Origin of the sequence: Campylobacter sp. VBCF_04 NA7 (assembly GCF_027737405.1) — a bacterium.
Classification (GTDB): Bacteria; Campylobacterota; Campylobacteria; order Campylobacterales; family Campylobacteraceae; genus Campylobacter_B.
In genome coordinates this window covers 57,672-115,342 of record NZ_JAOVTT010000005.1, presented here as the reverse complement: position 1 = coordinate 115,342, position 57,671 = coordinate 57,672, and the positions used below count along the sequence as shown (strand labels likewise).

Annotated in this window: 58 protein-coding genes (2 of these 58 cut by a window edge); 39 read left to right on the top strand and 19 right to left on the bottom strand. The window is 42.1% G+C overall.

Annotation, left to right across the window (positions count from 1 at the left end):
- From lpxB to serC, 19 genes are all read left to right on the top strand, one after another.
- Nucleotides 1–849, top strand: partial view of a lipid-A-disaccharide synthase gene (gene lpxB, locus OFO00_RS05730; protein ID WP_270865244.1) — the 3' portion only. Its footprint begins 282 nt before the window's first position; only the last 849 of its 1,131 coding nucleotides appear in the window; its start codon lies beyond the left edge, outside the window; the stop codon is at nucleotides 847–849.
- A gap of 32 nt (nucleotides 850–881) precedes the next feature.
- On the top strand, nucleotides 882–1,364 hold the full coding sequence (gene greA / locus OFO00_RS05725; protein WP_270859711.1) for a transcription elongation factor GreA: 483 nt from the start codon (nucleotides 882–884) through the stop codon (nucleotides 1,362–1,364).
- A 9-nt stretch (nucleotides 1,365–1,373) separates the two neighbouring features.
- A complete protein-coding gene (gene argC / locus OFO00_RS05720; protein ID WP_270865243.1) occupies nucleotides 1,374–2,381 on the top strand; it encodes an N-acetyl-gamma-glutamyl-phosphate reductase in 1,008 nt (335 codons plus the stop codon).
- A gap of 3 nt (nucleotides 2,382–2,384) precedes the next feature.
- Complete coding sequence (locus tag OFO00_RS05715; protein WP_270865242.1) at nucleotides 2,385–3,101, top strand: UDP-2,3-diacylglucosamine diphosphatase; 717 nt, start codon at nucleotides 2,385–2,387, stop codon at nucleotides 3,099–3,101.
- Between the two features lie 39 nt (nucleotides 3,102–3,140).
- Nucleotides 3,141–3,764: a phosphoserine phosphatase SerB gene (gene serB / locus OFO00_RS05710; protein ID WP_270859700.1), complete on the top strand. Its 624-nt coding sequence runs from the start codon at nucleotides 3,141–3,143 to the stop codon at nucleotides 3,762–3,764.
- Nucleotides 3,757–4,767, top strand: coding sequence for a transaldolase (locus OFO00_RS05705; RefSeq protein WP_270865241.1), 1,011 nt, complete (start codon nucleotides 3,757–3,759; stop codon nucleotides 4,765–4,767). Before serB ends, OFO00_RS05705 begins: the two co-directional genes overlap by 8 nt.
- Entirely contained in the window at nucleotides 4,767–5,987 is a 1,221-nt protein-coding gene (locus OFO00_RS05700; RefSeq protein ID WP_270859698.1) for a type IV pilus twitching motility protein PilT, read from the top strand. Before OFO00_RS05705 ends, OFO00_RS05700 begins: the two co-directional genes overlap by 1 nt.
- 100 nt (nucleotides 5,988–6,087) lie before the next feature.
- The gene (locus OFO00_RS05695) at nucleotides 6,088–6,624 is read left to right on the top strand and encodes a 50S ribosomal protein L25/general stress protein Ctc (RefSeq protein WP_270865240.1); all 537 of its coding nucleotides are present in this window, start codon (nucleotides 6,088–6,090) and stop codon (nucleotides 6,622–6,624) included.
- Between the two features lie 7 nt (nucleotides 6,625–6,631).
- Nucleotides 6,632–7,189, top strand: coding sequence for an aminoacyl-tRNA hydrolase (gene pth / locus OFO00_RS05690; protein ID WP_270865239.1), 558 nt, complete (start codon nucleotides 6,632–6,634; stop codon nucleotides 7,187–7,189).
- Nucleotides 7,186–8,232, top strand: coding sequence for an LptF/LptG family permease (locus OFO00_RS05685; RefSeq protein WP_270865238.1), 1,047 nt, complete (start codon nucleotides 7,186–7,188; stop codon nucleotides 8,230–8,232). The genes pth and OFO00_RS05685 overlap by 4 nt, the downstream gene beginning before the upstream one ends.
- A gap of 47 nt (nucleotides 8,233–8,279) precedes the next feature.
- Nucleotides 8,280–9,485, top strand: a complete 1,206-nt coding sequence (lysA, locus tag OFO00_RS05680) for a diaminopimelate decarboxylase (RefSeq protein ID WP_270859694.1) — start codon at nucleotides 8,280–8,282, stop codon at nucleotides 9,483–9,485.
- On the top strand, nucleotides 9,485–10,561 hold the full coding sequence (gene pheA, locus OFO00_RS05675) for a prephenate dehydratase (RefSeq protein ID WP_270859693.1): 1,077 nt from the start codon (nucleotides 9,485–9,487) through the stop codon (nucleotides 10,559–10,561). The genes lysA and pheA overlap by 1 nt, the downstream gene beginning before the upstream one ends.
- Nucleotides 10,561–11,661, top strand: a complete 1,101-nt coding sequence (gene hisC, locus OFO00_RS05670; RefSeq protein ID WP_270865237.1) for a histidinol-phosphate transaminase — start codon at nucleotides 10,561–10,563, stop codon at nucleotides 11,659–11,661. The genes pheA and hisC overlap by 1 nt, the downstream gene beginning before the upstream one ends.
- The gene (gene dxs, locus OFO00_RS05665; RefSeq protein WP_270865236.1) at nucleotides 11,661–13,511 is read left to right on the top strand and encodes a 1-deoxy-D-xylulose-5-phosphate synthase; all 1,851 of its coding nucleotides are present in this window, start codon (nucleotides 11,661–11,663) and stop codon (nucleotides 13,509–13,511) included. Before hisC ends, dxs begins: the two co-directional genes overlap by 1 nt.
- Nucleotides 13,512–13,566: 55 nt before the next feature.
- The gene (locus tag OFO00_RS05660; protein ID WP_270859690.1) at nucleotides 13,567–13,977 is read left to right on the top strand and encodes a Fur family transcriptional regulator; all 411 of its coding nucleotides are present in this window, start codon (nucleotides 13,567–13,569) and stop codon (nucleotides 13,975–13,977) included.
- Between the two features lie 48 nt (nucleotides 13,978–14,025).
- Nucleotides 14,026–15,444: a CYTH and CHAD domain-containing protein gene (locus tag OFO00_RS05655; RefSeq protein ID WP_270865235.1), complete on the top strand. Its 1,419-nt coding sequence runs from the start codon at nucleotides 14,026–14,028 to the stop codon at nucleotides 15,442–15,444.
- An 8-nt stretch (nucleotides 15,445–15,452) separates the two neighbouring features.
- Nucleotides 15,453–16,169: a bifunctional demethylmenaquinone methyltransferase/2-methoxy-6-polyprenyl-1,4-benzoquinol methylase UbiE gene (ubiE, locus tag OFO00_RS05650; RefSeq protein WP_270859688.1), complete on the top strand. Its 717-nt coding sequence runs from the start codon at nucleotides 15,453–15,455 to the stop codon at nucleotides 16,167–16,169.
- Nucleotides 16,162–17,331: an exodeoxyribonuclease VII large subunit gene (gene xseA / locus OFO00_RS05645; protein ID WP_270865234.1), complete on the top strand. Its 1,170-nt coding sequence runs from the start codon at nucleotides 16,162–16,164 to the stop codon at nucleotides 17,329–17,331. Before ubiE ends, xseA begins: the two co-directional genes overlap by 8 nt.
- A gap of 16 nt (nucleotides 17,332–17,347) precedes the next feature.
- Nucleotides 17,348–18,433, top strand: coding sequence for a phosphoserine transaminase (gene serC, locus OFO00_RS05640; RefSeq protein WP_270865233.1), 1,086 nt, complete (start codon nucleotides 17,348–17,350; stop codon nucleotides 18,431–18,433).
- Between the two features lie 548 nt (nucleotides 18,434–18,981).
- On the opposite strand, the gene OFO00_RS05635 is transcribed toward serC, so the two are convergent.
- Nucleotides 18,982–19,560: a PAS domain-containing protein gene (locus OFO00_RS05635; RefSeq protein WP_270865232.1), complete on the bottom strand. Its 579-nt coding sequence runs from the start codon at nucleotides 19,558–19,560 to the stop codon at nucleotides 18,982–18,984.
- Nucleotides 19,561–19,708: 148 nt separating this feature from the next.
- Here OFO00_RS05635 and OFO00_RS05630 point away from each other — a divergent pair, with 148 nt between their 5' ends.
- Nucleotides 19,709–21,610, top strand: a complete 1,902-nt coding sequence (locus tag OFO00_RS05630) for a hypothetical protein (RefSeq protein WP_270865231.1) — start codon at nucleotides 19,709–19,711, stop codon at nucleotides 21,608–21,610.
- A 2-nt stretch (nucleotides 21,611–21,612) separates the two neighbouring features.
- On the opposite strand, the gene OFO00_RS05625 is transcribed toward OFO00_RS05630, so the two are convergent.
- The 13 genes from OFO00_RS05625 to nadD form a co-directional block, all read right to left on the bottom strand.
- Nucleotides 21,613–22,857 carry a hypothetical protein gene (locus OFO00_RS05625; RefSeq protein ID WP_270865230.1) on the bottom strand — a complete coding sequence of 415 codons (1,245 nt, stop codon included), beginning with the start codon at nucleotides 22,855–22,857 and terminating at the stop codon, nucleotides 21,613–21,615.
- Nucleotide 22,858: 1 nt separating this feature from the next.
- Entirely contained in the window at nucleotides 22,859–24,814 is a 1,956-nt protein-coding gene (locus OFO00_RS05620; protein ID WP_270865229.1) for a DnaJ domain-containing protein, read from the bottom strand.
- A complete protein-coding gene (locus OFO00_RS05615) occupies nucleotides 24,814–25,488 on the bottom strand; it encodes a hypothetical protein (RefSeq protein WP_270865228.1) in 675 nt (224 codons plus the stop codon). The genes OFO00_RS05620 and OFO00_RS05615 overlap by 1 nt, the downstream gene beginning before the upstream one ends.
- Before the next feature lie 166 nt (nucleotides 25,489–25,654).
- Nucleotides 25,655–26,752: a hypothetical protein gene (locus OFO00_RS05610; RefSeq protein WP_270865227.1), complete on the bottom strand. Its 1,098-nt coding sequence runs from the start codon at nucleotides 26,750–26,752 to the stop codon at nucleotides 25,655–25,657.
- Between the two features lie 12 nt (nucleotides 26,753–26,764).
- Nucleotides 26,765–27,511: a tryptophan synthase subunit alpha gene (gene trpA / locus OFO00_RS05605; protein WP_270865226.1), complete on the bottom strand. Its 747-nt coding sequence runs from the start codon at nucleotides 27,509–27,511 to the stop codon at nucleotides 26,765–26,767.
- Entirely contained in the window at nucleotides 27,504–28,685 is a 1,182-nt protein-coding gene (gene trpB, locus OFO00_RS05600; protein ID WP_270865225.1) for a tryptophan synthase subunit beta, read from the bottom strand. Before trpB ends, trpA begins: the two co-directional genes overlap by 8 nt.
- A 141-nt stretch (nucleotides 28,686–28,826) precedes the next feature.
- Entirely contained in the window at nucleotides 28,827–30,506 is a 1,680-nt protein-coding gene (locus tag OFO00_RS05595) for an ammonia-forming cytochrome c nitrite reductase subunit c552 (RefSeq protein ID WP_270865224.1), read from the bottom strand.
- Between the two features lie 21 nt (nucleotides 30,507–30,527).
- Nucleotides 30,528–31,028 (bottom strand): cytochrome c nitrite reductase small subunit, encoded by a 501-nt coding sequence (nrfH, locus tag OFO00_RS05590; RefSeq protein WP_270859678.1) that lies wholly within the window; start codon nucleotides 31,026–31,028, stop codon nucleotides 30,528–30,530.
- Nucleotides 31,029–31,216: 188 nt separating this feature from the next.
- The gene (locus OFO00_RS05585) at nucleotides 31,217–32,488 is read right to left on the bottom strand and encodes a uracil-xanthine permease family protein (RefSeq protein ID WP_270865223.1); all 1,272 of its coding nucleotides are present in this window, start codon (nucleotides 32,486–32,488) and stop codon (nucleotides 31,217–31,219) included.
- A gap of 14 nt (nucleotides 32,489–32,502) precedes the next feature.
- Nucleotides 32,503–33,084 carry a LysE family translocator gene (locus OFO00_RS05580; RefSeq protein WP_270865222.1) on the bottom strand — a complete coding sequence of 194 codons (582 nt, stop codon included), beginning with the start codon at nucleotides 33,082–33,084 and terminating at the stop codon, nucleotides 32,503–32,505.
- Nucleotides 33,085–33,090: 6 nt separating this feature from the next.
- Nucleotides 33,091–34,458 (bottom strand): sodium-dependent transporter, encoded by a 1,368-nt coding sequence (locus OFO00_RS05575; RefSeq protein ID WP_270865221.1) that lies wholly within the window; start codon nucleotides 34,456–34,458, stop codon nucleotides 33,091–33,093.
- On the bottom strand, nucleotides 34,458–34,793 hold the full coding sequence (gene rsfS, locus OFO00_RS05570; protein WP_270859674.1) for a ribosome silencing factor: 336 nt from the start codon (nucleotides 34,791–34,793) through the stop codon (nucleotides 34,458–34,460). Before rsfS ends, OFO00_RS05575 begins: the two co-directional genes overlap by 1 nt.
- Complete coding sequence (nadD, locus tag OFO00_RS05565; RefSeq protein ID WP_270865220.1) at nucleotides 34,781–35,335, bottom strand: nicotinate (nicotinamide) nucleotide adenylyltransferase; 555 nt, start codon at nucleotides 35,333–35,335, stop codon at nucleotides 34,781–34,783. Before nadD ends, rsfS begins: the two co-directional genes overlap by 13 nt.
- A 194-nt stretch (nucleotides 35,336–35,529) precedes the next feature.
- Between nadD and OFO00_RS05560 the strand changes: the two genes are divergently transcribed.
- From OFO00_RS05560 to OFO00_RS05550, 3 genes are all read left to right on the top strand, one after another.
- Nucleotides 35,530–36,858, top strand: a complete 1,329-nt coding sequence (locus OFO00_RS05560; protein ID WP_270865219.1) for a sugar transferase — start codon at nucleotides 35,530–35,532, stop codon at nucleotides 36,856–36,858.
- 79 nt (nucleotides 36,859–36,937) lie between these two features.
- Nucleotides 36,938–37,204, top strand: coding sequence for an ACT domain-containing protein (locus OFO00_RS05555; RefSeq protein WP_270858301.1), 267 nt, complete (start codon nucleotides 36,938–36,940; stop codon nucleotides 37,202–37,204).
- Between the two features lie 9 nt (nucleotides 37,205–37,213).
- On the top strand, nucleotides 37,214–38,551 hold the full coding sequence (locus OFO00_RS05550) for a PFL family protein (protein WP_270865218.1): 1,338 nt from the start codon (nucleotides 37,214–37,216) through the stop codon (nucleotides 38,549–38,551).
- A 247-nt stretch (nucleotides 38,552–38,798) separates the two neighbouring features.
- On the opposite strand, the gene uvrB is transcribed toward OFO00_RS05550, so the two are convergent.
- Nucleotides 38,799–40,775, bottom strand: coding sequence for an excinuclease ABC subunit UvrB (gene uvrB, locus OFO00_RS05545; protein ID WP_270865217.1), 1,977 nt, complete (start codon nucleotides 40,773–40,775; stop codon nucleotides 38,799–38,801).
- Nucleotides 40,776–40,846: 71 nt separating this feature from the next.
- Here uvrB and OFO00_RS05540 point away from each other — a divergent pair, with 71 nt between their 5' ends.
- Genes OFO00_RS05540 through OFO00_RS05530 form a run of 3 tightly spaced genes read left to right on the top strand, consistent with a single transcriptional unit; the run spans nucleotide 40,847 to nucleotide 41,804 of the window.
- The gene (locus OFO00_RS05540) at nucleotides 40,847–41,104 is read left to right on the top strand and encodes a hypothetical protein (RefSeq protein WP_270858296.1); all 258 of its coding nucleotides are present in this window, start codon (nucleotides 40,847–40,849) and stop codon (nucleotides 41,102–41,104) included.
- Between the two features lie 38 nt (nucleotides 41,105–41,142).
- Nucleotides 41,143–41,346 carry a hypothetical protein gene (locus OFO00_RS05535; RefSeq protein WP_270858295.1) on the top strand — a complete coding sequence of 68 codons (204 nt, stop codon included), beginning with the start codon at nucleotides 41,143–41,145 and terminating at the stop codon, nucleotides 41,344–41,346.
- Nucleotides 41,343–41,804 (top strand): hypothetical protein, encoded by a 462-nt coding sequence (locus OFO00_RS05530; RefSeq protein WP_270865216.1) that lies wholly within the window; start codon nucleotides 41,343–41,345, stop codon nucleotides 41,802–41,804. Before OFO00_RS05535 ends, OFO00_RS05530 begins: the two co-directional genes overlap by 4 nt.
- On the opposite strand, the gene OFO00_RS05525 is transcribed toward OFO00_RS05530, so the two are convergent.
- Genes OFO00_RS05525 through OFO00_RS05510 form a run of 4 tightly spaced genes read right to left on the bottom strand, consistent with a single transcriptional unit; the run spans nucleotide 41,805 to nucleotide 45,414 of the window.
- The gene (locus tag OFO00_RS05525; RefSeq protein ID WP_270865215.1) at nucleotides 41,805–42,341 is read right to left on the bottom strand and encodes a phosphatidylglycerophosphatase A family protein; all 537 of its coding nucleotides are present in this window, start codon (nucleotides 42,339–42,341) and stop codon (nucleotides 41,805–41,807) included.
- Nucleotides 42,342–42,366: 25 nt separating this feature from the next.
- Complete coding sequence (locus tag OFO00_RS05520; RefSeq protein ID WP_270865214.1) at nucleotides 42,367–43,440, bottom strand: sulfate adenylyltransferase; 1,074 nt, start codon at nucleotides 43,438–43,440, stop codon at nucleotides 42,367–42,369.
- On the bottom strand, nucleotides 43,418–44,284 hold the full coding sequence (locus OFO00_RS05515) for a hypothetical protein (protein ID WP_270865213.1): 867 nt from the start codon (nucleotides 44,282–44,284) through the stop codon (nucleotides 43,418–43,420). The genes OFO00_RS05520 and OFO00_RS05515 overlap by 23 nt, the downstream gene beginning before the upstream one ends.
- A 2-nt stretch (nucleotides 44,285–44,286) precedes the next feature.
- Nucleotides 44,287–45,414, bottom strand: a complete 1,128-nt coding sequence (locus tag OFO00_RS05510) for a bifunctional 2-C-methyl-D-erythritol 4-phosphate cytidylyltransferase/2-C-methyl-D-erythritol 2,4-cyclodiphosphate synthase (protein ID WP_270865212.1) — start codon at nucleotides 45,412–45,414, stop codon at nucleotides 44,287–44,289.
- Nucleotides 45,415–45,606: 192 nt separating this feature from the next.
- Between OFO00_RS05510 and thiC the strand changes: the two genes are divergently transcribed.
- From thiC to thiF, 13 genes are all read left to right on the top strand, one after another.
- Complete coding sequence (thiC, locus tag OFO00_RS05505; RefSeq protein WP_270865211.1) at nucleotides 45,607–46,950, top strand: phosphomethylpyrimidine synthase ThiC; 1,344 nt, start codon at nucleotides 45,607–45,609, stop codon at nucleotides 46,948–46,950.
- Nucleotides 46,947–47,714 carry an SDR family NAD(P)-dependent oxidoreductase gene (locus tag OFO00_RS05500; RefSeq protein ID WP_270865210.1) on the top strand — a complete coding sequence of 256 codons (768 nt, stop codon included), beginning with the start codon at nucleotides 46,947–46,949 and terminating at the stop codon, nucleotides 47,712–47,714. The genes thiC and OFO00_RS05500 overlap by 4 nt, the downstream gene beginning before the upstream one ends.
- 68 nt (nucleotides 47,715–47,782) lie before the next feature.
- Nucleotides 47,783–48,850 carry an Mrp/NBP35 family ATP-binding protein gene (locus OFO00_RS05495; protein ID WP_270862060.1) on the top strand — a complete coding sequence of 356 codons (1,068 nt, stop codon included), beginning with the start codon at nucleotides 47,783–47,785 and terminating at the stop codon, nucleotides 48,848–48,850.
- A 140-nt stretch (nucleotides 48,851–48,990) separates the two neighbouring features.
- Nucleotides 48,991–49,596, top strand: coding sequence for a YbfB/YjiJ family MFS transporter (locus tag OFO00_RS05490; RefSeq protein WP_270865209.1), 606 nt, complete (start codon nucleotides 48,991–48,993; stop codon nucleotides 49,594–49,596).
- Nucleotides 49,581–50,165, top strand: a complete 585-nt coding sequence (locus OFO00_RS05485; RefSeq protein ID WP_270865208.1) for a YbfB/YjiJ family MFS transporter — start codon at nucleotides 49,581–49,583, stop codon at nucleotides 50,163–50,165. Before OFO00_RS05490 ends, OFO00_RS05485 begins: the two co-directional genes overlap by 16 nt.
- Entirely contained in the window at nucleotides 50,141–50,344 is a 204-nt protein-coding gene (locus OFO00_RS05480; protein ID WP_270865207.1) for a tautomerase family protein, read from the top strand. Before OFO00_RS05485 ends, OFO00_RS05480 begins: the two co-directional genes overlap by 25 nt.
- A gap of 42 nt (nucleotides 50,345–50,386) precedes the next feature.
- Nucleotides 50,387–51,208: a LysR family transcriptional regulator gene (locus OFO00_RS05475; RefSeq protein ID WP_270865206.1), complete on the top strand. Its 822-nt coding sequence runs from the start codon at nucleotides 50,387–50,389 to the stop codon at nucleotides 51,206–51,208.
- Between the two features lie 123 nt (nucleotides 51,209–51,331).
- Nucleotides 51,332–53,704: a molybdopterin-dependent oxidoreductase gene (locus tag OFO00_RS05470; protein WP_442867910.1), complete on the top strand. Its 2,373-nt coding sequence runs from the start codon at nucleotides 51,332–51,334 to the stop codon at nucleotides 53,702–53,704.
- 1 nt (nucleotide 53,705) lies between these two features.
- Nucleotides 53,706–54,236, top strand: coding sequence for a hypothetical protein (locus tag OFO00_RS05465; protein ID WP_270865204.1), 531 nt, complete (start codon nucleotides 53,706–53,708; stop codon nucleotides 54,234–54,236).
- A 128-nt stretch (nucleotides 54,237–54,364) separates the two neighbouring features.
- Nucleotides 54,365–55,492, top strand: a complete 1,128-nt coding sequence (locus tag OFO00_RS05460) for a cation diffusion facilitator family transporter (RefSeq protein ID WP_270865203.1) — start codon at nucleotides 54,365–54,367, stop codon at nucleotides 55,490–55,492.
- 62 nt (nucleotides 55,493–55,554) lie between these two features.
- A complete protein-coding gene (locus OFO00_RS05455; protein ID WP_270865202.1) occupies nucleotides 55,555–57,147 on the top strand; it encodes an ABC-F family ATP-binding cassette domain-containing protein in 1,593 nt (530 codons plus the stop codon).
- Complete coding sequence (thiS, locus tag OFO00_RS05450; RefSeq protein WP_270865201.1) at nucleotides 57,147–57,350, top strand: sulfur carrier protein ThiS; 204 nt, start codon at nucleotides 57,147–57,149, stop codon at nucleotides 57,348–57,350. Before OFO00_RS05455 ends, thiS begins: the two co-directional genes overlap by 1 nt.
- A gap of 1 nt (nucleotide 57,351) precedes the next feature.
- Nucleotides 57,352–57,671, top strand: partial view of a sulfur carrier protein ThiS adenylyltransferase ThiF gene (gene thiF, locus OFO00_RS05445; RefSeq protein ID WP_270865200.1) — the 5' portion only. 313 nt of this gene lie beyond the right edge of the window; the window shows 320 of its 633 coding nt (coding positions 1–320); the start codon lies at nucleotides 57,352–57,354; the stop codon falls past the right edge of the window.

The following is a 57,671-nucleotide window of genomic DNA, read 5'->3' as shown; positions in this document are numbered from 1 at the left end:
CTGCCCCTTGCAAAGGCTCTGAAAAAATCGGGCGTGAGTGCGAGGATAGTGTATTATATCCTGCCCCAAATTTGGGCGTGGAAGCGCGGTAGAGTCAAAGCTCTGCAAGAAAATTGCGATTTTTTGTGTGGAATTTGGCAGTTTGAGAGGCAGTTTTATTCTAAAATTTTGGATCTAAATTTTGAAAATTTGCCAAATTTAAGCGATAAAAGCGGTTTTTGCTTCGTAGGACACCCGCTTTTAGACGAAATCAAAGAGCGCAAAAGCTCGTATGAAAAAAACGGCCTAATCGCCTTTATGCCGGGCTCTCGCAGGGCTGAGATTTCGCGACTTATGCCAGTTTATAGGGAATTAGCCGAAAAGCTAAAAAGCGAAAATGCAAATTTAAAATTTAGCCTAGTTGTGCCACCATTTTTGGCGGATAAGGTGGAGCAAATTTACGGCGATACGCGCGGTTTTAGCATAGAAACTGATGCTATAAAAACCCTAGCAAAAAGCGAATTCGCCTTTATCTGCTCTGGGACTGCGACCCTGCAAGCTGCCCTTATTGGCACCCCTTTTGTGCTTTGCTACAAAGCCAAGGCCCTAGATGTCGCGATCGCGCGCAGGTTTGTGAAGCTAAAACATGTCGGCCTTGCAAACATAATCTTTGATTTTTGCGAAAAAGACGAGCTTCACAAAGAATTAATCCAAGAAGAAGTGAGTGTCTCAAATCTCTACGACGCATACGCCCTGCGCGATGATGAGCGCTTTGCGCGCGCTTGCGTGGAGCTTAGAGAGTATTTGGCTATGCCAAGTGCGAAAAATGTGGCGCGAATTTTAACGACAAACGCTAAATTTAAAGTATAATTAGAAAAATTTGAAAAAGGATTGCTATGAGTATCACAGAACCCATGACCTCTTATGGATACGAAAAAATCACTGCTGAGCTTAAAGAGCTCCAAAATGTAAAACTCCCGCACATTATCAAACAAATCGATATCGCGCGAGATCACGGCGATTTGAAGGAAAATGCCGAGTATCACGCGGCGCGCGAGGAACAGGCGTTTTTGCTCTCTCGCATTGCCGAGTTAAACGACATACTCTCGCGCTCTCGCATAATAGATCCCGCAAGCTACGAGCACGATAAGGTCAAATTTGGCTCTACTGTGACTTTCATGGATGTGGAAACCGAAATCGAGGAAACCTATGTCATCGTGGGGCTTATGGAGGCTGATATTTCCAAAAGACTGCTTAATATCAACACCCCGCTAGCGCGCCAGCTTTTGGGCAAGGCCGAGGGCGATGAAGTGGTGCTAAACCTGCCAAGTGGCACCAGAGATGTCGAGATTATCAGCGTTAGCTACAAACCGATTAAATTTTAAGGCGAAAATATGAAAAGAGCTGGAATCATCGGCGTAGGGGGATATACTGGGCTTGAACTAGTTAAAATTTTACTAGCACACAAAGGCTTTGAAATTTCGTATCTTGCCGCTACGAGTGAGGGCGAAATTTCTGAGATTTTCCCGCAGTTGGCTGGGATTTTGGATATGAGGGTGCAAGTTGCCGACCCAAAAACTGCCGCGCAAAGTTGCGATGTGGTGTTTTTGGCACTTCCGCACGAAAAGGCAATGGAGTTTGCGAGCGAAATTTTGAAATTTCCTAGCGTCAAGGTCGTGGATTTAAGCGCGGATTATCGCCTATCGCTTGAACTTTACGAGAAAAACTACACCAAACATTTAGACCCGCTAAATTTAGCCCACGCTGTGTATGGTTTGGCTGAGTTAAATGCCGAAAAAATCGCCTCTGCAAGGCTTGTGGCAAATCCCGGCTGCTATCCGACATGCTCGGTTCTAGCCGCCGCGCCATTTGTGAAATACATGGATAGCAAAATCGGCGTTTTTATCGACGCCAAAAGTGGTGTCAGTGGCGCAGGCAAGGGGCTAAAAGCCACTAGCCATTTCGTGAGCGTCAATGAAAACATAAATGCATACTCACCACTCACTCACCGCCACGCAGACGAGATTTGGGAGCAACTTAGCCTGATAAATGGCGCGGAATTTAGCGTATCTTTTGTGCCAAATTTGGCCCCATTTACGCGCGGAATGCTTGCAAGCGTTTTTGGCGTGCTAAAAGAGAGTATCGACGCAGAGAAAATTTTGCGCGAATTTTATGCAAATTCGCCTTTCGTGCGTGTGCGTAGTGAGCCAGTGTCTGTAAAAAATGTCGCAGGAACGCATTTTTGCGATATTTTCGTCAAAACGCAGGGGGATAAAATTTGGATAAACTCGGCAATCGACAACCTGCTAAAAGGCGCGTCAAGTCAGGCTGTGGCAAATGCGAATTTGATGTTTGGCTACGATGTGGGCGAGGGTTTGCCACGCCTAGGAAATAGCATTTAAATCGTGGAAAATTTGCAAATAAAGCCCGGAGCTATTTTTATCAGCGACGCGCACGATAACGCAAACAAGCGAAATTTCCTGAAATTTTTGCGAAATTTAAGGGGCGCGAAAACACTGCCGCCGCAAATTTTCATGCTTGGCGATATGTTTGATTTCCTCGCAAATACGACATTTGTGCGCGAATTTTACGCCGAATATATTGCCATAATCAACGAAATTTCGCAAAAATGTGAAATTTATTATTTCGAGGGAAATCACGATTTTAATTTAGAGGCTATTTTCCCGCACGCAAGGATCTTCGCAAACTGCGCCCAGCCAGCAAATTTCAGCTTTAAAGGCAGGCAAATCCAAATCTCTCACGGCGATATTTTTTTGCCAGCTTTGACAAAATTTGCGCTTTTATCACTGCGAAATAGGGCGTTTTTGAAATTTATGGATAAAATCGATTGTGCGCTAAATTTTAAAATTTCAAAAATGATTTTAAAAAGCCAAGAGAATAAAATTTTGTATAAAAAGGCTGGGAATTTCAAATCCTATATCGAGCCAAAAATCCACAACTACACCGCGCCTATCGTAATCGAAGGGCATTATCACCAAGATGAAATTTTAGAATTTGAGGGTGTGAAATATATAAATTTAAACTCATTTGCAGTAAGCGAGAAAATTTACGAGGTGCAAAATAGCCAAAATTTTGAGCTCTTTTCAAAAAACTTAAATTAAAACTTAGATATAATTGCTTTTTTTTATAAAGGAAATTTAATGATAAAACTTTGTGTGTTTGATTTCGATTCTACGCTTATGGACGGGGAGACGATAACGAATTTTGCCAAAAGTGTAGGCAAGGAAAAAGAGGTTAAAGAGATTACAAAGCGCGCAATGGCGGGCGAGATTGATTTTTTCGAGAGTTTGCAAGAGCGGGCTATGTTTTTAAAGGGTATGAAATTTTCGGATATGCAAAAAATTGCTCAAAATTTACCATTTGTTCCCGGCGCAAAAGAGCTTATAAGCTATCTCAAAGCCAAGGGAATTACCGTCGTGGTGTTTAGTGGCGGATTTCATGTGGCGACAGACTGGGCAAAAGAGGTGCTAGGATTTGATGCGAGTTTTGCCAATATCTTGCACCGAAAAGACGGCGTTTTAACCGGTCATGTGGGCGGAGAGATGATGTTTGGCTACTCAAAAGGCGTGGTCTTGCAACAGCTCAAAGCGATTTTGCATTTAAGCGCAGATGAGGTTATGTGCGTGGGAGACGGGGCAAACGATGTGGCGATGTTTAGAGAAGCGGGGCTAAGAATCGCGTTTTGCGCCAATGAAATTCTAAAAAAAGAGGCAACTCATTGCGTGGATAAAAAAGATTTAAGGGAGATAATGCAGTATGTATAACGACGATATCAAATTTAGCTTGTGGTGCGATTTTATCGAGCGCGATTTTATTGCAAAGGAATTTGGCGAATTTCTCGCAAAAGGCACATTTAACGGCGCGACCTCAAATCCCTCTATTTTCAAAAACGCCATTACTACCTCCCAAGCTTACGGCGCGCAAAAGGCGAAATTTGCGCACAAAAACACAAAAAAGCTTTATGAAATTTTAGCTATAACTGATATCAAAAACGCCGCAAACGCGCTTTTGGCAAACTACGCTAAGGGCGATGACGGCTTTATTAGTATCGAAGTAGATCCTAGTATCTCAGATGATGCGGAGGCTATGATAAAAGAGGGCAAAAGGCTGTTCGCGCAAATTGCCATGCCAAATGTAATGATAAAAGTCCCAGCGACCCAGGCTGGATACGAGACGATGAGAGCTTTGACGAGGCGGGGCATAAATGTAAATGCGACCTTGATTTTCTCGCCAGAGCAAACCGCAAAATGCCTAGAAGCGATTAAAGAGGGTACAAGCGAGTTCGCGGCTAAATTTGAAGGCGCAAAACTTCCGCAATCTGTGATTAGCATTTTTGTTAGCCGTTTTGATAGAGCCCTTGATGAGGATATGAAAAAAGCTGGCTTAGAGCCTGCAAAAATCGGCATTATGAACGCTACGAAATGCTATAATATCATCGCCAAAGAAAATTTGCCGTTTGTTAGGGCGCTTTTTGCTAGCACGGGGGTAAAAGGTAGCGAAATCCCTGCGGATTATTATATAAAAGAGCTTTTGTATCCGCTTAGCGTAAATACTGCCCCGCTTGATACAATCAAGGCTTTCATAGGGGCAAAATGTGAGCCAAAAACTCCATTTAGCGATGAGGAAATTGATAAATTTTTCGCTGATGTCGCGCAAAAGGCTGGCATTGATATGGATAAAATTTACAAAAAGCTTTTAAAAGATGGCTTAGTGGCTTTTGAACAAGCATTTGATGAGATTGTGACAACACTTGAAAAGGAGAAATAATGGCTGACGCAATTGATTATTCACAATATCAAGTCGATGTAAGCACGCTAGATTTTAAGCAACGCGATAGACTTGATAAATTTTTGAATTTTTTGGTTCAAAACGGCGGTAGCGACTTGCACTTAAAAGCAGGTTCTGTGGTGCGTGGTAGGATTAATGGTGAGCTTGTAAAATTTACAAAAGATCCTTATCTTAAAGAGGATATGATGACTTTGGCAAAAGAGCTTTTAAAAACTCGTTTCCCAGAGATGATTAAAAACAAAAGTGTGGATTTTACATACAAATTAAACGACGAATACCGCTTTCGTGTAAATATCTTTTTTCAAATTGACGGCGTAAGTGCGGTATTTAGAACGATTCCAGTTAAAATTCCTACAATTGATGAGCTTGGACTTCCAAAAAGTATCAAAGAGATCTGCGATACTGCTATGCGCGGCGTCGTGCTTCTAACTGGTCCAACAGGTAGCGGTAAAACAACCACAATCGCTTCTATGCTAAATCGCATAAACCACGCTAGAACGAGCCATATCGTTACGATTGAAGATCCAGTTGAGTTCGTTTTCAAAGATGATAAATGTATCATCAACCAACGCGCTATCGGCGAGGACTGCAACACTTTCGCTGATTCGCTTCGTGCGGCACTGCGCGAGGACCCTGATGTTATCTTCGTGGGCGAGATGCGCGACCTTGTTACGATTGAGACTGCATTGCATGCCGCTGAGACTGGTCACCTTGTCTTTTCTACCGTGCATACAATCGACGCCAAAGAGACAATCAACCGTATCGTTGCGATGTTTGAACAAGCAGAGCAAGAGCGTATCCGTATGACACTAGCTAGCGTTATCGAGGCTGTAATCTCACAACGCCTTGCACGCACAATTGATGGAAAACGCGTGGCGGTAGTTGAAATTTTGCGTAAAAATACCCGTATTAGAGATATGATTTTAGAAGGACGCGACTCCGAAATTCCAGACGCAATCGCTGATGGACGCAACACCTATGGTATGCAAACCTTCGATCAACACCTACTTGATCTGTATGTCCAAGAGGTGATTACGAGAGATGAAGCCCTTGATAAGGCCTCTAAACGCAACGACTTAGAGCTAAAAATGAAAAACGCAGACCTAGCGAAAAAACGCGGTATTATGCTCGCAAACGGCGAGGATATCCCAGATCAACTCGCAGAAGAGGTCGTTCAACTCCAAGATATTCGTCGTTAAATTTACGCTAGCAAGAATTTCTTGCTAGCACCCTTTTATAAAGCTATATTAAAGTTAAATTTTAGTAAAATCAGCCCCTATTTTTTTTAAAGGAAAACTCATGTTAGAAGGTATCGTTAGAGATAGTATCGGTAAAAAGGCTTCTAAGTCTTTAAAACGAGATGGTTATCTAATCGCTAATATTTATGCGAAAGGATTAAAAAATATAAATGCTGCGTTTAAAACAAACGATTTTATCAAAGCAGTTCGCAGCAAAAATACTTTGCCTTTCGAGGTAAAAGTGGGCGATAGCACATACAAAGTAGTAGTGCAAGAATACCAAAAACACCCTGTAACAAACGCCCTAACTCATGTTGATTTACGCGTAGTAGATGATAATGTAGTTAGCAAATATCTTGTTCCAGTTTATACAACAGGTGTCGCAAAAGGTCTAAAAAACAAAGGTGTTTTAGTTCAATCAAAACGCCGCTTAGCTGTAAAATGCGCTGGTAAAGATCTACCAGATAGCTTTACGCTAGATGTTACAGAGCTAGATTTGGGCGATTTTATCCTAGTTCGCGATATCCCTGTAAAAGATGGCGTAAGCATTATCATGGATGGCTCTGTTGCAGTTGTCGGAGTAACTTCGGCTAAATAGGTGAGCTATGATACTGCTCGTCGGACTTGGTAATCCAGGGGAGAAGTATTCTCACACTAGGCATAATGTAGGATTTATGCTAATCGACGCTCTGCTAAGCAATGGCGGTTTTAGCGATGTTAGCGGAGCGAAATTCCAGGGTGAGCTTTATAAAAAAGGCTCACTTCTACTTCTTAAACCTCAAACTTTTATGAATTTAAGCGGAAATTCTGTTAAAGCAGTCTGCGATTTTTACAAACCTGATAGAGTTATCGTAATCCACGATGATATTGATTTAGCACTTGGTGCGATTAAATTTAAGCTTGGCGGAAGCGCTGGCGGACATAACGGGCTTAAATCAATCGACAATCTGATTGGAACCAAGTATGAAAGAGTGCGTATCGGCGTGGGCAAAAAGCCAGAAGGCTGGGACGCTGCAAATTTTGTTTTGGCTAAATTTGGGGACGATGATAGGGAAAAACTAAGCCAAATTTTAGAGTATGCCAAAAAGGCTGTAAATGAGCTAATTCACAGCGATATAGATGAAATTTCGCAAAAATTCACGATAAAAAAGGTTGCGCAATGAAGCTATATGCCAAATATGTAAGCCTTGTTTATCTTAAATATTTTTTTATTTTATTTGTAGCTTTGGACTTTTTTTATGTGGGAATCGATGTCTTAACCAATCTCAAAGACTTCCCGCAAAGCGCCAACACAGGGCTTTTATATGTGGCACTAACAGCTGGCGTGGCGATTACTTATATTTTGCCATTAAGCCTGATTTTTGCGCTGATTATAATGATTTTTAACATGATTCGAAGTAGCGAGCTTATCAGCTTTTACGCCCTTGGCGTGAGCAAAAACGCTCTGATAATTCCGCCGTTTTTGATATCGCTTTTTATCACGCTAGGATATATTTATCTAAATACCACCCCTTTTGCCTATGCTTTGAAATTTCAAAAGAATTTGACGGATTTTACCCCAGTAGGGCCTGAGATGTTTCTCAAATACGAGGGCAAATATGTCTATATCAACGGACTTCACCAAAACCACGCTGATGAGATGATAGCTTTTGATATCAACGCTAGCGAGTTGCAAAGCAGAATTTGGGCTAAAAACGGCGAATATAGCGCGAAAGAGTGGAAATTTAGGGAGGGCGAAAAAACCCAAATTCCTACAAATTTAAGCCTTGGCGAGGCTGGGTTGAAAAAGGAAAGTATCCAAAACGAAGCCATGCTAAGAGGCTTTAACCCAAGCTCGATCGAAAGCGTGTATGATACGAGCAATGTATATTCGATCAAAGACGCGATTCGCTCTATCAAAACCTTCGCAAACCAAGGCGTCAATGTAAATTCAATCAAGGCAAATTTATACAATATGATATTTTTCCCGCTTTTTGCGCCGATTATGATTTTAATCCTTTATTATTATTTTCCGATTACTGGCAGGTTTTTTAACCTAGCTCTTATGAGTTTTGGGTTTTTTATCATTACTCTTTGTGCGTGGGGGCTGTTTTTCGTGCTGATTCGCTTCTCGCTTAATGGCGTGATACTCCCAGAATTAGGCATTATCGTGCCGATTTTGCTACTTTTAGTATTTGCGATTTGGCTGGTTTTTAAGCATCGTTAAGTCCGAATTTGCTAAAATGCGCAAAATTTTTTACCGAAAGAAAATATATGAATTACAAAAATTTAGTCTCAAAATACGGCTCTCCGCTTTATGTTTATGATTTCGACGAGATTACGAAAAATTATGAATTATTAAAAGGTGCATTTGCAGCGCGCAAATCGCTAGTTTGCTTCGCTATTAAGGCAAACTCGAATTTAAGCATTTTGCAACACTTAGTAAGGCTAGGAAGCGGGTTTGATTGCGTTAGTATCGGCGAGGTCAGACGCGCGCTACTAGCTGGGGCAAATTCGTATAAAATCATATATTCAGGCGTGGGCAAGCAAGATTATGAGCTAGAAGAGGCGTTAAAAAGCGAAATTTTATATATAAATTTAGAGAGCGAAGCCGAAATGTATCGCTTAGAAAAAATCGCGCAAAATTTGGGCAAAACCGCTAGGATTAGTATCCGCGTAAATCCAAATGTCGATGCTAAAACCCACCCATACATTTCTACTGGACTTAACGAAAACAAATTTGGAGTTAGCATTGATAATGCGCGCGCTATGTATCTTTACGCTAAAAAGTCTGAATTTTTAAATCCAGTTGGGATCCACTTTCACATAGGCTCGCAGCTAACTGACATTTCGCCGATCCATGACGCAGCGAAAATCGTCAGCGATCTTTTGCGCGAACTGCTTGCAGCGCAGATTGAGATTAAATTTTTCGATATCGGCGGAGGGATTGGAATCCGCTATAAAGACGAAAAACAGGTTAGTTTGTATGATTATGCGCAAGGAATTTTGGCTGTTTTAAGTGGCTTAGATGTGACGATTACATGCGAGCCTGGCAGGTTTATCGTAGGAAATGCGGGCGAGTTTATCACTAGCGTTTTATACGAGAAATACAACGGCGCCAAACGCTTTGTCATCACAGACGGAGCTATGAACGATCTAATCCGCCCGAGCCTGTATCAAGCCTATCACGAGGTCGTAGCGGTGCAAAAAGAGGGCGAAAGCTCGCTTTGTGATATCGTAGGGCCGATTTGCGAGAGTGGCGATTTTTTAGCCAAAAATGTAAATTTGCCAAATTTAGACCACGGCGATATTTTGGTGATAAAAAGCGCAGGAGCGTATGGGTTTAGCATGTCTAGCAACTACAACACGCGCCCGCGTCCAGCTGAGGTGGCTATTAGCGAGGGCAAGGATCGTTTAATCAGAGCCAGAGAGAGTTTCGAAGATCTCGTTGCAAACGAAAAAAAATATATGGAAGAGTGATGAAAAGCATAGAAGATTTACGCGTAGGGATTGATAAAATCGACGATGAGATTATTCGTTTGATTGATTTGCGTATGGATTATGTTAAAAAAATCGGCGAATTAAAGCAGACCACAGGAAGCGCCGTGTATCGCCCAGAAAGGGAGCGTGCGATAATTTCTAGGCTTGATGGCGTCAAACTTAAAAATTTAAATAAAGAGGCCATTGAGGCAATATTTTTTGAAATTTTCTCAGTTTCTAGAAATTTAGAAAAACCGCAAGTCGTAGCGTTTTTAGGGCCTTTTGGCACATATACTCACCAAGCAGCCAAGGCCAGATTTGGCGCGATTAGCACCTATGAGCCACTCTCAAACATCGAGGCAGTGTTTAAATCCCTAATCACCAAAGAGGCCAAATACGGCGTCGTGCCCATAGAAAACAACACCGAAGGCGCAGTCGGCGTGACGCTGGATTGTTTGCGCAAATACCAAGAGGTCAAAATCGTAGCCGAAATTTATATGGATATCCACCACTCTTTGGTTACAAACTGCACGCAAACAGCCGAGATTACGCAGATTTTTTCTCACCCGCAAGCCTATAATCAATGCTTGAAATTCTTAGACGATCACGGACTTAGCGGGGTTAAATTTACAGCCACCAAATCCACTGCCAAAGCCGCGCAGGCAACGCTTGAAACCCCAAATTCAGCAGCGATTTGCTCTAAAATCGCAGCCGAGCTGTATGGCGTGCCTGTAATGTATGAAAAAATCGAAGATAATGCAAACAATCGCACGAGATTTTTCGTGCTAAGCGACTTCAAAAACCAAAGAAGTGATCGCAACAAAACCAGCATTTTGGCTAAAACTGATGATAAACCGGGCGGTTTAGTGGAGTTACTTCAAATGTTTCGCAACGAGGGGATAAATTTGACCAAATTAGAGAGTCGCCCGATTAAATCGCATGATTTCAAAAGCGTATTTTATATCGATTTTGAGGGGCATATCGACGATGAGGGCGTGATTAGAGTGCTAGAAAATGCCACTCGCCACGCCCATGAAATAACTTGGCTTGGAAGCTATTTAAATGGAGATGAATAATGAAATTTAACAAATTTTTGGACGATTTGAGTAATTACGAGGCTGGAAAGCCAATCGAGCTAGTGGTGCGCGAATTTGGCGTGAAGAAAAAAGATGTGCTAAAACTAGCTAGCAACGAAAATCCATTTGGATCTAGCAAAAAAGCGCAAAAAGCCATTAAAAAATGCGCCGCCTCCGCTCATCTCTACCCTGATGATAGTATGTTTGAACTAAAAGACGCGCTAGCGGCGAAATTTGGCGTAAAAAGCGAAAATATCATAATCGGCGCAGGTAGCGATCAAATCATCGAATTTGCCCTTCACAGCGTTCTTAGCAAGGGTTTTGCGATACTTCAAGCAGGGGTAAGCTTTGCGATGTATGGCATTTACGCAAGGCACTGCGAGGGCAAAATTTATAAAACCAAAGAAATTTCGCACGATTTAGAGGCGCTAAAATCGCTTTACGAGGCGCATAAAAACGAGATAAAAGCGATATTTTTGTGTATGCCAAACAACCCTCTTGGCGAGTGTTTGGACGCTGAGAAAATTTACGAATTTATCGCTAGCGTGGATAAGGACACCCTCGTCATCATCGATGCGGCGTATAATGAGTTTGCCACATTTAAGGACAAAAACAAGCACTTAGATCCTAAATTTATAAGCGAGCATTTCACAAACGCCCTCTATCTTGGGACATTTTCTAAGGCGTATGGGCTTGGGGGTATGAGAGTGGGGTATGGAATTGGCGATAGTGGAATTATTAGTGCGCTTTATAAACTGCGCCCGCCATTTAATATCACCACACCGACCTTAGCGGCAGCGATTGCGGCACTTGGCGATGATAAATTTGTGCAAAAGACCTTGCAAAACAACTTTCAGCAGATGAAAAAATTTGAAAAATTTGCCACCAAAAACGGCATTAAATTCTTGCCAAGTTATGCAAATTTCATAACATTTATGCTAGGTGATAATCAAAACTCAACCCAAATTTGCGACGCACTTTTGCGACAAGGTATTATTTTGCGAAATTTAAAGAGTTATGGATTGAACGCGATTCGCATTACAATCGGGCTTCCGAAGCAAAATTCGCGCGTTTTTAAAGCCTTAAAAGAGTTGTTATAGTGGATATCAAAAACAAAAGCCTAACCGAACTTAGCGAGCTTTGTGAGCAAATTCGCACCAGAATCGTCGAAGTCGTGAGCCAAAACGGCGGTCATCTTAGCTCAAACATGGGCGCGGTCGAGGCGATAGTGGCTATGCATGTGGTTTTTGATAGCGCAAAAGATCCATTTATCTTCGATGTCAGCCACCAAAGCTACGCGCATAAGCTTCTAACTGGGCGTTGGGAGGAGTTTGGCTCTTTGCGTAAATTTGGCGGACTTAGCGGATATACTAAGCCTAGCGAGAGTAAGCATGATTATTTCGTAGCTGGACATGCTAGCACCTCGATTAGCCTAGCTGTGGGCGCAGCAAAGGCGATCAAACTCAAAGGCGAGGATAGGGTGCCTGTGGTGCTAGTAGGGGACGGCTCGATGAGTGGGGGCATGACTTATGAGGCGATGAACGAGCTAGGGGATTTGCATTTGCCTTGCGTAATCATACTAAATGATAACAAAATGAGCATTTCTAAGCCAATCGGCGCATTTAGCAAGTATCTTAGCCAGATGATGGCGGGCGAGACATATCAAAAATTTAAATCGCGCATTAGAGAGCTTTTATCTCACGCGCCAGAGAGTGCTACATACATGGCAAGGCGCTTTGAAAACTCGCTAAAACTCATAATTCCTGGCATGTTTTTCGAGGAGCTTGGCCTTGAATACATTGGCCCTGTTGATGGACACAACCTAGGCGATCTAATTAGCGCATTTAGGGTCGCAAAGAGTGCTAAAAAGCCAGTAATCGTGCATATCCAAACAATCAAAGGCAAAGGTTATAAAAACAGCGAAAACGACGATGGCAACTGGCATGGCGTGGGAGCTTTCGACATAAAAAGTGGCGAATTTAAGAAAAAATCGGGCGCGAAATCAGCTACAAAAATTTACCAAGAAGCCCTTTTAGAGCTAGCGCAGGCTCACTCTGATGTAGTTGGCGTAACAGCTGCTATGCCAAGCGGGACTGGGCTAGACGCACTAATTGAGCGTTTCCCTGATAGATTTTGGGATGTGGCGATTGCCGAAGAACACGCCGTAACCTCAATGGCGGCAATGGCAAAAGAGGGTTTTAGGCCATACATTACGATATATTCGACCTTCATGCAGCGCGCGGTCGATCAAGTAATCCACGATTTAGCGCTTATGGGCTTAAACGCTGTAATCGCCATGGATAGGGCTGGAATCGTGGGCGAGGACGGCGAGACGCACGAGGGTGTGTTTGATATAAGCTTGTTTAATGCTATACCAAATTTAAGTCTGTGTGCGCCGTGCGATGAGGCGAGTTTTAGGGCTTTGATGAGGTATTCACACGAGCATAAGGGGATTTTGGCGATTCGCTATCCACGCGGAAGCTTTACAATGCAAAGCTTGGAGCCAAATTTCGGGCAAATTCCTGAAATTTCGCCATTAAAATCGAGATTTATCAAAGAGTGTGAGAGTAGCCAAATCGCATTTATCGGCTATGGAGATAGCACCGGCAAGGCGTGCGAGGTAGCAAAAATCCTAAATGATAAAATGAGCGTAAATATCGTTGATTTGGTCTTTGTAAAGCCACTGGATAGAGAATTTTTACTAAATTTAGCGAAAAAAACCAAAATTTGGTTCGTATTTAGCCAAAGTATGAAAAAAGGCGGTGTGGGCGAAATACTAGGCGCGTTTTTACAAGAGGAAAATATTCAAAATGTAAAAATTATTTCTTATGAGTTTGAGGATAAGTTTTTGCCACATGGAAGCACCGCAGATGTGGAGAAATCGCTAGGTTTAGATGCGCAAAATTTCGCAAAGGTAATATCAAATACAAAAAATTATCAATTAGTATAATTTTGGTTTAATATTTTTTGCATATAATGAGTAAATTTTATCTAAGGACGACATTATGACACATGTAGATTTACTCAAAAATTGCGGGCTCAAAGCCACGCCACAACGCCTTTGTATCCTAAAAGTGCTAGACCGCCACGAGCACCCAAATATCGACTCGCTTTATGACGGGATTAAAGAGGATTACCCATCAATCTCGCTTGCTACGGTTTATAAAAATTTAAATAGATTGCTTGATGAGGGCGTGGTTGTCGAGGTAAATACTCCAAACCAAAAGCCAAGATACGATATCTACAACACCCCGCACATGCATGTCGTTTGCGAAAAATGCGGAAATGTCAGCGATATGTTTATGGGCGATATTTTTATGGACGATATGCGCACCAGCGTCGAAAAACAGCTTAAAAATTTTGTCCGCAAACTAAATATCACAGCCACAGTTGAAGACTGCGAGTTTTGTAGGTAATATAAGCTTAAATTTGCTATCATTACCCATTTTATTTTTGGAGTGGGTATGAAGACAAAGCGCAAATTTCTACTTTATGATAGGGCGATTTTATTTGCATTGCAAGATGCTGGCGTCAAACTTCGCAAAAGCGATGTTAGCTGGTTTTATACATCATTTTCGCCCGAAATTTACTATGTCTGCGAAAACAATACCTTTACGCTTCATCATAAAAAAGAAGATCTCATCCGCGAGGCTTTAAAATTTAAAATTTCCAAAGACGATTTTAACGAAGCCAAGGCCGATATGCAGGGCGAAATGGTGCAAAAATGCCGTTATGGCTTTGCGAATTCTCAGGCTGATTTTCACCTAGAAATTTATTCTGGTAGGCTATCTACGCTAATCACGCTAGTTGCGAATTTCAAAAGCGAAGAAGCTAGCAAGAAGTTTGATTTTATCAAAACATTTGGCGAACACGAATTTTTAGATATCAGCGATGATTTTCGCTACAAAACACGCTATTTAGCGCGTTTTGGTAAGCCTTGCGAAAAGCTAAATTATGGATTTGCCAAAAGCGTGTTTGAAAAATTTGACGATATGAAATTTCAAATCCCGCCATACGCCGATAGCGCGCAAAGTGCTGGCGTGATTTTTGCCAAAATTTATTCGCAAATTTTAAAATCGCACGATGAATATATGTGCGCCAAAGATGAGGAAGCGCTTCATAAATTTCGCATTGCAATGCGCAAAATGCGGGTTATGGTGAAATTTTTCGCTCCGCTTTTCGCGCCAAAAATCACTGATGAAATTTTAACTCATCTCAAAAACATCGTCGGCAAAACAAATCAAATGCGAGATATCGAAGTATTTAGCAAATTTTTGGTGCAAAACTCCGCCCCGGCGCACTTTGGAGCGCAGATGGACGCGCTTGGGCGCAGTATCAATGAGCGCACAAAAAGAGCTTTAAGCGACGCTGAATTTGATAAATTTAGGGCTAAATTTGAGGATTTTTTGAAAAATTTAGGCGGAATTTACCTTAGCCCAGAGTATGAAAAAATCGCCAAAAAATTTATCTCAAATCGCCTAAACAAGGCGTTAAAAGCCCTTAGAGGCGTGATTGGTGAATTAAACGAAAAAAGCGAAATCGCCAAATTTCACGACGCGCGAATTTATCTAAAAAAGGTCCGCTACGAGCTTGAATTTTGCGCTAGGATTTATGAGAGCGCTAGGATTAGCGAGGCTTACAAGCAGGTAAAAATCGCGCAAGAAAGCTTTGGCGCGCTCCAAGATGTGAGTATTTGGCAAAATTTCATCGCCATGTATCAAAAAGCAAGCGATAAAAACGACGAGAGTTTTAAATATCTTTTAGCTCTAAATAACGAGCTAATTGCCAAGACAAAGTCCCTAAAAAGCGAGATTTTAGACCACAAAGATGAGTTTTTAAAATCCATAAAAAAAGCAATTGCAAAAATCAAAATATACAGATAGGAAAAATCGTGGAAAAACAAGAAAAAATCATAAAAATGTTCGATGAAATCGCGCCTACTTATGACAAGGCAAACCGCGCAATCAGCCTTGGCGTGGATACTTCGTGGCGCAAAGCAGGCGTGGGAGCGGCGCTTGAATACTGCAAAAACAAAAGCGTAAAAATCGCCGATGTAGCGTGTGGAACTGGCGATATGATTAAAATTTGGGAGGAATTAGCCCCAAAACACGGCGTTTCAATCGAGCAAATCATAGGGATTGACCCAAGCGTGGGTATGCTAGGCGTAGCCAAAGAGAAATTCAAAGATCATACCTTTATCACGGCAACAGCGACGCAAACGACGCTAGAAAACGCTAGCGTGGATATCGTAAGTATCAGCTATGGCATACGAAATGTAGTGGCCTTAGATGAAGCTTTGCGCGAGTTTAATCGCGTGATAAAGCCAGGCGGCTTAGTCGTGGTGCTAGAATTTACCAAAGCCCAAAACGGCGGGTTAGTATTTAAAATGCGCGATTTTTATGTCAGCAAAATTTTGCCATTAATCGGTGGCGCGATTTCGAAAAACAAGGAAGCTTACGAGTATTTGCCAAGCTCAATCGGCAATTTCCTAGACACCGCAAGCTTCAAAGAAAAGCTCATAAATTCGGGCTTTGAGCCACTTGTGATAAAGGGATTTAGCTTCGATGTGAGCACGCTTTTTATCGCCAAAAAGGTGCGCGATGCTTAGCGTCAGCGAAGTCAATGAAAAGGCCAAAGCGCTACTAGAAACGACCTTTGCTGGTATCGAGGTCGAGGGCGAGATCTCGAAATTTAGTGAGCAAAGCATAAGCAAACACTGGTATTTTACGATAAAAGACGAAAACTCAGCCCTTAATTGCGCTATGTTTCGCTTCGCTAATCAAAAGCTAAATTTCACGCCAAAAATCGGTATGCGTGTCGTGCTAACGGGCAAACTTACGATTTATCCAGCCTCAGGCGCGTATCAAATCCAAGTAACGCAAATGCGCGAAGCTGGGGCTGGCGAGCTAGAAATGCGCTTTAATGCGCTTAAAGAAAAGCTCTTTGGCGAGGGGCTTTTCGACGCGTCGCGCAAAAAACCGCTTCCGAAATTTCCGCGCCATATCGCGCTTATTACGAGCGCAGGATCGGCTGCGTGCGCGGATATGCTTAGAGTAGCAAACGATAGATTTCCTATGCTTAAAATCGATATTTACAACTCTTTGGTGCAAGGAACTAGCGCGCCAAGCTCGATCATATCGGCACTGCGCAGGGCTGATAGCGCTGGGTATGATGCGATTATTATCGCAAGGGGCGGTGGTAGCAAAGAGGATTTGTGGTGCTTCAACGACGAAATGCTCGCTCGCGAAATTTACGCAGCGCAAACGCCGATAATTTCGGCTGTGGGGCACGAAATAGATTTTAGCATAAGCGATTTTGTCGCAGATCATCGCTCGCTCACGCCAACAGCGGCTATGGTGGATTTATTGCCCGAAATTTCCACGCTTTATCAGAATTTAGACGGCGCGGAAAATCAGCTACGAAAATTTATAAACGAAAAAATCGCAAATTTGCAAAATGAACTTAAAATGCGATATTTCGAGCTAAAAAGCAAGTCCGTGGATACCAAAATCACGCAAAATTTATTAAATTTGCAAAATTTAGAGATTAAATTTAAAAACACAATCAACGCCAAATTTGCAAATTTAACTCATCAAATCGAGCTAAAAAACGAAATTTTAAAACAAAAAGCAAGCTATTTTGAGCTTACCAAAGATTTAGTACAAATCCAAAAAGATGGCAAAAAAATCAGCCTAGAAGAGCTACAAAATGGCGATAAAATCGCGATTGTATCGCAAAATGCTAAAAAAGTGGCGCAAATATTAGATTAAATTTCAAGGAGGCAAAATGAGTAGAGTTATTAATTTCAGCGCTGGTCCTAGCACGATCCCGCTAAGCGTTTTAGAGCACGCTAAGGCCGAATTTACCGACTACAAGGGTCATGGATATTCGATTATCGAGATTTCTCACCGCACTAAAATTTTCGAGGAAGTCCTACATAGCGCAATGGCGCGCGTAAAACGCCTCTATGGCTTTGGCGAGAATTTCAAAATTTTGTTTTTGCAAGGTGGTGGCAGTTTGCAGTTCGCGCAAGTGCCTATGAATCTCATGACAAAAACAGGCTACGCCGAATACGCAAATACCGGCAACTGGACGAACAAAGCCATAAAAGAGGCGGAAATTTTAGGCATAAATCATCGCGTAATCGCAAGTAGCAAAGAGAGCAAATTTGACCATATCCCAGAGGTTAAATTCAGCGACGACGCCGATTATGGCTACATTTGCTCGAATAATACGATTTATGGCACGCAGTATAAGGCTCTACCGAAGTGCAAATGCCCGCTAGTCGTGGATAGTTCAAGCGATTTATTTTCTAGGCCTGTGGATATTTCAAGTGTGGGGCTGTTTTATGGCGGTATCCAAAAAAACGGTGGCCCAGCAGGCGTGACAATGGTGGCGATCCGCGAGGATTTGCTTGATAGGGCTGATGATACCAGCACCCCTATGATTTTGCGCTACAAAACCCAAGCAAACGCCGATTCTATGTATAATACCCCAAATACCTTTGGAATTTATATGCTTGATTTGATGTTAGAGTGGATCGAAAACGAAATCGGAGGTCTAGCCAAAATGGCTGAGCGCAACGAGCAAAAGGCCGCGATTTTATACGAGGCAATCGACGCGAGCGGCGGATTTTACGCTGGGCATGCGAGAGCGGATAGCAGGAGCTTGATGAATATTAGCTTTAATATCGCAAGCGGGGCTGAGGTTGAGGCGAAATTTATTGATGAGGCTAGCAAGGCTGGTATGATTGGGCTCAAAGGGCACCGCGTGCTAGGCGGAATCCGCGCGTCGCTGTATAATGCAATCACGGCAGAAAATGTCAAAACTCTCGTGGAGTTTATGAACGAATTCGCCCGTAAAAACGGCTAAATTTTAAAATCCAGGCTAAATTTGGCAAAGGCTAAATTTAGCCATTTTCTTCAAATTCCGCTAGCGCAAACTTCAAAATACTGAGCCGAATTATCCCTTTGTCTTTAATTTGTCATTGCAAGAGAAATGCGAAGCATTTCAGTTAAATAAAACCAGCTAAATTTAGAAAAACGCAGTTTTTCTAAATTTAGCCACTTCTAAGGTTTTACAGGGGTGGGGGTTGGTAAGGGGGAGGGTAGCGTCTCCTAAAAAGCGCACCCTCCCCCTTACAGAGAATTTCAAAATTTAGCCTAAAATTCAAAAAAATCGTTCAATGCTAAATTTAGGTTGAATTTTACTTTGAATTTCCCTAGATTGCTTCGAAAACTTCGTTTTCTCGCAATGACAGCAAATTTGGCGCAACGAATTTTAAATTCGTAGATTGCCACGCGCTTTTGGCGAAGCGTCTTAACGCTTCGCTTAGCGCTCGCAATGACAAATTGAGCAAATTCTTGCAATGACAAATCAAACGCGCGTTTGCTTACAACGACAATGAATAATGCAAAATTTCAAATTTCGCCGCGGTTAAAGATATTTCTCATCGTGCGGAAAAAATTATCGGTAAATGTATCTTTGCGTAGCGTTAGCTCCAAAATCCACTCTTTGTAAGTTTTGCCCTTGCTAGTTAAAAGCTCGTCCAAAATTTTCTTGCTAGCCTTAATCCCGCCTGTTTTTTCAGCCTCCAAAAGCTTGGCATAAATCGGCGCGATTGTCTCAATTGCAGAGCGAGGCGGAGCCTTGCGATATGCGGTATGCTCGTAAATCTCGCCACTTAGGGGATCGCGATATGGGCGAAACTCTGTCATCACCCAATAATACCGCCCGTCCTTGGCTAAATTTTTAACCAGCGCGATAAAATCGTGCCCTTGATTTATCTCGTCCCACATCATTTTAAAGGCGAGGCGTGGCATGTCTGGGTGGCGTATAATCGAGTGTGGCGAGCCTAGAAGCTCATCGGCGCTGTATCCGCAAATATAGCAAAAATAAGTGTTAGCAAAGGTGATAAAGCCCTTGGTATCGGTTTTGGATACGATGTAGCGATCTGGTTCTAGGCGAATTTCTTCGTTTTTGGGGGTTGGTTTTTTCATTTCGTCCGTTTTCCTTTTTTATAAAGCGATTATAATTTAAATTTGCTTATAAAACAAAATTTTTATCCTAGTTGCGCCTTGGGGCGAAATTTGAAAAATAATAAAGCAAAATTTGATTATAATTAGGGATTAAATTTGAGGCGATGAAATGGACGAAATATACGAAGCACTGATACAAAAATTACGAAATTTAATCGACAAAAACTCTGCCAAGGCTAGCGATTTGCGCAATGCTAGGGGGGATTTTTTCCCTAGCGAGGTCAAAATTTCCATTAAATGGGAATTTGACGGCGAATTTAGCGATGAGGTCGTAGCCGGTGGAGAAAACGCCTCAATCCATTTTGGCAAGGATAGAGCGGGGTTTGAAGCGCATGCAAGCGAGTGCATGAGCGAGGCCAAAAACAGCCAAAAACTGCATGAAATTTTACTTAGCTCGCTAAGAGAGGGCGCAAATTCGGCAATCGCAAGCGCGCAAGCACAGCAAAGGTATTATTCATTTAGTCCATTTAGCGTCTATGAGGGTTGCGAAAAATGCGCCCAAGAGGGCAAAATCGCCTGCAAAAAATGCGCAGGTTCAGGCACACAAGATTGCCCAGCATGCGAGGGTGCGGGCAAACAGCCGTGCTTTGTCTGCGCAGGCGCAGGTCAGATCCCAGCCACATACATTAAGGAGCAAAGCGACGGCTCTACCAAAATGGTCGAGGGCGTGCAAACCTGCCAAAAATGCGGTGGCGCGGGCTATGAAGAGTGTCAAAAATGCAGTGGCACAGGGAAATTGAAGTGCAAAGCCTGCGACGGGGCTGGTTGGAGCGATTGCGAAGTATGCGCTGGAAATGGCTTTTTTATCCGCACTAGAAGTGTTTGCGCAAATGCAAGTGCAAGCGCTAGAATCGGACTGCGCCAAATCGCTTATAATGATGAATTTTTGGCGTATTTGTGCGCGCAAAATTTAGAATTTATTTCCAGCAAAATCGCCTTTACCCAAAGCGGGGAAGAGCTTAGCGAAAGTGCGTGCGAGGCCGAATATATCGGCAAATGCAAGGTGGTCGAGCTAAGGTTTGAAATTTTTGATAAAAATTATGTTATGGTGGGCTTTGGCGATCCGCTTAGTATCTTTATAAAGCCTAAAATTTTCGATGATTTGTTCGCTGATGACGCCATAAATTTGGTCAAAATTCAATCCCAAGGCGGTATGAGTGCGCGTCAGGCTTATGGATTTTTCGAGAAATACTCTGCCCAGCCCGTGCTTGATAGCGCGATGAAAAAAATCGCTAGCGCGCCAAATCCTAGCGAGGACGAGGCTGTAAATATCGTAAAACGCTCATGTGAGGGCTTCATTGGCGATGAAATGGCGCGAAATATGAGCGCGATGATAAGGGGCTGTTTAGATAGGGTCTCGCCTACGCACTCGCGCGCTGTGTGGGGCGTGCTAGGCGCGATAGTGTGGGTGCTAGGCGCGCTTGGGGCGTGTGGATTTATGGCGGGGGCGCTAGGCAAGAGCGCGCTAGTGGGGATTTTGGGCGCGTTGTGTGTTTTTGCTCTGGCTACGAGCGTGTGCGGTGCGGTGCTGTGGGGGCTAAGTAGCGTTTGGACGCTGATAAAACAGCGCGAAATCCCAAGCGAATATCGCAGAAGTCTGCGAAATCGCCCTGCGTTTGTGAAATTTGCGAAAATTTTGGCTGTTTTTGTGCTAGCAGGGGGCGTGTATGGGGCGCTGGCGGCTAAAAACAGCGTCCCAAAAATTGCGCTTGCGGGCAAATTTGAAAATTTAGCCAGCCAGCTGTGCGCGAAATTTGGCTCGGAAAATACTGCGAGCGCGCCCGTGGCGATAAAGGACGAGGGCAATTTCACCGTCGTGATAATCCGCGACGCAAACGATAGCGCAAATATCAGTCAAAAAGAGAAAATCCTCTTTATCCAAAAGGCTGTCGGAGCCAAGCAAGACGGGATTTTCGGGCGCAAAACCCGCCAAAGCGCGCAAAAATTTATCGAGCAGAATTTAACCAGCGTAGATGAAATTTACGAGGCTGTGAAAAAGAAGCAGGATTAATATTAATTCCATTGATAATAAGTTTTTAAATCCGTTAAAAAGGCATTGCAAAAATTTTTTATCAAATTTTCGGCAATATTATTGTTTAAATTTTTAAGTGTTATAAATTTGTATGCTATGAGCGTCATAAGCTGATTTACACCAAATAGCGTAGGTTTAATTTCTTCGTAAATTTGTTGAATAAAAAATTGATTTGCCCTTCTATCGCCATAAAAAAACATAGATAAAATTTCACGCGCCTCATTGTCAATTTTGCCATAATATATCTCATAAATTTTCTCGGCGTATTTTAAAATTTTATCGGCGACTGAAATGTCAGAATTCTCGCAATTATAATCTAAAAGGGTATGAAAATTTTCTCTGAAATGTTTAACTACTTCATCTGGACGCCCTTGAAATTGATTGGGTGCGGTTCTAGCAAAAATATCAATCGCTAAATTTGAAATTTGTGTTTGGCTTAAATTTAGAGTTTCCACTTCATCTAACATTTTTAAAATCAGCTCTTTTGCTTTTTTGTCTTTGCTAAATTCTGGCGCAAATTCGATAGTTTGCGCAAATTCTTCATCGTGGAAATTTCCATAATCACGAAACATTTTATGGTCGGCAAAATTTTGATAGTTTCCGATTTGGTGTTTGTGGATAAAATTTGCCACGACAAAAAGCACAATCGGTGCCCTACAAGCAATTTTTTCTTCGCCTATTAATTCCATTATAAGAGCACTTGCAAGGCTTGCGTTTTGGTTTAGGATATTGCTTTCTTCAAGGTTGCTTTGTGCTACTCTTGGCACAACCCCGCTAGCACCAACAAAGGCTTTAAACATAAAACTTTCGCTATTTGCAACAGAAAAAATTCTAATCATATCGCGCACGAAATCAATCTCTTTTTCCCTTGTTGTCGTATTTTTTTCTATACAGCCAAGATTGTATTTCGCGCTCATAAAAATGGCATAGATTAAAAACGGCGTGATTTTACGGTCATAGTGTGAGCCTTTTAAATAACCTGTGATTAAATTTGGGATTTGCGGATTTGGGTATTTTATGACGATAGCCCCGTCGTCTATAATTCTTTTGAAATCTTGCATATCGAGATACTCTATATCGCCAAGAATTTCACGGATACTCTCAAATTTAACATAAAGCGCCATTTCATAGCACAATCTGCTCAAATACCCGTCGATGTCAAATCCGACTGAAAGAGTGCCCTTTAAATAGTGATTTTCCCAACCTTTGCCGATATAAATTTTCATATCATTTCCCCATTTTCTTTTTTATTTTTTCATAAGCAGTATTGATTTCTTGCATACGCTTTGTAGCGGCGGCTATTTCTTCATTGCTAGCATTTGCAAATCTATCCGGATGATTTTGGCTTGCTAGTTTTCGGTAGCGTTTTTTAACCTCATCAAAAGTGGCGTCTTTGCTTAGTCCTAGCACCTCGTAAGGGTCCGGCTCGTCTGCATCCTCATCACCCTCATTGCCAAAATCCTGCCTAGTTCGGTTAGAATACTCATTTCCATATATTTGCCAAAAAATTTTATATAAAACTTCTCTTTCTATATGGTCTATACCAAAGGCTTGGAAAATTTCGGCAAATAGCCGTTTTTCATCCGCGCTAAATTCTCCGTCTGCATAAACCATGTGCAAAAATAAGAAAATTATATATCTAATCTCTGTTTTGCTTGGGTTAAATTTGGCTTTGTATGATGAAGCCATAGCATATACATTTACATTGCCTGCTAATGCCTTTATGTGGATTTCCAGCAGAGCGGCTGCTTCGTCATCATCGTTTGCTACAAATTTTATAAATCCCCCTATAACACCTACTTCTTGTTTGTCTATTTTACCATCGCTTATCATTAACTTTGTCAAAATGGTGACTAAATACACAGCCTCGTGTAAGGTAAAATATCCCTTGTATTCGTCATCATCTAAGTCATCGTCTAAATCATCATCGAAATTTTGATTGTTCGAATTTGCATTATCCCAACTGCTCGAATTTTGCGAGCTGGAATTTTGCTTGTGCGAAAAATTTTCATTTTTGTTTTTCTTGCCAAAAATTTCCTCGGCACTACTGCCTGAGCTTTCGTTGTGCGAATTTGCGAAAATCATGCAAGTAACGACAAAAAGAACTATTATGCCAATAATTATTAAGGTGTTTTTTTCTTGTTCTTTTTCTTTTTCTTTTTCTTGCGCTTTTCTTTCCTCTCTGGCTCGCCTATCATTTTCGATTTGGCGTTGCTCTTCTTCGCTTTCTCTACTAATTCTTTCATTTTCTTTGCGAATTTGCTCGCTTTCTAGCTCTTTTTGGCGTCTTGCTTCGGCTAGTTCTCTTTCCTCTTTTTGCTTCTCTTTGACGCGAATTCTATCTTGCAAATTCCGTAGTTCATCACATGCTTTTTTGCTGCCAAAATCACAAGCCCCCATTAAAATAGTTTGCGCCATATAATCATCTAGCGCGTTAATTTCATAATATTTGGCTAGCAAAATACAATCTTGCGCATTTCGACTATTGCAACCTGTGCGCAAATTATCCAAAACTTTCTCGCAACCCTTAGCGTAGCCTAACTCGCAAGATTTGCGATAATTATCAAGTGCTTTTTTGTAATCTTGCCCCTTATCATTAAAATCTCCGAGCTTATAGCACGCTTCGGCATTGCCATTTTTGCAACTTGCTGAGTGGTTATCTTGGCTTGTAGTTTTTGTGTTTTGGTGCTCTTGTGCCTCTTGCTCTCGCCTTTTATTCCCTTCAATTTCATCTGCTAAATCACAACCTCTACGATACTCTAATTTGCAAGCTCTTTTAGCATAATACAGAGCAAGTTTATCGTTTTTTATTTGTGCAAATATGCCTTGATGATAAATTTCTGCGACCTTATAGCACGAACCCCAATCGTTACTATTTTGACAACCATTTATAAATATGTTAAGAAAAATATCACAAGCATTTTTTGAGCCAAGGTCGCATGCTTTGTTATAATATTCGTTCGCGATATAATAATCTTGCCTTGCACCTTTACCATTTTCATACATATGTCCAAGCATATAGCAAGCATTTGCGTTTTTTATATTGCAAGCTATGATATAATTATCCTTAGCGTCAAAAAAATCACGATTATTGTAGTAATAATTTCCGCGCCTTTCATATTCGTCACTATTAGCACCAAAACACAATGCAAAAAATATCGCCAAAAAAGCAAAAAATCGCATTAATAGCCTTTTTCTTGCAAAATTCTATAATAATCACAACCCTCTTGTGAGCGATTATCGCATGCCATGCCGTAGAATTCTTTGGCTTGTTGTGGCATATTTGAATTTAGGGCATAATTTCCTAAATTTATGCAAGAATTTGCATTGCCGCCTTTGCATTGATTGGCTAGTATATTCATTTGGTTTTGTAAATTTTGCTGTGCAAATGCGTTGCTTTGGTTTGTTTGTGTGTATGCAGGTTGGGCATATTCATCATCTAGTGCTTTGGCACAACCTAATTTATTATAGTTTTGAGTTATTAAATTTTGCGCTGTAATCAAGGCTTCATATCGTCGGCTTGGATTTTTCTGAGCAAAATCAGCTAGCCCAAAAAGTGCATTTCCTAAATTGGTCTCAACCCAGTCTAATTCACCTGTTTTACAAGACATACCAAGTTCCCTAAAAAAGCCTGGATAATCGCTTAAAAAATCTATCATTGTGTCTTTTGGAACCTCGTATTTGCGATTATTAATCCACCTAAATTCATTATCATATATAGAAAAATTTGAATTTGTTTGATAGCTCGGTGTTGGTGCGCTATAAACATTATGATTATAAACTTGTTCATTTTTATCCGCGCACCCAGCCAAAATAAAGACAGAAATTCCCATTAAAAAGATTTTAAATTTTTTCATTTTTACAAACCTTAAATTTGATTAAAATTCGCCTAATATTCTACCCCCCCCCCTGTTAAAAAGTGCTGAATTTAGGGAGTAAATTTGAAAAATAAAAAAATTTAAAATTTTGGAATTTAAAAGTAAAAAAGGCGAAATTTAGCCAAATTTCGCCCTGGATTTAGAATTATTCGATGATATTTGAGTTTTTTAGCACGACAAGGTGTTTTTTGCCGTTAAATTTCAACACCACAGCGGTGCTACTTTCGTCGATTTCTTTGACAAACTCGACGCCGATATCGCTAGGGCTTGCGCTCACGCTCTCTTTGATTTCATTTCGCAAAACGCTTTCAAAGGCTGAAATTTTATCGCTTTTAGCCTCCAAACGCTCTTTAAGCTCCGAGCTAAATGAGCTTTGCGGGGCAGTGTTTTTCGGCGCAGTATTTTGAGAAGCGCTGTTTTGTGGGAGTTCCTCGAATTCTTCTTCGAATTTTTCTTTCATTTCATCGTCGCGTGGCTCGTATTCCTCCGCCATGACTTCCTCTATTTCGTCGCTTTGGGCTAGTTCTTGCCACGATTTTTCGCTCTCTTGGGTGAAGGATATGTTTTGGGCTACTTCGTCGCTGATTTCATCGCTAAATTTCGCCTCAAACTCATCGTTTCTACGCTCACCACCTTGCGCGCCTGTATTCTCGCTCTCGTCGCTACTTTGGCGTTCTAGCACAGATGAGTTGAACTGCTCCCAAGTATCATCTATGCTTTTGCGCCCTTTAAATCCCTTAAATTTGCGCACGAGCACCATTACTGCGCCGATTAGTAGCAAAATGACAATGCTAGGCAGTATCCAGCCAAGGCCAGAATTTGAGCTTGGCTTTTCTTGCTCGGTTTCGCTTTGGCTAGGCGAAACGCTCATTTGGCTTTGGTCGAAATTTGGGTTTTTGATATTGATCGAGAGCTTTAATTTCGCGTCTTGCGAAATCGCATTTGCGATTAAATTTGCCCCTGTGGGGAAGTTGATTTCGACATTGTTGCCCTTAGGCGCGATAGTAAATCCGCGCAAAACCTTTTGGTTGGTGCGCATTTCGTTGTATTTCTCTTCGCTGCCTAGGTTTTTTAGCACTAGGCTCATAGACTGCCCGTCGATCGTGCGCGTGATATCTGGCTCATACGATGAGTCGAAAGATAGCACGATATCGACGCTGTCGTCGTTGTTGAAAATTTCGTATTGTAATAAATTTGCCCCGAGGGCGAAATTTGCAAGTAAGATTAAAAGTAGTTTTCTCATTTTTTTCTTTCTTTATTCAAATAAATTTGCGATTTGTTTTTGTAGCTCGGCTCCGCTAAATTTCGCGCACAAATTCACAATCGCAGTGCCGATTATCGCGCCGTCGGCAAAGGATTTGATTTCTGAAACATTTTCTTTGGTGCGGATTCCAAAGCCAATAGCCACTGGCAAATCGCTCATTTTATGCAGGTCGGCGACCATGTTTTTTAGCCTATCTAGCGGGGTTTGCTTCGTGCCTGTTACGCCGATCGCGCCCACGCCGTAGATAAATCCGCTCGCTCTGCTTAAAAGCCTCGTGGCTCTATGCTCGCTAGTAACGCTAATTAGCGGGATTAGGGCTAGGTTAAATTTTTGGCATAGAGCGAATACTTCCTCGTTTTCCTCAAATGGCAAATCAGGGATTATAAATCCGCTAATCCCGTACTGCGCGGATTTTTCGATGAATTTTTCCACGCCATAAGCGAAAATTAGATTGTAATACACCAAAAAAACTAGCGGTTTTTGCGTCTTTACTTCGCCTAAAATTTCAAACACCGTGTCTGTGGTAACGCCATTTTGCACGGCGCTAAAACTAGCGTTAAAAATATCTTTGCCATCGGCGATTGGGTCTGAGTATGGTATGCCGATTTCTAGCAAATCAAGCGCGCCAGCGTCTAAATTTGATAAAAATTCCTTCGTGTGCGCCACGCTTGGGTATCCTGCGACTATGTAGCCGATATTTGGCTTTTTGCCCTTAAATGCGCTTGCTATCTTATCCATAGATTGTTCCTTTTTGATAATTCATTACGGTGTTCATATCCTTATCACCGCGTCCGCTGACATTTACGATTATGGTTTTTTTCTCTTTCAAATTTGGGCAGAGTTTTTCGAGATAGGCTAGGGCGTGCGAGCTCTCAATCGCAGGGATAATGCCCTCTAAACGCGAGCAAAGTTTAAGCGCGTTTATGCACTCATCGTCTGTGACGGCGGCGTATTTGGCGCGAGCGATATCGTGCAAATGCGCGTGCTGTGGGCCCACACCCGGATAATCAAGGCCTGCTGAAATGCTATGGACCGGGTCGATCATGCCGTATTTGTTTTGTAAAACGATAGTTTTCATGCCATGGATTATGCCGGGTTTGCCCTTTGTGATAGTCGCGGCGTGATAAGGTGTATCCACGCCAAGTCCTGCTGCTTCGACACCGATTAAATTTACGCTCTCATCGTCTAAAAATGCAGTGAAAATCCCAATCGCGTTGCTTCCGCCACCCACGCAGGCGATGACGAAATCAGGCTTTATGCCAAGTTCTGCGGCTTGTGTTTTGGCTTCGTCGCCGATAATGCGCTGGAAATCGCGCACCATAGCAGGGTATGGGTGCGGTCCCACAGCCGAGCCGATGACATAAAATACGCTTTCAATCTCATTTACCCATGCTTGAATTGCCGCTGTGGTGGCCTCTTTGAGCGTTTTTAATCCGTCAGAAATGGTGACTAAATTTGCGCCAAGTAGCTTCATACGAAATGCGTTTAACTGCTGTCTAGCCGCGTCAGTCTCGCCCATATACACATCGCACTCCAAGCCCAAAAGTGCCGCAGCTGTCGCAGTCGCCACGCCGTGCTGACCTGCGCCTGTTTCTGCTATGACCTTTTTTTTGCCCATTTTTTTGGCGAGCAATGCTTGGGCTAGTGCGTTGTTGATTTTGTGTGCGCCAGTGTGGTTTAGATCCTCGCGTTTGAGATAAATCTCATGCCCGTAATGCTCGCTAAGGCGCGTAGCGTGGTAAAGCGGGCTAGGGCGACCGGCGTAGTTTTTCAGCAAATCTGCTAGCTCGTCTTGGAATTCTTTGGTTTTTGAAATTTTATTGTAAGCTTCCTCTAACTCTTCTAGCGCAAACATCGCAGTTTCTGGGACAAACTGCCCTCCAAATGCGCCAAAATATGCCTTTGCGTTCATAAGCGTCCTTCAAAAATAAAATTTGGCGATTATACAAAATTTAGCGTTAAATAGTGCTTTTGTGAAGGTTAAATTTTAAAATTTTAGGGCAAAAAAAATGCCCCGATTGCTCGGGGCAGCTGAATTTCAATCAATCAAAGATTATTTGAAATTCATATTTTTGATATCCTCATCAAGCTTTCTTAGTCTATCAGATGGATCGATAGCTGTTGGAGCTTTGTGAGTTGTGATAACCTCTGGCTCAGGGATCTCGTCTGCGTTTTGGCGTAGAGCGATTGTGATACCGTATGGAGCTAAGGCATTAACAAGTGCTGCTTGACCCTCTCTTGCGATAGTTTGGCATTGGCCTACGATTCTGCTTGCTTCTTGTGGAGCGTGGAATCCGTAGCTGTTCTCGCTAAATCCGAAGTCCCAGCGGATGTGAGCTTTTCTGTGGTAAGCTAGAACATCTTTTAGTGCCTCGCTGATAGCTGCTTTTTGAGCGTCAGCATCAAGGCCTGAGAATTGCTCGTGTTTAGCTAGCTCTTCGCGTGCTGTAACGACATCTTGGATAAATGCCATTAGGTTGTTTTCGCATTTTCTAAGCTCGAACGCATAGCGATTTTGGATAAATGAAATTCTATCTTTTAGCTCTTGCTCGCTTTGCATGTGGCAAGTTTTGCAAGCACCAGTGATGTCAGCATAAGGTGTTTGGATAGTGTGATTTGTGATTTTCTTAGCACCTTCGCGTTTGTATGGCATGTGGCAATCTACGCATGTTACACCGCTTCTAGCGTGGATACTTGTAGAGTATAGCTCTGCTTCTGGGTGTTGCATTTTGACGATTGGAGCGTCAGTTAGTTTGTGTTTGTAGTCGAATTTGAACTGACCATTTGCAGCTTTCTCATCGTAGTATTCATCGAAATTCTCGATTTTGAAAGGCTCATCTTTTTTCCATTTAGCCCATGGGAAAACTAGTGTAGAGTTCATGCCTGGATAGTATTCGACATGGCATTGCATACAAACATAGTTTCTCATCTCTACTCTTGTGCCTTTGATACCTGATTTAGGATCTGCTTCATAACCGCGCTCAACCATTGCATTTACAAATCCTGGGCGAGTTACGCGCAAACTCATATCATCTGGGTGGTGGCAATCTGCACAGGCTGAACCTAGTTGAGCGCCGCCGTGAGGATCTTCACCGTGTTTTTTAGTGATCATTTTAACAACATCGAAGTATGGGATAGAGTTCATTTTTGTCCATGCTTCTTTTTTGAATACGCCATTTTCTTTGTCATTGTCGAAATAACCCATTGGTTGGTTAAATGACTCTGGGCGAGTAGCTGGATCGTGTAATTCTTTGTAATCAGGATCGCTCATTATAGCCATGATATGACCGCTGTGGCAGTTCATACAATACCCTGGTTGGCCGTTAAATTTAGGCAATCCGTGAGAATTTAGATACTCTTTGTTATTGCGTTTAGTCTCCATTTGATCTATTTGTGAATAGTAGTGAAGTCTTGGGCGATTGTAATCTACCGCAAACGCATAGCCTTTCCAAAATACGCTAGCAGCTGGGAAGCGGCGAAGTTTTGAGTATGGTAATGAGCCGGCCCAATCAGTCTCGAAATTTATGTCTTTCATTTTCAAAGTCATATCAAGATGGCTTGGGAAATTTTTACCCCACTCTTGGATATTTGGAACAGTATCGTCGTTCTTAGTAAGCATTAGCGGATATTCTCTATCCTCATTTTTTTTACTGTTAATGTCAGCGAAAAGCGCAAGGACGCCAGCACCTGCAAGTGCCGCGATGACAAAAACGGTAGCAAAAAGTTTTTTCATTATGGTACTCCTATTTAAATTTTAATAATTATGGGCGTGTCCGGCTTGTCTATGACAAGATACGCAACTAAGGGCTTCGTTTTGGACATCTGAGCCACCTGCTTGTTTAGCGTGAATCGCTGGTTCAGCATACTCTTTATGGCACTCGATGCAGTTTTGTTGCACGATTGCTTTGCTCTTAGGGCTAGCTGAAAAAGCTACCGGGTTGTCCTTGAAAGTAAAAGCATAGCCATGGTGAAGACCGCTTTCTGCTTTCATTAGCCATTTGCCGACAAAGTCGTGTGGCAAGTGGCAATCACCACAAGTAGCGACATGCTGGTGACCACCTTTTTCCCAGCTCTCATAGACTTGGTTCATGACATGGCATTTTTTACAGGCGATTGGATCTTTGCTAAGATGCACTAGGCCGTCTGCATAGACAAATGTAAAAACACCGAAGCCAAACACTAAGCCTATCAAGGCTGAAAGAATGAGGCCGGCTACAGAAAAAGGCTTTTTCTGTGATGATTTGTTAGTAATCAAAGCACTCCTTTCATTTAAAATTTGTTAAGTTGGTATTTTAGCACGATTTAGTAAAAATTTATTGATTTAAATCAATAAATTTGCTTAAAATGTTACATAATTATAATTTATTACAAATTTTGTTTTATTTGGAATTTTAGTAGGAATTTAAAGATAAATTTTTGCAAATTTATCTTTAAATTTTGAGTTTATTCTTCGTCGCTTTCTAACTGCTCGAAGTCCATTTCTTCGATTTTATCGACCTTTGGTAGGACTAAATTTAAAACCACACCCACGATTGCTCCAAGGCCAATTCCGCTAAATTTAGCAAAACCAAAATCCAGCACCAACCCGCCGATTGAAACTACCAAGATTAGCGAGATTATGACCATGTTTCGCGGATTTGACAGATCAACTTTGGCTTTGATGAGAGATTCCATGCCCACAGAAGCGATGATTCCAAAGAGTAAAATCATAATTCCGCCGATGACAGGCACCGGGATTGTGGCGATAAATGCCCCTAACTTGCCCACAAATGCAAGCAAAATCGCAGTTATAGCTGTCCATGTCATAATGGCTGGGTTGAAGGCTTTGGTTAAGCGCACAGCGCCCGTAACTTCGCTATAAGTCGTATTTGGCGGACCACCAAAACACGCAGCCGCCGTGGTCGCTAAACCATCGCCCAAAAGCGTGCTTTTAAGTCCTGGGTTTTTTAAGAAATTTTCCTTTGTTACATTACTAATCGTCAAAATATCGCCGATATGCTCGATTGTAGGGGCTATGGCGATTGGAAGCATATATAAAATCGCGTTTAGATTAAAGCTTGGTGCGCTGAAATTTGGCACGGAAAACCACTTCGCGTTTTCAATTGGCGAGAAATCCACGACCCCGAAGCATAACGAGGCGATGTATCCTACAAAAATACCAGATAAAATCGGTATTAGCCTGATGATACCCTTGCCAAACATTATGGCGATTATCGTGGCGATTAGCGAGATAAAAGCGATGATAAGCGCGGTAGTTTGCGGGATTGCGTCGATATCCTTTGCCATAGCCATATTCACAGCTGTCGGGCTTAGGATTAGGCCGATTGCGATGATGACAGGACCCACGACGACTGGGGGTAAGAGCTTGTGTATGAAGCCGTCGCCCTTGTATCTAACCACAAAGCTAAGTGCGACATAGAGCAAACCTGCCGCCATTAATCCGCCCATTGTCGCACTCACACCCCATTGCGATACGCTGAAAGTTATCGGCGTGATAAATGCAAACGAACTAGCCAAAAATATCGGCACGACCTGCTTTCTCGTGCAAAGCTGAAAAACAAGCGTTCCAATACCAGCCGTAAATAGCGCGACATTGGTATCAAGCCCCGTCAAAATCGGCACAAGAACTAGCGCGCCAAATGCTACGAATAAAAATTGCACGCCTAAAAGCGAATCTTTTAGCCTAAAATTATATCCTTCATACCTCTCTGCCATTTTCCCTCCTTAAATCATCTAAAAATCATCAAAATTCCGATTACGCACATTAAAATCGCGCAAAAAATCTCTAAATATCGCAAATGTGTTTTAAGCAAATTTTTCAAAATCGTTCCGCCAAGCGAATACACGCTAAGAGCGATAATCTCGCTTAGACACATTACGCCGATTAAGCCGAAATTATAATAACCCAAAATTTGGTTAGTGTCGATAAATTTAGGATAAATCGCGGCGAAAAATATCCACGCTTTGGGATTTGTCGTAGAAATCACAAAGCCTTGCGCGAATAAATTTTTCTCTATTTTTTGCTCTTTTTCTTCGAATTTTCCGTTGCTTCTAAAAAGCGAAATTCCAAGGTATAAAATGTAAATTCCGCCCAAAACCTTGATTACAAAAAGTGCGCTTGGGTGCGTTATAAAAAGCCCAGCAATGCCTAAAATGCAAGCAAGTGAAACGAGCGCAATGCCGATAGTTTGCGCAATCAGTGCAGGAAGCGAGCGTGCGTATCCATGCGACATGCCTAAATTTAGCGCATAAATCATATTAATGCCCGGCATTAGCGAAATCGGAAACATTGTAAGAAAAAATAAAATCATAAATTTCTATCCAAAAATTCCATACACAAAGACGACCGCTATGATTAGTGGTAGCACGAAGCGCACATACACTAGCCAAATTTTGGCTAAACCTGCGCCTTGTTTTCCGCCGTTCGTGAGCTCATGCACGGCGTCATCGCCTAGCACCCAGCCTACATAAAGGCTACACATCAAGGCTGTTAGGACAAAGAAAATATTTGCACTCACGAAGTCAAACGCGTCAAATATCGAGCGAGAGAGAATTTGCACATCGCCCAAGATATTGCTTGAAAGTATGCAAGGGATATTTCCTAGCACAAAAATAGCTAAAAGCACGATATTTGTGGATTTTATGGTGGTGAGGTTAAATTTTTCCTCGACATAATTTATCAAAACCTGATAAATCGTAAGCGATGTGGTAAGTGCTGCGATGAGCAGTATCGACAAAAACACGACGCCGATTAGATTGCCAAATGGCATATACGAAAACGCGATAGGTAGGGATTCGAACACTAGCCTCGTGCCCTTTGTAGGCTCTAAACCCACAGAAAAGAGCGCAGGAAAAATCATAAATCCCGCAAGTACCGCAATTATCGTGTTTATCACGGCTGTGAGTGTGGCGGTTTGGATTAAATTTTCTTCCTTATCCAAAAAGCTAGAAAGTGTAATCATAACGCCAAATCCCAAAGATAGGGCGAAAAATACCTGTCCTAGCACATCGATTAGAAGTTTTGGCGTGATTTTGGCAAAATCAATGCTAAGGTAAAATCCCACGCCCGCTGTCGCGCTAGGCAGGGTCAAATTCGTAACAATAACCGCGATAAAACACAAAAAAAGTGCCGGCATGAGAAATTTGACAAATTTTTCGATTCCATCTATTATGCCCTTTTTTAGGATATACCAGTTAATCGCTACAAAAATAAATGTGTAAATTCCGATCCAAAGCGGGTTGTTTTCGATATTTGCGTTGTAGAAATTTTCCGTAAATTTTGGGTCTGTTATCGGGGCGGAGAGATTGAAATTTCCATTGATTATGTTGATAATGTATGTCAGAACCCAGCCACCAAGCACCATATAATAAGCCAAAATTCCAAACGCGCCAATTAGCCCCATAATGCCTACGATTTTCCATTTTTGCGAGATTTTCTCGCCATTAAGTTTTGGCACACCAAAGGCATCGACTGAATTTTTTAGCGCCCTGCGCCCGATGACATTTTCGACCAAAATCATTGGAATTCCAAGCGCAATCATCGCTACGCAAAATACAAAAACATACGCCCCACCGCCGTTTTCGCCGACTAAATACGGGAAACGCCAGGTGCAGCCAAAGCCGATTGTTGCGCCTGCGACGGTTAGGATATAGGTGAGTTTGTTACTCCAAGTTTGACGCTCCATTAGAACTCTTCTTTTTTAAGTTTTGCTAAAAAGTCCTCGATATCGTATTTGGCGCGGTATGTATCACTCATAAGATGCACGATTATATCGCCCAAATCAACCACGCTCCAATCATCGCCTTCTTCAATCGCCAAAAACTCCTCGCCAGCTGGTTTGAGAGTGGTTTTCATCTCTTCAATCAGTGAGTATGCGTGGCGACCGGTAAAGGTCGTGGCGATGACTACAAATTTAGCTATGTATTCTTTCTCGCTCATGTCGATGATTTGGGGATTTTCGGCCTTTTTTTCGCTTAGGATATGAGCGATTTTTTCGGCTCTTTGTCTTACTTCTTGCATTTTTTTCCTTTATAAAAATTTATCACTTCATCTTTGATTTGCGCTGGAATTTCGCCTTTTAAGCTAGCGCGAAAAGATGAGGAAGAGATTTTAACATTAATATTAATTTTTGGCAAATTTACCCATTTTGTGGGGATATTAGCGCCATCTCTGGTGGCAATCACGAAGCAAACCAAATCTCGCAACTGCTCGAAATTTTGCCATTTTTCAAGTTCGGCGAGATTGTCTGCGCCGATGATGAGGTAAATTTGGCTAGGGTTAAATTTTTGCTTTAAAAATTTCACGCTTTCAATAGTTGCAACCTTGCGGTTTTGCGAGATTTCATAATCGCTAATAAGGATATTTTCGCGCTCACCCCAAAGGCTTTGACACCATTTTAGGCGTAGGCTCGGAGGGGCTGTGAATTCGGACTTAAACGGATTTATAAAAGTCGGCATAATCACTAGCAAATCGGCCAAATTTGCGCTTAGAGCCTCTTTTACTATCGCGTCGTGTCCGGCATGAGGCGGATCAAAACTCCCGCCAAAAAGTGCGATTTTCACTATTATCCTTAAAATTTTGGCGCGATTATAGCGAAAATTTTTGATTTTTCCCTTGCTATCAAACTTGCGCCAAGCCAGTGTGTATTACATTAATCAATACGAATATTTTAAAAATCTTAAAAAGTTCTAATTTTATCGAAATTAAACTAAAATTTGGCTACAATGTCGCAAATTTATTTTTGGAAAATTTAATTATGAAAAAATTTTATGCTATGGCTATACTTTTAATGGCTGATGTTTTGTGTATTTTGATATCATTTTTCATTGCTGTGAGCGTGAGAAATTTCATAGAATTCGATTTTGCTGGTAACACTCATCAGCATTATACCACCTATCTTGGTTCATTTTTTATATATGTTTTGATTATCGGCACATTAGCGTATCGTAAAATTTACACCAAACGCTATGATTTTTGGCATGAAAGTTATATAATTTTTTCGTCGTGTCTGTTTTCGCTGGTGATGATTTTTTTCTTGCTTGCGATTAACAAAAATGTCTCGCACTCGCGATTTGTGATATTTTTGGCGTTTGGGCTGTGCGCGGTTTTGATACCGATGTGTAAATTTTTTCTTAAAAAATACCTTTACCGTGTGGGAATTTGGCAAAAAAACGCTAGGGTTATCAATGGCGATAAAGAATTCCGCCGTGAAATCTTTAAAAACCACTATTTGGGCTATAAATTTACCCGTGGCGATGACTACGAGACCGTTTTTATCGCAAATAAAAATTTAAAGAGTATTGACGAGCTAAACAGGTTGGTCGAAGAAAATGTCATTAAAAACCGCGAGGTGATTTTTACTCCCGCTTTGCAAGGATATGATTTCGCTGGCGGGGAAATTTTCAGCCTTTTTAACTCTCGCACGAATTTATTTTTGCTAGAAAATTCGCTCTTAAAACCGATGAATTATTTTATGAAGGGTTTGGTTGATTATATTGTCGTGCTTTTGGCTTTACCATTTTTGGTTGTGGCTTTTTTTGTGATTTTTGTTTTAATGAAAATCGAAGAACCAAAGGGAAAAATTTTATTTTCGCAACCACGAGCAGGCAGAAATAACAGACCTTTTAATTGCTTTAAATTTCGCTCTATGAGAGAAAACGGCGATGAAATTTTGCGAGATTATTTGCAAAAAAACCCAGACGAAGTCGAATTTTTCGATAAATACCATAAATACAAAAACGATCCACGCATTACAAAAATCGGAAATTTTATGCGTAAAACTTCGCTTGATGAGCTTCCGCAACTCATAAATGTCCTAAAAGGCGATATGAGTATCGTTGGCCCTCGCCCGTTTGTGGTCGGAGAGCGAGAAAACGGAGGAATAAGCCAAGCTGATATGAAAATTTTACTCCATGTAAAACCCGGCGTCACGGGACTAGCACAGGTTATGGGTAGAGGCGATACTGATTTTAAAATTAGAGCAAAAATGGACATTTGGTATGTCAAAAACTGGACACTTTATGTCGATTTTGTAATTATTTTAAAAACTATAAAAGCAGTTTTATTCCGTGAGGGCGCAAGCTAAAATTTGGATTTCAAAATTCCAAATTTCCCCCAAATTTGCTATAATCCCCCTTTAAATTTCACATTTTACAAGGACACACATGAAAGCAATCGTAACAGTAGTCGGCAAGGACAAGGTCGGCATCGTAGCTGGCGTAGCCACCAAGCTAGCCGCACTTGGGCTTAATATCGACGATATCACGCAAACCGTTTTGGACGAGTTTTTCACAATGATGGCTGTGGTCAGTAGCGATGATAAAAAGGACTTCACGGCCCTTCGCAGTGAGCTTGAAGAGTTCGGAGCTAGTCTAAATGTCAAAATCAATATCCAAAGTTCGGCGATTTTCGACGCCATGCACAATATCTAAGGCGCGCAAATGAATATCAAGCAAGTAACCGAAACAATCTCGATGATCGAGGAGCAAAATTTCGATATCCGCACCATTACAATGGGCATTTCGCTTCTTGATTGTATCGACGCAAACCCCGAAAAAGCCTGCGAGAAAATTTACGCCAAAATCACAAAAAAAGCCGAAAATTTGGTAGCTGTTGGCGATGAAATTTCAGCCGAGCTTGGTATCCCAATCGTCAATAAACGCATCTGCGTAACGCCGATTTCGCTCATCGGTGCGGCCACGGATTTAGATGATTACACAATTTTTGCGCGCACGCTAGATGAAGCCGCGCACGCTGTGGGCGTGAATTTCATCGGCGGATTTAGCGCACTTGTGCAAAAAGGCTACCAAAAGGGCGATGAAATCCTAATCCACTCAATCCCGCGCGCCCTAGCTGGAACCGAGCGCGTCTGCGCTAGTGTAAATGTAGGCTCGACCAAAACTGGCATAAACATGTCCGCTGTGCGTGATATGGGCGAAATCATCAAACAAACCGCGAATTTAAGCAAATTTGGCTGCGCTAAGCTCGTAGTTTTCGCAAACGCCGTCGAGGACAATCCCTTTATGGCGGGCGCATTTCACGGAGTAGGCGAGGCTGATGTGGTTATAAATGTCGGTGTATCAGGTCCTGGCGTGGTCAAACGCGCCTTAGAAAAGGTGCGTGGAGAGAGCTTTGATATACTCGCTGAAACCGTCAAAAAAACAGCTTTTAAAATCACCCGCATAGGCCAGCTTGTGGGCTCAATGGCTAGCGAGAGGTTGGGCGTGAAATTTGGCATTGTGGATTTATCGCTAGCTCCGACGCCTGCTGTGGGGGATTCTGTGGCGAGAGTGCTCGAAGAAATGGGCTTGGAGCGTGTGGGCGCGCACGGCACGACGGCTGCGCTTGCACTTTTAAACGACGCGGTCAAAAAAGGCGGCGTCATGGCGTGCAACCAAGTCGGAGGCCTGTCTGGGGCATTTATACCGGTTTCTGAGGACGAGGGCATGATAGAGGCGGTCAAGGCTGGCGCGCTAAATTTAGAAAAATTAGAGGCGATGACGGCAATTTGCTCCGTGGGGCTCGATATGATTGCGATTCCGTCCGATACGCCCGCAGCCACGATTTCAGCGATGATAGCCGACGAAGCCGCAATCGGCGTGATAAACCAAAAAACTACCGCCGTGCGCATTATCCCGCTAGGCCAAAAGGGCGATATGATTGAGTTTGGCGGATTGCTAGGCTCCGCGCCTGTGATGAGTGTAAATTCGGCTTCGTCGGCTGAATTTATCGCCAGAGGCGGGCAAATACCTGCGCCGATTCATAGTTTTAGAAATTAAAATTTTAAATTTTACTTTTGGCTTAAATTTACAAATTCTCGCAGTGGCGCAAAATTTGCCATTGCGAGAATTGTGTGTTAGTAAAATTTGAGGCAATTAACGACTTTAAAATTTTCGACCTTCAAAATTGAGTTAAATTGCATTTGGGGCTTGCGAATTTTGCTCGCAAGCCCTTTTTTATTTGCGCTAAAATTTGGGTAAATTTGCGTGAAATTTATGCAAAATTTGCGCTAAATTTTGCCCAAATTTAGAGTTTTTTCATTTTCGCTATTTCATCACGCAATGCAGCCGCTTTTTCGAATTCCAGCGCAGCAGCGGCTTCTAGCATTTGTTTGCGAAGCTCTTTTATGATTTTGGCGCGTTCAGCGGCTGGCATTTTTTCTAACTTTTTCGCTTTGGTTAAAATTTCTGCGTTATCTTCGATTTTTAGGCTTTCTTCTATGTTTCTGGTTGCCGAGTGTGGCGTTATGCCGTGAGTGCGGTTGTATTCATCTTGGAATTTGCGTCTAGCCGTGGTTATATCGATAGCACTTTGCATTGAGCGGGTGATTTTTTTGCAAAACATCACAACCTGCCCGTTTATATTCCTAGCAGCCCGTCCCATAGTCTGAATAAGGCTAGTTTCCGAGCGCAAAAATCCCTCTTTGTCGGCATCAAAAATGGCAATCAAACTAACTTCGGGCAAATCTAGCCCCTCACGGAGCAAATTTATACCGATTAGCATATCAAATTCGCCTGACCTTAGCCCACGAATCAGCTCATTTCGCTCTATTGCGTCGATGTCTGAATGCATATATTTGACCTTAATACCGAGTTCAAGGTAGTATTTACTAAGCTCTTCTGCCATTTTTTTTGTTAGCACGGTTACTAAAATTCGCTCATTTCTAGCTATGACCTTTTTTGCCATGTCGTGCAGAATTTCGACTTGATTGTCGCTATCTTGGATTAAAATTTCAGGATCAAGTAGTCCCGTCGGACGCAAAATTTGCTCTACTACTTTGCCGCCACTTAAATTCACTTCGTATTCATTTGGCGTGGCTGAAACGAATAAAAATTTGCCTTTTTTGCTGATAAATTCATCAAACATCAAAGGGCGGTTATCAAGCGCGCTAGGTAGGCGAAAGCCGTATTCTACGAGTGTCTCTTTGCGACTTCGATCGCCTGCGAACATACCGCGAAACTGCGGCAAAGAAACATGGCTTTCATCGACGATGACTAGGTAGTCTTGCCCCTTGCTCTCGTAGTAATCAAACAGCGAATACGGAGTTTCTCCGGCGTTTTGCCCCGTTAAGTAGCGCGCGTAATTTTCGATCCCTTTGCAAATGCCCGTTGCACTCATCATTTCAAGGTCAAATTCGACACGCTGTTTTAGGCGCTGGGCTTCGACGAGTTTATTTTCATTTTCAAAAAATTTTAATCTCTCGCCAAGCTCTTCTTCAATGCCTTTAATCGCCGTTTTTAGGCGGTTTTCGCCGACGATAAACTGACTTGTGGGATAAAGAATAAATTTAGCCACGCTTTTTGTTTTTTTATTTTCCAAAACATCGAAATGATACATCGCTTCAAGCTCATCGCCAAAAAATTCTAGCCTTATGGCTTCGTCGTTAAAATACGCCGGATAAATGTCGATCGTATCGCCATTAGCGCGGAAATCGCCACGATCAAAAAAATTATCATTGCGTTTGTAACCCATATCGACGAGTTTGCGAAGTAAAAATTTGCTAGAAAAACTTTGCCCTAGTTCTAAATGAAGCACCATACCTTTGTATTCGGCAGGGTCGCCTAAGCCGTAGTTTGCCGAAACCGAAGCTATCGTAATAACATCGTCAAAACTAAGCAAACTAGCCGTGGCTGAGAGACGAAGGCGTTCTAACTCGTCATTTATGGAGCTATCTTTTTCGATAAAAAGGTCTTGGCGTGGAATATAGGCTTCTGGCTGATAATAATCATAATAGCTGATAAAATACTCGACATGATTTTGTGGAAAAAAGCCCTTAAATTCACTATAAAGTTGCGCTGCAAGGGATTTGTTGTGTGTCATTATGAGAGTTGGAATTTGCAAATTTGCGATGATATTTGCCATAGTAAAGGTTTTTCCGCTTCCTGTAACACCGAGCAGTGTTTGATATTTTTCGCCGTTTTTAATGCCTTGCACGATTTTTTCTATCGCGTTTTTTTGATCGTCGCTTGGGGTAAATTTTGATGATATTTTAAAATTTTGCAAATTTTTCCTTTATTTTAAAGCTAAATTTGGTTAGAATAAAAACTTTAAATTATATCTAAAAAAGGACAAATATGGAATCAATCTTTGACGAAGAAAAAAAAGTCGAGAGTTTGGGTCAAAAGGTCGAGGAGCTTATCAGAAGATACAGCGAGGCTAGGGAAGAAAACGCGAGATTGCGCGCAGAGCTAGTTAGTATCAAGGCGCAAAATGAGGCGATTAGTATGCAGCTTGGCACGCTAGAAGAGGACGCCGAGTATCGCAAACTAAGCGACGAGGAGCTTAGCAAAAAACTAGATGAAATTTTTGCAAAAGATGAATTTGACAACTAAAAATGAGAGAAATTTCAGTTAAATTTACAAGCAAATCTTTGAGTAAAGAGTATTCTATCAGCCTAGAAGATGAGTTTGCACTCAGCTTCGAGCGGGACTGGCGCGAGATCGCAAGAGATGGTTTGCATGTAGATGTGGGCGAGCTTTTGAAGGCATATATTCAAAAGAGTTATGAAAATTATATGTTTTCTAGCAAAATAGAGGCTATTTCAAAAAACATCGATGAAGGAGTGAAAAGATGAGTAAAGGCGGAGCAGGCGGTAGCGGACTAGGTAGTCTGATTTTAATCATAGTTGTGATTTTTTTCGGCGTTAAGGTTGTGTGGCCAAAAATCACATCTCTTACAGACGGACCATTGGCGGCGTCTGCTGTTACGGATTTGGATAGGTTTTTTAAGGATATCAAAAGCGATTATGACGCTAAGGGCGAATTTAGAGAGCTTAAAAACATGACGAGCGTGCGCCAGTTTAGCGACGAGGATTTAAACGCGAAAGTCGTAGTCGGCAAGCCTATCAAATACGGCGTGGGCGTCAAATCTAAGGGAAATATGGAAATGTGTGCAGATATCACGCTCAAACATGATGGAAATTTATACTTTATGGAGCTTTATCCTATAAACAAAAAAAGCAATCTTTGCAAAACTTTCCATAATTTAGAGACATTTAAAAAATATTCTCGCTTCAATGTAGGTAGAGGCTGATTAAAAAATCAGCCCTCCAAGTCCAAATTTAATCATCAACGAAAAAATAATCAAAACCCCAAGCCCAGCGAAAAATCCAGCTAGCACATCATCGCTCATTACGCCTAGGCCGCCCTTGATATCGCGATCGGCGCGCCCTATGATAGATGGCTTCCATATATCAAAAACCCTAAATAGCACAAGGGATAAAATCATCGCAAGCCACGAAAGCCCGCTAGCTTCAAAGCCAGAAATAATCTGCGCGAAATTTAGCTCATACACCTCGCCTACGCTAGCACCGATGCTCATAGCGATCCACACGCCCACGACCTCGTCGATTACGATTTCGCTATTATCGTGCGAGCCGACCTGTTTTTCGTATTCGTCGATTATTTTTAGCGAGATTACAAAAACCAGAGCAGCGCACAAAAACAGCGTCGTTCCCCCCGCAAACGCCAAAATCACAAGCCCTACAATCCAGCCTGCCACGCTTCCCCAAGTCCCAGGCGCAGGTCGCAAAAGCCCACTTCCAAAAAATGTAACAAATAACTTATTCAAATTTTCTCCTTTTAAATTTCAAATTTCAAGTTTTTAGCGCGCTGGTTTGATACAGCCTCATTAATTCTTCGTAAAATTCACTCTCGCTTCTAGGCTCGATAAGCCCGTCGTTAGGGAACAAATCATCGTAAAGGGCTTGCAAATCGGCGAAGCGATTAGGGAAAAGCTCGGCCAAAATCATCGCCGAAATCTCCTTTCGCATAAAAAGCGCAGGCGGCAAAATCCCAGCATAGAGCATGGCTTTGAGGTTGCGCGTGTGATAATGCACATGGTGGTGCGAGCCGTGCGGGCAGTTTTTCACGCTAGAAAGAACCTTGCATTTGTTGCAATACACATACTCTGGCATGAGCCAAATTTCGAAATTTTCGTAATCGCAAAAATCCAGCACAGAGTGCATATTGCCGTGGTCGAAATACCCCGCCACATGCTTGTGTTTTTGCCCAAAGACGACCTTATTTATGCCAAGATTGTGCGCTATGGCGCATTCAAGCGTAGGGTCGGAGTGGTTATTTAGCGCGCTAAAATCGTTTAAATCTATGAGCAAAACCCGCCCTTTTACAAGGAAATTTTCGCACAAAAACTCTAAGGTTTTTTTGCGCAAATTTGTGCTAAATGCGTCGCTTCTGCTCGAACCTACCAAAAAAATCACCACAAAATCAGCCTTGTCTATCATTAGGCGCAAAAGTCTTTCATGCACCCTGTGCAAGGGATCTGCCATTGTGAAAAAGGCTGAAATTTTGGGGTTTTTGAAGCTTGATTTTCGCACGAAAAATTCCGCAAACTCATCACCAATTATGCGCGAATTTAGGCTAAGCTCGCCCCTAATCGCCTCATTTCCTGGGCGTTTGTTTTCAAAAACGGAGTTTTGTTTTTCGTCGTCCGTGATTTTTTGCGATGAAATAATTTTTAATTTTCCGCAAATTTCGCCATTGCAGATTAAATTTACCTCTGCGCCAGGTCTAAATTTCCCTGCTACAAAGGCGAAATTTTTGCCGTTTTTTAGCCTATCTTCGCCCCCAAATGCTCCAAATTTCAAAAGGTGCAGGGCGCAAAGCTCGCTTTTTGAAATCTCAATGCTATTTTTTTCGCGTGATACCATATTTTTTTCTCTTTTCCCAAAGCGATTTTCGCGAAATCCCCAAAATCGAGGCGAGTTCAGAGTCGAAATACTCGCCCTGATGTGCTAAAATCGCAAATTTCAAATACTCTTCCAGGCTTAAAATTTTGTTTTTCGCGCAGTATGGAGAGAGTAAAATTTCATTTGAGTTTTCGCTAAATTCCATAGAGCAAACCTCCAAAACTAGCCGTTTTTCGGCAAAATTTGATAAAATTTGCGCTCTTTTGGCAGGCGATGTTTTATCAAATTTTTGCACGAATAAAATTTCGTTTTTTATTTTTAAGTTTTCGCAATCCTCGCCATTAGCGATTATGATTTTTGCGCCAAAATTTTGGGCGATTTGATGAGCGCATAAAAGGCGTGAAATTTCATCATAACCCTTTAAAAAAAGCGGAAATTTGAGCTTTTGCGCGTTTATTTTTGGCGTGTCGTAAATTTCTTTTAGCGCGCGCAAGAGTTCGTCGTTTCGCTCTTTTTCACGCAAAATTTGTTTAAAATACGCGTAGTGATCGAGCTTTTTGATGAGATCTTCTATCATAAACGGCTTTAAAATATAATCCGTCGCACCCGCATTTATGGGTGCTGTAACCGTGTCGTTGCTGATGTATGAGACTAGCATTATCACGATTGCGTTTTTGTGGCGCGCAATCACGCTTAGCAAATCGCCACTCCCCCACGATGATGAGAGCAAAACAGCGTCGAACTCCCCGGCGTTCAGGGCTAGTGGCAGGGTGGAAACCACGGTGCATTGGTGGTTTAGCGCGCTTAGTTTTAGGCTAAGTGAGTTTGCCAGGTAGCTTTCCTTTTCGGCGATTAAGATTTTCAAAACTAATCCTTGATAAGCAGTTTTTTCCAGTCAAAATACTTTAAATTCACACTTGCAATCACCGCAATGCCCTCGCTTCGGCCCACAAAGCCTAGTTTTTCGGTGGTGGTGGCTTTGACATTTACCTTGCGCGTGGCTAAAATTTCGCACAAAGCTTTTCGCATTTGCTCTTTATATGGGCTTAGTTTGGGCTTTTGCGCCATTATTGTAATGTCAGCATTTACGATTTCAAAGCCATAGCGGTGAATTTTATCTGTTACTTTTCGTAACAAAATTTTCGAATCAATCCCTTTGTAAGCCTCATCTGTATCAGGGAAAAGCTCGCCAATATCGCCAATCCCAGCTGCCCCACACATTGCATCAATTAGCGCGTGAATCGCCACATCGCCGTCGCTGTGAGCGATGAGCGAATACTCGCAAGGTATTTTTACGCCACAAAGCGTGATAAACGAGCCAGCTTCTAGCGCATGCACATCAAAGCCGTTTCCGCAAAAAATGTCCGAACAAACGCTAGGAAAATCAAAATTCGCTAAATCTGAAATTCGCGTGATTTTTCTAGCCGAAATTTCGCCCTTTACAAAGCCCAAAGCCCCGCCTACGCTCTTTATGGCTAAGCTATCGTCTGTGAAAATTTGCTCGCTTTGTAAGGCTTTTTTTAACAAATTTGTGCGCGAGAGTTGTGGAGTTTGGATTAGTTTGATTTCGTCGCGCGCTATCTCGCACTCGCCCAAATACGCCGTGTCATTTACGCCTAAATATGGGCTTACGCAGTCAAATTTGCCTAAATTTTCAAGTAGTGAGTTTATGAGATTTTGAGAAATACTAGCCCGCGCCACATCGCTTACTAAAACAAACTCACTTTGCACCATTTCAAGGGCGTTTTTAAGCGATTTTTGGCGCATATCGCCACCGGCTATAAATTCGAATTCATCGCAAAATGAGCGCATGTATTTTAAATCTTGCGGATTAGCTACGATTATGATTTTTGCGAAATTTGCCTTTTTTGCGAGATCTTTGGCGACATGTAGCCACAGCGGATCATCGCCTATGCGAAGCCACTGCTTTTTTACGGGGCTAGCAAAGCGCGTAGAATCCCCAGCGGCGAGTAAAACGAGTGATATTTCAGACATTTGATTTCCTAAAATTTTAAAAATGTTACGAAATTATACATATTAAATTTAAAAAATAGTGAAATTTTGGCTAAATTTTGCAAATTTTGCCAAGCGGTGTTACGAATTTAAACACGCGAAAAAGATTTAAATTTTGCTTTTTTGTAGTAAAATTCTATCAAATTTCACAAATTTTCGCACGAAAGGTCAAAAATGCAAACCCCAAATTTAAAAGACTGCGCAACCCCAACTCAACTTTTTTACGCTAAAAATGGTGTTATCACCCCACAAATGGAGACTGTCGCAAAAACGGAGTGTTTGGAAGCCGAATTTATCAGAGCGCAAATCGCACAGGGAAAACTCATAATCCCAGCCAACATAAACCACAAAAACCTAGTTCCTATGGGCATTGGCAGGGCACTAAAATGCAAAATCAACGCAAATATCGGCTCTTCTAGCCTTAGCAGTGGCATAGATGAAGAGATCGAAAAATTGCGCCTTTCGATAAAATACGGCGCTGACACCGTCATGGATCTAAGCACAGGCGGGGATTTAGACGAAATTCGTCGCGCGATTATCGCAAATTCAACCGTTCCAATTGGCACGGTGCCGATTTATCAAATTATCCACGATATTAAGGATTTAGATAATCTAACGCCGCAAATTATGCTTGATTGCATTGAAAAACAAGCCAAGCAAGGCGTTGATTATTTCACTATTCATGCAGGATTTTTGCTTAAATTTATGCCACTTGTTGCCAAACGCAAAATGGGAATCGTAAGCCGTGGCGGCTCATTAATGGCTAGTTGGATGATGAAACACCACAAAGAAAATCCGTTTTATGAAAATTTTGACGCTATTTGCGATATTTGCGCTAAATATGATGTTTCGCTTTCCTTAGGCGATAGTTTGCGACCAGGCTGCTTGTATGATGCCACAGATGAAGCTCAAATGAGCGAACTTGCCGAGCTTGGCAAACTTGCAATTAGGGCAAACGCAAAAAATGTTCAAGTTATGATAGAAGGCCCCGGTCATGTGCCGTTTAATCAGATTGAATTTAACATGAAAGAAGAGCAACGCCTTTGCAACGACGCTCCGTTTTATATACTAGGACCGCTTCCCACAGACATCGGCGCAGGGTATGATCATATCACAAGTGCGATTGGCGGGACTATGGCAGCGTTTCATGGCGCTAGTATGCTTTGCTATGTTACGCCAAAAGAGCATTTGGGTTTGCCAAACGCAAAAGATGTCAGAGATGGCATAATCGCCCATAAAATCGCAGCTCATGCAGCAGATGTCGCACTTGGCAAAAAAGGAGCGATCGAGCGAGATCACGCTATGAGCGACGCTAGATATAATTTCGACTGGAACAAGCAGTTTGAGCTAGCGCTTGACCCTGAGCGCGCGCGCGAATATCACGACGAGAGTTTGCCTGATGAGGGCTTTAAAAATGCGGAGTTTTGCTCGATGTGCGGGCCAAAATTTTGCGCGTATAAAATTTCGCGTCAAATCGCGGAGCAAAATTGCGAACATTTTCCAAAAGAGGATAAATGAATAAAACTGCCTTAATTACGGGAGCTAGTAGCGGTTTGGGGCGCGAGTTTGCGCGAATTTGTGCCGAAAACGGATATGATTTGGTTATCACAGCGCGAAATACTGACGCGCTAAACGCCCTAAAAAACGAGCTTGAAGCTAAATTTGGCGTGAGAGTTTTTGTCTTTGGGGCGGATTTATCGCAAAATACTAGCGCGGATAAAATTTGCGAATTTGTCCGTGAAAATTCCCTGAAAATCGATATTTTGATAAATAACGCAGGTTTTGGAGATCACGGCGAATTTACTAAAAGCGATCTGAAAAAACAGCTTGAAATGGTGCAGGTAAATATCGCTAGTTTGCTAAATTTAACGCACTATTTCGCAAATTTAATGATTGAGCAAGGCGGCGGAAAAATCCTAAATATCGCCTCTGCCGCCGCGCTCACAGCGGGTCCAAAAATGAGCGTGTATTACGCAAGCAAGGCATTTGTGCGAAATTTCAGCGTAGCCATAGGCGAAGAGCTTTGCGCGCAAAATATCAGCGTTACGGCATTTTGCCCAGGACCTGTGGCTACAAATTTTGGCGAGCGAGCCGGCGTAAAAAACGCCAAAATTTTCGCGCGAAGCGATGATGCAAATGCTGTGGCAAGGCGAGGGTTTGAGGCGATGATGAGTGGCAAAATGCTAGTGTATGACGGCAGGTTTATGCTTCTAGCGAACCTTTTGACCCGCATTTTCCCGCTTAAATTTTGCGCCAAAGTTACGGGCTTTTTAAACGGCTAAATTTAAAAAAAATTTCAAACTTTTTAAATATAATGCGCCTTTTATCAAATTTCAAAGAAAGAGGAAAAATGAGTAAAGACGAAATTTTAAACGCGCTTCGAGGCGTGATTTATCCGGGGTTTTCGAAATCTATCGTTGATTTTGGCTTTGTAAAAAGCGTGAGCGAGGGCGAAAATCCTGTGATAGATATCGAAATCCCAAGCCAAAAAAGCGAAATTTCAATGCAGATTAAGGCTGAAATTTTAAATTTAATCCCAACTGCGCAAATTTCGATTAAAACACCAAAACTAGCCCCCGAGCAGAGCAATTCGCGCTCTGGTAAAAATATCGCCCCACAAATCAAACATTTTGTGATGATTAGCTCAGGCAAAGGTGGTGTAGGCAAATCCACAACAACCCTAAATTTGGCGATTTCGCTAGCCAAACTTGGCAAAAAAGTAGGCGTGCTAGACGCTGATATTTATGGTCCAAACATGCCACGCATGTTAGGCGAAGAAAACACCCAAGCTAGCGTAATTGGACAGAGATTAAAGCCGATCGAAAGCCACGGAATCGAGATGATGAGTATGGGCGTGCTAATCGAGGCAGGTCAGGGGCTAATGTGGCGTGGGGCAATGATAATGAAGGCGATCGAACAGCTTCTAAAAGATGTCGCATGGAGTGATTTAGATGTGCTTTTCATAGATATGCCACCTGGAACTGGCGATGCGCAAATCACACTTGCTCAAAGCGTGCCAGTAACAGCCGGGGTGTGCGTAACCACGCCTCAAACCGTAGCCTTAGATGACGGCGCTAGGGGGCTTGATATGTTTGAGAAGCTTCATATCCCAGTGGCTGGAATCATTGAGAATATGAGTGGATTTATCTGCCCTGATAATGGCAAAGAATACGATATTTTCGGCCGTGGCGGTGCGCAAAAGCTAGCTAGTGCTTACAATACCAAAGTCATCGGCGAAATCCCAATCGAAATCGCGATTAGAGAGGGTGGCGATAACGGCAAACCAATCAGCTTTTATGCGCCCGAATCTGTGAGTGCGAAACGCTACGAGCAGGCTGCGCGCGCGCTGTGGGAAAAAATCGAAGAGGTCGATAGGGAAAATTTAGCTGATAATTCAGCGATTCAACCACAGGCTTAAATTTCAAATTTTACCTGCCAAACGGCGAATTTTTGCCGTTTGGTATATAAATTTCATATATCACAAATCGTTATTTCATATTTGACTTTAAATCGTTTTTATTGATACAATCTCGCAAAAATCCAAATTTAAGAAAATATATGAAATTTAACGATATTAAAATTTTACTAGCTGGAATTTGCGCTTTTATCGTGGCTATCGGCACGGCGCGATTTGCTTTTACGGCACTTTTGCCACCAATGCTAGGTGATTTTTTAAGCGTAGAACGGGCTGGAATTCTAGCCTTTGCAAACTACACTGGATACTTCGTTGGCTCCTTTGCTACGGTCTTTGTGCGCGGGGGAGAGTTTAAAATTTTGCTTTTTAAACTAGCGCTTTTTCTAAGCATTTTTACGACAATTATTTTAGCATTTAGCGAAAATTACTACCTTTGGTTTGGTGCGAGAGTGGCCGCAGGAGTGGGTTCGGCGCTGGTTATGGGCGTGGGTTCGTCATTTGTCTTTGACCTGCTATCTCACAACAAACAGGCCATGGCGTTTTATTTTGGTGCGGCTGGTATTTCTATCGTGCTAACCTCGCTTGTGGGAAATTTAGCTCTTGTGTTTTTTAGCTGGAAAATCGCGTGGGTTTTTTTGATAGTTTTTTCGCTTCCTTTAAGCATTTTCGCGCAAATACACTCACGCCAAGGCGTGGTAAAAACGCCAAATTTTTGGTCGCAAAAAGCGAAAAATTGCCAAATTTGCTAATTTTGAAAATTTTAATCTTCGCATATTTTTTGGAAGGCATGGGATTTGTGGTGCAGGCTAGCTTTTTGCCTGATATCATAAACCGCGTAAAAGGGCTAGAAAATATGGGCACTTATGCGTGGTATTTGGTGGGCGTTTTCGCGATGTTTGGGCCGTTTGTCTGGGTGAATTTGGGGCGGAGATTTGGTGGGGTAGAGATGATGATAGCCTCGCTTGTGCTACAAATTTTAGGGATTTTAATCCCAGTGTTTAGCCAAAATTTAATCTTAAATTTATTAAGCGGTGCTATATATGGAAACACGATGATGGGGCTAACTGCGCTATTTATGAGCTATGGGGCGAGCCTAGCGCCCAAATCATCGGCACCGATTATGAGTGCGCTAACGGCTGCGTATGCCATAGGAACGATAATCGCGCCGCTGTATTGTGCTAAAATCTTTAATATCTATCAAAGCTACGATAGGGCGCTAGTTTTAACCGCGATTTTTGTGGGACTTAGCGCACTTAGTCTAGGGGTGATAAAATTTTTAAAAAAGGAGCAAAAATGCCACTTATCAATGTCAAAATGACTATCGAGGACGGCGGTTTGAGCGTGGAGCAAAAGGGGGATTTAGTCCGCGAGCTAACGAATGCTTTTGTGCGAGTTGTAGGGCGTGGCGAGAAAACCTGCGTCGTCATCATCGATGAGCTTAGCACCGATAACTACGCAATCGGCGGCGAGACGATAACAGCTATCAGAGCAAAGTAAAAATCATAAATTTTATAAAATTTCTTAAATTTGGAGATAAAAATGGATTCAAATTTATTAAAAGTTTTTGTCGCAGTCGCTGGTGAGCGAAGCGTAACACTGGGCGCAAAAAAGCTAAAACAGGCCCAATCAAACATCACAGCTCGTATCAAACAGCTAGAAAACGATCTTGGCTTTAAGCTTTTTCACAGAGTTCCGCAAGGCGTTTTGCTTACCAAAGAGGGCGAAATGCTCTATCCTAGGGCGTGTGAGATTGTAAGCAAAATCGAGCGGTTAAACAAGGAGATTAAAAAATCCAAAGAATTAAGTTTGCGCGTAGTCTCCACAGAAGCAAACGCTGCGGTGCGCGTGGTGCCGTTTTTGCTAAGGCTTTATAATGACTTTAAGGGTGCTTCGTTGGAGCTTACCACAAATACGACTGCTGGGTGCCTTAAATGGCTACTTGATTACAAGGCTGATATTGCCTTTGTAAGCGGAATAGTAGAGCATAAAGATTTGATGACGCTAAATATTTTCGATGAGACAATGGTCATCGCAAGTCCAAAGCAAACGAGCGAAAATGCGGTGTTTCTGGCATATCGTAAGGGGTGCGCTTATAATGATTTTGCGATGAAATATCTGCAATCTCGCAAAATAGAGGCTAAAATTTTCGAATTTGCTAGTTATGAGACGATTTTAGGCTGTGTGGAGGCTGGGATCGGGCAGACGATATTGCCACTGAGCATAATCGAAAAGCTTGGATACGATAAAAAGCTAAATTTGAAAATTCTTTCCAAAAAACAGGCAAATATCCCAACTACAATGATTTGCAGGAAGGATAATGTCCCAAATATCGAGCAGTATCTACGCGATATGAAATTATAAATTCCATATCGTTTTTTTATATGCACTCTATCGTTAGTTGATATTTGATTTCATTTTATCAAAGTTGTATAATTTTTGAAATTCCAAAATTTCTAACGATAGGGGGCAAGTATGAAAGATCAAATTCCAACTTCTAGGCGCAAATTTTTGCAATCATCGGCTGTGGTGGCTAGCATGGCTGCTACGGCGTCATTTGGCGCAGAGACAAAACCTGCCAAAAGCGTCGCTCACGCTAGTGGGTATGGCGCGTTTTATGCGGATTTAGACGAGAGTAGCAAGGTCATAGCAATCCGTCCGCAAGAATCAAACAAAGATCCTAAATTCCCGGGTATCGAGGGCTTAATCGATAGAAATATGAAAAACCGCGTGAAGTATCCTTGCGTGCGAAAAAGCTTTTTGGAGGGCAAAAACACTCCCGAGCTTCGTGGCAAAGAGGAATTTGTGCGAGTTAGCTGGGAGAAGGCTTACGAGCTTGTGCTAGAAAAATTAAAAGCCGTAAAACCAGAAGAAATTTTTAATGCTAGTTATGACGGGTGGAGCCACCCAGGTATTTTGCACAATACCGTCCCGCTTCCTGGCAGGTTTTTTAATATCGCTTTTGGCGGTGCGGCGATTACGAGTGGGGATTATAGCGTGGGTGCTGCAAGTAGGGTAAATGGCTCGATTACGGGCGATTTGGAAGTTTTTGCATTGCAAACTACGCACGAAGTGATTTTAGAAAACACCAAAACCTATGTGCTTTGGGGTGCGGATATTTTAAAATGCAATCAAATAGATTATCGTATCGCAAACCACGCAAATGTGCAGTGGTATGAAAAATACGCCAAATCAGGCATTAAATTTATCGCGATTGATCCACAATACACACAAATCGCGCAAAAATTCGGCGCACAGTGGATTAAAATCCGCCCAAATACCGATGTCGCGCTAATGCTTGGTATGATGCACTATCTATACACCAGCGGAAAATATGATAAAGAATTTATCGAAAAATATACTTATGGATTTGATAAATTTGTGCCGTATTTGCTAGGACAAAGTGAAGACAAAATCGAAAAAACCCCTGCTTGGGCGGCTGGTATTACAGGCGTGAGCGAAGAAGATATAAAAAATTTAGCCGATTTATTTGTAAGCGATAGAACACTACTAGCTGGAAGCTGGTCGCTTCAAAGAGCCCAGCATGGCGAACAAATGCAGTGGGCGATGATAGTTTTGGCTTGTATGATAGGTCAAGTCGGGCTTCCTGGCGGTGGATTTGGTTTTGCATTGCATTACAACGGTAACTCACAAGCTAGAAGTGGCGTGAAAATGCCCGGTGGAATTTCACAAGGCAAAAACAAAGTTGATTTGATAATCCCTGCTTCAAGGGTAAATGAAGCACTTCTAAACCCAGGAAAAGAGATAAATTTCAGGGGCGAAAAGATCAAACTTCCGCATGTCAAAGTTCTTTATGCAGTAGGAACAAATATCCTAGGTCATCACCCAGATACCAACGAAGTTTTAAAAGCACTAGCCAAGGTTGAGACTATCATTTCCCAAGAGCCGTTTTGGACGCCGATGAGCAAGTGGGCCGATATAGTTTTGCCGACAACCACACAGCTTGAAAGAGATGATATAGCTTATGGTGGATCGTATTCGCAAGACTATGTTTATGCGCTCAAAAAGGTCTTTGAACCGCCATTTGAAGCTAGAAACGACTATGATATTTTCGCCGATATGGCAAAGCTAGTTTCTGAAAAAGCGTGGCGACAATTTACCGGTGGCAAGGATAAAATGGAGCAAATAAGAGGACTTTATGAGCGTAGCGATTGTCCAAATTATATGAGTTTTGATGAATTTTGGGAAAAGGGATTTGTGCATTTCGAGCCTGGCGAAGAGGCGCGAAAATTCGTGCGACTTGGCGCATTTAGAGCAGATCCAGTAAAAAACAAACTCTCTACCGAAACAGGCAAAATTCAAATTTATTCAGATAAATTTGCAAGTTATAATCTGCCTGATTTTAAGGCGCACCCTATGTGGTTCGAACCTAGCGAGTGGCTAGGAAACAAAGAGCTTGTAGCGAAATTTCCATTTCATATTTTAAGCCCGCACCCAGCATATAGAATTCACTCAAATTTGGATAATTCTGATTTTATACGCAAAATTTGCAAAGTCGGCAATAGAGAGCCAGTCACCATAAACGACGAAGACGCGAGCGCACTTGGTGTCAAAGACGGCGATACGGTTGAGATTTACAATGATCGCGGTAGAGTGCTAGCTGGCGTAATCGTAAGCAAATCCATAATGAAAGGCGTAGTGGCACTTTGCGAGGGCGCGTGGTATGATCCAGACGAAGAGGGCAGAGACCAAGCAGGTCACATAAATGTGCTGACAACCTCAATTCCTACTTCACAAATGGCGCAGGCTACTTCTGCAAATACTTGCCTAGTAGCGATTAAAAAAGTAGATATCGCCCCATACAAAGGCATAAGCGAACCAAAAGTAATTGAGGGCTAAGATGAAAAAAATAGTTGTATTTATGGCAATTTTGCTAAATTTGGCGTTTGGCGAGACGAAATTTATCGCGGATATCAAAACTGATTTGATTGATCCAAATACCAAAAGCGTGGTTGGCGAAATTTTAGAAGGAACGCCAGTGGAAATCATCAAAGATGACGGAAAATTCGCCCTTGTCGAAATTAACGGCGAAGTAAGCGAGAATGATGATAAAATTTTGGCTCTTAAAAAAGATCCGCTCGTGGTATTTTTCAAAATGAAAGAGCAAAAGGCTACGCCAAAGGCGCAGTTTTTGGTAGATAGCACGAAGCTTGGCTCAGATCCGCTTGAAGCGTGGGAAGAGGTAGAAATGCTCTATTACGATACTTGCAGTTCGTGCCATGCCGCACACAAGCCAAAAGAGCATTTAATGATCGAGTGGGACGCGCTGATTACAGCAATGCAGCTGTTTGCTAAAATCGATGATGACGAAAAAGCAAGGCTTCTTCGCTATGTCCAAGCCTACGCAAAAGACGGCATAGTCAAGGAATAAAAACTTTCTTTCAAACACTTTCGCGCTAAATTTTACTTCAAATTTGGCGCGATAAATTTTCTCCTTTATTATCAAATTAAGCTTTATTTTGATAAAATCGCGCCTTTTAAATTACAAAAAGGAAATCTATGCAAATCCCAGAAAAGGTCGTTCCGCGCGATAAAATCATCGTTCGCACAGGGCTCGTTGGAATCATCACAAATGTGGTTTTGGCGCTGTTTAAGGGGGCGATCGGGTTTTTCACAAACTCCATAGCTATTGTAATCGATGCTATAAACAATCTAAGCGATGTGTTAAGCTCGGTCATTACGATTGTGGGGCTTAAACTTGCTGGCAAAAAGCCTGATCGTGAGCACCCTTACGGGCATGGCAGGATCGAGTATCTCACGGCTCTAAGTATCGGCGTGATTATCCTATATGCGGGGTTTGCGGCGCTTATTAGCTGTGTGCGCAAGATTTTTGCTCCGCTCACGCCAGATTACGACGGCGTTTCGCTATTTTTGATTGCAGTTGCGGTCGTAGTAAAAATCGTGCTTGGCTCATATACCCATAAAATGGGTGTTAGGGCGAATTCTGACTCGCTAATCGCAAGTGGGATTGACGCGAAATTTGACGCGCTAGTGTCGTTTTCGACGCTAGTGGCAGCGTTTATTTTTATATTTTTCGGTGTGGCTTTGGAGGCGTATTTGGGCGTGATTATTTCGCTACTACTTATCAAAACAGCTGCCGAAATTTTAAAAGACACTATCAATAAAATTTTAGGAAGCCCCCTAAATATCGAGATTGCAAAGCAAATTTATACCGAAATCAAGAAAATCGACGGCGTGCTTGGCGCGTATGATTTGATGTTTCACGACTACGGCCCTGATAAAATGCTGGGCTCCGTGCATATCGAAGTTAGCGAGGATATGAGCGCGGCTAGTATAGATACACTCACGCGAAAAATTCAGAGTGAAATTTTTGCCAAATTTAGCGTGGTTATCGATACTGTGGGCATTTATGCGCTAAATTTAAAAGATGAGCAAACCGCTAAAATTTATAGTGAAATTCAAAAAATTGTTTTTAGCGATGAAAAAATTTTGCAAATACACGGATTTCACGCAAATTTGATCGAAAAAATCATCAGTTTTGATGTGATTATTGATTTTGACGCGATTAACCGCGAGCAAATACATCAAAATATCATCAAAGAAGTCAGCGCGAAATTTAGCGATTATGAAATTTTAATCGCCCTTGATAGCGATTATAGTGCCTAAATTTTGGCTAAATTTAGCCTTTTTTTGTATAATCGCAAAATTTTAAATTCCAAGGATAAAAAATGATAGAAATCAAAGATTTAGTAATGCGTTTTGGCAAACAGCTGCTGTTTGAAAATGTAAATTTGACACTTCTAAAAGGCCATAGATACGGACTAATCGGCGCAAACGGCGCAGGTAAATCGACGCTGCTTAAAATTTTAAGTGGCGAGGTCGAGCATAGTAGTGGCGAAATCGTCGTTGAAAACGGCCGCAAAATAGGCGTGCTCGGGCAAAATCAATTTGCGTTTGAGGAATTTTTGGTAAAAGACGCTGTTTTGTATGGCAACAAACGCCTATATGAGGCCGTCAAAGAAAAAGAAAAACTCTACGAAAGCCCCGAATTTACCGATGAAATCAACGACCGCTTGGCTGAGCTTGAAATCATCTGCGCCGAAGAGGATCCAAACTACGAGTATGAAACAAGAATCGAGAAAATTTTAAGCTCGCTGGGATTTAGCGAAGATGAATTTGGCAAAAAAATGAGCGAAATCGAGGCCAGCGACAAGGTCAAAATCCTCCTAGCTCAGGTGCTGTTTCCTAAGCCCGATATTTTGTTTTTAGACGAGCCGACAAACAACCTTGACATCGACGCGATTGCGTGGTTGGAGTTCGAGCTAAACCGCCACGAAGGCACTATGGTCGTCATCAGCCACGATAGACACTTCCTAAACCGCGTCTGCACGGACATTTTGGATGTGGATTTCAAAAAGGTGCGTGAGTTTAGCGGGAATTACGATGATTGGTTTATCGCGGCAAATTTGATAAAAAAACAGGCTGAATTCGAGCGTGATAAAAAGGTCAAAGAAAAGGCAGAACTCGAAAAATTTATCGCCCGTTTTAGCGCAAACGCTAGCAAGGCTAAACAAGCCACTTCAAGGCAAAAACTGCTCGATAAAATCGATATTAGCGAGATTGCGACATCTTCTCGCAGGGAGCCAAGCATACTTTTTAAACTAGGGCGCGAGATTGGAAATGAGATTTTAGAGCTTAGCGAGATTGATAAGAGTTTCGGCGAGATTAAAATTTTGCAAAATTTCAATTTAAAGCTTTTAAAGGGCGATAAAATCGCCGTTATCGGGCGAAACGGCGTGGGTAAATCGACGCTGTGCAAGATCATCGTGGGCGAAATGGCGCCAGATAAGGGCAAGGTGCATGTGGGCGCGACTATCGAGCAAGGATACTTCGCGCAGGATACGAGCTCGGCGGTGAGTGGAGATGCGAAGCTGTATGATTATCTCAGAGATGAGAAAAACAAGGACTTAGACGAAATTCGCAAGTGCCTTGGGCGAATGCTTTTTAGTGGAGCCGAGCAAGAAAAAAGCGTGGGCGCGTTAAGCGGTGGCGAAAAGCACCGCGTAATGCTAAGCAAACTAATGCTAACTAAGCCAAATTTTTTGGTGCTTGATGAGCCAAACAACCACCTTGATTTGGAGGCGATTATCGCTCTTGGCGAAGCGCTGTATAACTTCGCTGGGTGCGTGATTTGCGTGAGCCACGACCGCGAATTAATCGACGCTTTTGCGAACCGCATTTTACACCTTAAAGGAAACGGCGAGATTGTGGATTTTCGCGGGACTTACGAAGAGTATCGTGCGAGTTTGGGGGAAGAGTGATGATAAAAGTGCGCGTAAATGGGCGTGAGTGCGAGTTTGACGCCGATATGAGCGTGGAAGAATTTTTGCGCTTACAAGGGTTTGATTTGCGCTATATCGCCGTGGAAGCCGACGGCGAGATTTTATCAAAAACGCTTTGGAAAAGTTCGCAAATCTCAAATTTTAAAATTTACGAAATAGTCGAATTTGTCGGTGGCGGGTGAAATGCTGAATTTAAAAAACGAAAGCGAATTTAGGGCTGAAATTTTCGCGCGAAATCCGCGTGGTGTGAGTGAAATTTTATCACGCGCCAGGGTTTGCATACTAGGAGCAGGTGGGCTTGGCTCAAATGTCGCTATAATGCTTGCTAGGGCTGGGGTAGGCGAGTTTTTTATTATCGATTTTGACATTGTCGAGCCGTCAAATTTAAATCGCCAACACTACGCCTTAAAGCATTTAGGAAGCCCAAAAATAGAAGCTTTAAAAGAGCAAATTTTAGAAATCAATCCTTACGCAAAGGTGGAAATTTTAAACGAAAAACTCAC

Excerpts from the sequence above, each read along its gene's own strand:
- OFO00_RS05610 (WP_270865227.1), bottom strand. The coding sequence starts at position 26,752 with ATGAGAAAACTACTTTTAATCTTACTTGCAAATTTCGCCCTCGGGGCA.
- OFO00_RS05490 (WP_270865209.1), top strand. The coding sequence starts at position 48,991 with ATGAAATTTAACGATATTAAAATTTTACTAGCTGGAATTTGCGCTTTT.
- OFO00_RS05455 (WP_270865202.1), top strand. The coding sequence starts at position 55,555 with ATGATAGAAATCAAAGATTTAGTAATGCGTTTTGGCAAACAGCTGCTG.
- OFO00_RS05585 (WP_270865223.1), bottom strand. The coding sequence starts at position 32,488 with ATGGCAGAGAGGTATGAAGGATATAATTTTAGGCTAAAAGATTCGCTT.
- xseA (WP_270865234.1), top strand. The coding sequence starts at position 16,162 with ATGCTTAGCGTCAGCGAAGTCAATGAAAAGGCCAAAGCGCTACTAGAA.
- OFO00_RS05495 (WP_270862060.1), top strand. The coding sequence starts at position 47,783 with ATGAGTAAAGACGAAATTTTAAACGCGCTTCGAGGCGTGATTTATCCG.
- thiC (WP_270865211.1), top strand. The coding sequence starts at position 45,607 with ATGCAAACCCCAAATTTAAAAGACTGCGCAACCCCAACTCAACTTTTT.
- hisC (WP_270865237.1), top strand. The coding sequence starts at position 10,561 with ATGAAATTTAACAAATTTTTGGACGATTTGAGTAATTACGAGGCTGGA.
- pheA (WP_270859693.1), top strand. The coding sequence starts at position 9,485 with ATGAAAAGCATAGAAGATTTACGCGTAGGGATTGATAAAATCGACGAT.
- OFO00_RS05475 (WP_270865206.1), top strand. The coding sequence starts at position 50,387 with ATGGATTCAAATTTATTAAAAGTTTTTGTCGCAGTCGCTGGTGAGCGA.
- pth (WP_270865239.1), top strand. The coding sequence starts at position 6,632 with ATGATACTGCTCGTCGGACTTGGTAATCCAGGGGAGAAGTATTCTCAC.
- OFO00_RS05560 (WP_270865219.1), top strand. The coding sequence starts at position 35,530 with ATGAAAAAATTTTATGCTATGGCTATACTTTTAATGGCTGATGTTTTG.
- OFO00_RS05705 (WP_270865241.1), top strand. The coding sequence starts at position 3,757 with ATGTATAACGACGATATCAAATTTAGCTTGTGGTGCGATTTTATCGAG.
- thiS (WP_270865201.1), top strand. The coding sequence starts at position 57,147 with ATGATAAAAGTGCGCGTAAATGGGCGTGAGTGCGAGTTTGACGCCGAT.
- OFO00_RS05635 (WP_270865232.1), bottom strand. The coding sequence starts at position 19,560 with ATGAAAAAACCAACCCCCAAAAACGAAGAAATTCGCCTAGAACCAGAT.
- OFO00_RS05580 (WP_270865222.1), bottom strand. The coding sequence starts at position 33,084 with ATGATTTTATTTTTTCTTACAATGTTTCCGATTTCGCTAATGCCGGGC.
- OFO00_RS05660 (WP_270859690.1), top strand. The coding sequence starts at position 13,567 with ATGACACATGTAGATTTACTCAAAAATTGCGGGCTCAAAGCCACGCCA.
- OFO00_RS05510 (WP_270865212.1), bottom strand. The coding sequence starts at position 45,414 with ATGTCTGAAATATCACTCGTTTTACTCGCCGCTGGGGATTCTACGCGC.
- OFO00_RS05630 (WP_270865231.1), top strand. The coding sequence starts at position 19,709 with ATGGACGAAATATACGAAGCACTGATACAAAAATTACGAAATTTAATC.
- OFO00_RS05620 (WP_270865229.1), bottom strand. The coding sequence starts at position 24,814 with ATGCGATTTTTTGCTTTTTTGGCGATATTTTTTGCATTGTGTTTTGGT.
- OFO00_RS05595 (WP_270865224.1), bottom strand. The coding sequence starts at position 30,506 with ATGAAAAAACTTTTTGCTACCGTTTTTGTCATCGCGGCACTTGCAGGT.
- OFO00_RS05460 (WP_270865203.1), top strand. The coding sequence starts at position 54,365 with ATGCAAATCCCAGAAAAGGTCGTTCCGCGCGATAAAATCATCGTTCGC.
- argC (WP_270865243.1), top strand. The coding sequence starts at position 1,374 with ATGAAAAGAGCTGGAATCATCGGCGTAGGGGGATATACTGGGCTTGAA.
- OFO00_RS05700 (WP_270859698.1), top strand. The coding sequence starts at position 4,767 with ATGGCTGACGCAATTGATTATTCACAATATCAAGTCGATGTAAGCACG.
- OFO00_RS05465 (WP_270865204.1), top strand. The coding sequence starts at position 53,706 with ATGAAAAAAATAGTTGTATTTATGGCAATTTTGCTAAATTTGGCGTTT.
- serB (WP_270859700.1), top strand. The coding sequence starts at position 3,141 with ATGATAAAACTTTGTGTGTTTGATTTCGATTCTACGCTTATGGACGGG.
- rsfS (WP_270859674.1), bottom strand. The coding sequence starts at position 34,793 with ATGCAAGAAGTAAGACAAAGAGCCGAAAAAATCGCTCATATCCTAAGC.
- OFO00_RS05520 (WP_270865214.1), bottom strand. The coding sequence starts at position 43,440 with ATGGTATCACGCGAAAAAAATAGCATTGAGATTTCAAAAAGCGAGCTT.
- OFO00_RS05575 (WP_270865221.1), bottom strand. The coding sequence starts at position 34,458 with ATGGAGCGTCAAACTTGGAGTAACAAACTCACCTATATCCTAACCGTC.
- trpA (WP_270865226.1), bottom strand. The coding sequence starts at position 27,511 with ATGGATAAGATAGCAAGCGCATTTAAGGGCAAAAAGCCAAATATCGGC.
- serC (WP_270865233.1), top strand. The coding sequence starts at position 17,348 with ATGAGTAGAGTTATTAATTTCAGCGCTGGTCCTAGCACGATCCCGCTA.
- OFO00_RS05540 (WP_270858296.1), top strand. The coding sequence starts at position 40,847 with ATGGAATCAATCTTTGACGAAGAAAAAAAAGTCGAGAGTTTGGGTCAA.
- OFO00_RS05550 (WP_270865218.1), top strand. The coding sequence starts at position 37,214 with ATGAATATCAAGCAAGTAACCGAAACAATCTCGATGATCGAGGAGCAA.
- OFO00_RS05685 (WP_270865238.1), top strand. The coding sequence starts at position 7,186 with ATGAAGCTATATGCCAAATATGTAAGCCTTGTTTATCTTAAATATTTT.
- OFO00_RS05655 (WP_270865235.1), top strand. The coding sequence starts at position 14,026 with ATGAAGACAAAGCGCAAATTTCTACTTTATGATAGGGCGATTTTATTT.
- trpB (WP_270865225.1), bottom strand. The coding sequence starts at position 28,685 with ATGAACGCAAAGGCATATTTTGGCGCATTTGGAGGGCAGTTTGTCCCA.
- OFO00_RS05695 (WP_270865240.1), top strand. The coding sequence starts at position 6,088 with ATGTTAGAAGGTATCGTTAGAGATAGTATCGGTAAAAAGGCTTCTAAG.
- OFO00_RS05480 (WP_270865207.1), top strand. The coding sequence starts at position 50,141 with ATGCCACTTATCAATGTCAAAATGACTATCGAGGACGGCGGTTTGAGC.
- OFO00_RS05555 (WP_270858301.1), top strand. The coding sequence starts at position 36,938 with ATGAAAGCAATCGTAACAGTAGTCGGCAAGGACAAGGTCGGCATCGTA.
- OFO00_RS05615 (WP_270865228.1), bottom strand. The coding sequence starts at position 25,488 with ATGAAAAAATTTAAAATCTTTTTAATGGGAATTTCTGTCTTTATTTTG.
- OFO00_RS05530 (WP_270865216.1), top strand. The coding sequence starts at position 41,343 with ATGAGTAAAGGCGGAGCAGGCGGTAGCGGACTAGGTAGTCTGATTTTA.
- OFO00_RS05500 (WP_270865210.1), top strand. The coding sequence starts at position 46,947 with ATGAATAAAACTGCCTTAATTACGGGAGCTAGTAGCGGTTTGGGGCGC.
- lysA (WP_270859694.1), top strand. The coding sequence starts at position 8,280 with ATGAATTACAAAAATTTAGTCTCAAAATACGGCTCTCCGCTTTATGTT.
- OFO00_RS05625 (WP_270865230.1), bottom strand. The coding sequence starts at position 22,857 with ATGAAAATTTATATCGGCAAAGGTTGGGAAAATCACTATTTAAAGGGC.